Raw genomic sequence first — 57,671 nt, forward strand, 5'->3', positions numbered from 1 at the left:
TTGTTTCGGTGAAAATAATGAAACACTTAACACCTTATACGGTAATGCTTACCATTAATTTAGAGCCTGTGTATGCCATCATTTTAGCGTTGCTTATTTTTGGTGATAAAGAAAAAATGAACCCTGAGTTTTATTACGGTGCATTTATAGTGTTGTTTGTTGTGTTGTTAAACGGAATTATAAAAAACAGTAGTGCAATTCGTCAAAAAATGAAAAAGAATAAAAAGTAAAAACTTTACAACAAAAACAAATTTTATAGTAAGTTTGTAATGTTGTAAATTCAATAAATTTAAAATTGATTTAGTTAAAATTAACCAATTTATATATGGAATATTTAGATTTTGAACAGCCAATTAAAGAGCTAGAAGACCAATTAACAAAGTGCCAGATTATTGGAGAAGAGAGTGATGTTGATGTTACTGCTACTTGTAGAAAAATTGAAAAAAAACTAGAAAAGACAAAGAAAGACATTTATAAAAATTTAACTGCTTGGCAAAGAGTTCAATTATCTCGTCATCCAAACAGACCTTATACTTTAGATTATATTAAAGCACTTGCCGGTAATACTTTTATGGAATTACATGGAGATAGGAGTGTAAAAGATGACAAAGCAATGGTTGGTGGTTTAGGTAAAATAGGAGATCAATCTTTTATGTTTATTGGTCAGCAAAAAGGATACAATACTAAAACACGTCAGTATCGAAATTTCGGAATGGCAAATCCAGAAGGATATAGAAAAGCATTGCGATTGATGAAAATGGCAGAAAAGTTTAACATTCCTGTTGTAACATTAATCGATACACCAGGTGCATATCCAGGATTGGAAGCAGAAGAACGTGGACAAGGAGAAGCAATTGCAAGAAATATTTTAGAAATGACTCGTTTAAAAACACCAATTATAACGGTTATTATTGGTGAAGGAGCTTCTGGTGGTGCATTAGGAATTGGAGTAGGAGACAAAGTATTGATGTTAGAAAACTCATGGTATTCTGTAATTTCTCCAGAAAACTGTTCTTCAATTTTATGGAGAAGTTGGGAACACAAAGAAGAAGCTGCTGAAGCGCTAAAGTTAACTGCAGAAGACGGAATTAAATTAAAAATTGTAGACGATATTATCAAAGAACCTTTGGGTGGAGCACATTCTGATAGAGCAACAACTTTTAAAGAAGTAGAAAGAGTTATTTTAGAAACGTATAAATCATTAAAAGAACTGAGTGATATAGATTTGGTGATGCAACGAATGGATAAGTATTCTAAAATGGGCGTTTTTAAAGGATAAAAAAATCAATCATAAAAAAAGCAGGAATTTCTTCCTGCTTTTTTTATGATTGATTTTTAAAGAAATTAGATTCCTAATTCTTTAAACAGAATCTCTAAATTAGGATCTGAGGGTCTTGGAGCATTTGCATTCACAATATTTCCTTTAGGATCTACTAAAATAAATCTCGGAATTCCATAAACTTGGTAATCTGTCATAAATTTTGAGTCTTTACCAGCATATAATTGAACTCCCGCTAAGCTTTTGTTTTTCACCATTTTTTTCCATTTAGACAACGCGTTATCCCAAGATCCAGCAGTACTAGCATTGTCTGTAGAAATACTTACAAATTCAATTTTTTTATGAGTGTATTTTTTTTCTAATTTTTTCAAAAAAGGAATTTGTGCAAGACAAGGTTTACACCAAGTAGCCCAAACATCTATATAAACATATTTCCCTTTAAAATCATCTAACGATGTTTTACCACCTTTGTAATTTAAATAATTATTAAACTTTGGAGAAGGTTTTCCTTTTTCTAATAATTCTTCTGTTTTTAGTTTTTGTAAAGCTTTTACATGTTGCGCATCGTAATTTTTTTCTAGTAAACTAAATAGTTCATTGTTTTGTTGATTGTTAACTCTAACAATCATGGTGTCTATCTCTCCGTGAAGTTTTTTTAAACTATCGTAACCATATTTTATGTTATCTAATTCTTTTGAAAAAGCATCTTTTTCTAACATAAATAATTTGCTAGTATTTCCTAAAGCCAAATTATATTTATACTGATCAATTAAATAATTGGTTGTATTTGCGCCAACTCCAGTGTATCTTGTTGATTCAAAAAACGAATTATTATCAGCAGTTAATTTTAAATCGAAACCATTTCTTAAAAAGGCAAAACCGTAATTTTTGTTATTGATAACCAGTGTATAATAACCAGCTTCTTTTAGATGAAGCGTATCTTTAAAAGCCCCGTCTTTATTAATTTTAATGTCTTTAGAATAGTCATTACTTTTTATAGAAAAAAGGCTATCCTTTTTGTCCATGTTTGTAAATTGACCAGATAAAGAAACAAAGCCAGGTGTTTCTTTTTTACAGGAAATAAAAGCTGTAAATACAATTAAGAGAAGTGTAATTTTTTTCATTTGTATAGGTTTCAAATTTGATGCAAATATAAGAAATTGATTGCTGCTATTTTATAGATGTTAACGTTATATTTTTCATAAAAAAAACCGAGCATAAAGCTCGGTTTCTAATTATTTCTTTTTTTGCTCTTCTGGAGCTTTTTTTGCTTTTTTAATTTTGATAGTAAGTGAGTTGTTTTTAGCATTTAAATCCATTACAATGGTATCACCTTCAGATAATTTAGAATTGACAATCTCTTCTGCCAAAGCATCTTCAATATACTTTTGAATTGCTCTTTTTAATGGTCTTGCTCCATACTTCTTATCAAAGCCTTTGTCTGCTATATAATCTTTTGCTTTTTCGCTTAGCTTTAACGTGTAGCCTAAATCGGAAATTCTGTGCAATAATTTATCAAGCTCAATATCAATAATTAAATGAATTTGTGCTCTTTCTAAGGCGTTAAACACCACTACATCATCAATTCTGTTTAAAAACTCTGGCGCAAACGATTTCTTTAACGCATTTTCTATAATTCCTTTGGCGTGTTCATCAGCTTGGGCAACTTTAGATGATGTTCCAAATCCAACTCCAACACCAAAATCTTTTAATTGTCTAGCACCAATATTAGAAGTCATGATAATAATCGTATTTCTAAAATCGATTCTTCTTCCTAAGCTATCAGTGATAAATCCATCATCTAAAATTTGAAGCAACATATTAAACACATCTGGATGCGCTTTTTCTATTTCATCAAGTAAAACTACAGAATAGGGTTTGCGTCTCACTTTTTCAGTTAATTGTCCGCCTTCTTCGTAACCAACATATCCTGGAGGTGCTCCAATCAATCTAGAAATAGCAAATTTTTCCATGTATTCACTCATGTCGATTCTTATTAAAGAATCTTCAGAATCAAATAATTCTTTTGCCAATACTTTTGCCAATTGCGTTTTTCCAACTCCAGTTTGACCTAAAAAGATGAATGACCCAATTGGTTTATTTGGATCTTTTAATCCAACTCTATTTCTCTGAATGGCTTTAACAACCTTGGTAACTGCTTCGTCTTGACCAATTACTTTTCCTTTAATTAAATTTGGTAGCTCGCTTAAGCGGCTGCTTTCTGCTTCGGCAACTCTGTTTACTGGAATTCCAGTCATCATAGAAACAACTTCTGCAACATTATCTTCAGTAACAATTTCTTTATTTAATTTAGAATCTTCTTCCCATTGTTTTTGGGCTGATTCTAAAGCAGCTTCAATATTTTTTTCATCGTCTCTTAGCTTTGCTGCTTCTTCATATTTTTGTCCGCTAACCGCTTTTGTTTTGTTAGAACGAATGCTTTCTAGTTCTGCTTCTAAAGCAAGAACTTGTTGAGGAACTACAATATTTGTAATATGAATTCGCGAACCAGATTCATCTAAAGCATCAATTGCTTTGTCTGGTAAATAGCGATCTGTCATATATCTATTGGTTAATTTTACACAGGCTTCAATAGCGTCGTCAGTATAATCAACATTGTGATGTTCTTCGTATTTTTCTTTGATGTTATGTAAAATCTGAATTGTTTCTTCAACCGTTGTTGGTTCTACAATTACTTTTTGAAAACGACGTTCTAAAGCGCCATCTTTTTCGATATTGGTTCTAAACTCATCCAAAGTTGTTGCTCCAATACATTGAATTTCTCCACGAGCCAACGCAGGTTTTAACATGTTAGAAGCATCTAAAGAGCCCGTTGCCCCGCCAGCGCCAACAATGGTGTGAATTTCATCAATAAACAAAATGATATCTTCATTTTTTTCCAATTCATTCATCAACGCTTTCATGCGTTCTTCAAACTGACCACGATATTTTGTGCCAGCAACTAAGCTTGCTAAATCTAAAGAGACAATTCGTTTGTCAAATAAAATTCTAGAAACTTTTCTATTTACGATTCTTAAAGCTAATCCCTCTGCAATTGCAGATTTCCCAACTCCAGGTTCTCCAATTAACATTGGATTGTTCTTCTTTCTTCTACTTAGTATTTGCGAAACACGTTCAATCTCTTTTTGTCTTCCAACAACAGGATCTAGTTTGTTTGCTTCTGCTAATGCCGTTAAATCTCTACCGAAATTGTCTAAAACTGGAGTTTTAGATTTTTTAGCAGCCGCAGCACCTTTTTGTGGCTGTTGCCCGTAAGGATTTGGTTTTTCCTCGCTAAACTCATCATCAGACGGAGTTTCAGCAATCGGATCTGTAGAGATTTCTGAATCATCCGTATGCAATTGTTTATAAAAAGCTTTTGCTTGATCATAATCAATATACATTTTGTTTAACAGTTTTGTTGTTGGGTCATTTTCATTTCTTAAAATACACAACAACAAATGTGCAGTGTCAATAGAGTCACTTTGGTACAATTTAGCTTCTAAGAAAGTTGTTTTTAATGCTTTCTCTGCTTGTCTAGTTAAATGCAAGCTTTTTTTCTTTTCTCCAACTTCTGTAAAACTAATTGCTGCAGGATTTAATTTTTCAATTTTTTTCCGCATCAATTCTAAATCAACATCAAAAGCAGTCATTATGTCAATTGCTTTGCCTTCTCCTTTTCTAATTAAACCTAGTAGCAAATGCTCTGTTCCAATAAAATCATGACCTAAACGTAAAGCTTCATCTTTACTAAAGGTGATTACATCTCTTACTCTTGGTGAAAAATTATCGTCCATATATTTGTATATCTATATTGTAAATTTAGTAGATTTTTTATGAAAAAATTACAAAAAAAGTGCCAGTTTAAAATATTTGTCAAATTGTCTTAAAAAATATGATTAGAAATGGTTGAAAATCAGTCGTATAAATCATGTTAAAAAATATTAAAAAATGTTGATAACTCTAGGCAATCAGGTGCTGTTTTTTTTTGAGTAAAAAGGGAAAAAATTGTATCTTGCTCGTTTAAGAAATTAGTATAAAAATTAATACATAAATATATATGACAGACGGAGAAAAATTGATCCCGATTAATATTGAGGAACAAATGAAATCTGCGTACATTGATTATTCAATGTCGGTTATTGTTTCAAGAGCATTACCAGATGTAAGAGATGGTTTAAAACCAGTGCATCGAAGAGTTTTGTTTGGAATGCATGAGTTAGGGATTAAAGCTACAGGTTCTTATAAAAAATCAGCAAGAATTGTTGGAGAAGTATTAGGAAAGTATCATCCGCACGGAGATACTTCGGTGTACGATTCAATGGTACGTATGGCTCAAAATTGGAGCGTTCGTTACATGATGGTTGATGGACAAGGAAACTTTGGCTCTGTTGATGGAGATAGTCCAGCAGCAATGCGTTATACAGAGGTTAGAATGCAGAAGATTTCTGAAGACATGTTGTCTGATATTGAAAAGGATACTGTTGATCATCGTTTAAATTTTGATGATACTTTACTGGAACCAACTGTTTTACCAACTCGTATTCCGAACTTATTGGTAAACGGAGCCTCTGGAATTGCAGTAGGAATGGCAACAAACATGGCGCCACACAATTTAACAGAAGTTGTAAACGGAACATTAGCTTATATAGAAAATAGAGATATTGAAATTGATGAGTTAATGCAACATGTGAAAGCTCCCGATTTTCCAACTGGTGGAATCATTTATGGTTACGAAGGTGTAAAAGAGGCATTTCATACAGGTCGTGGACGTATTGTAATGCGCGCAAAAGCTGTAATTGAAGAAGTGAAAGGACGTGAGTGTATTATTGTTACAGAAATTCCGTATCAAGTTAATAAAGCAGAAATGATTAGAAAAACTGCGGAGTTAGTAAATGATAAAAAACTAGAAGGAATTGCAAATATTAGAGATGAATCTGATAGAAACGGAATGCGTGTTGTGTATATTTTAAAACGTGATGCAATACCAAACATCGTTTTAAATAAATTATACAAATACACTTCTTTACAAACCTCTTTTAGTGTAAATAATATTGCATTGGTAAAAGGAAGACCAGAGCAATTAAACTTAAAACAATTAATCCATTATTTTGTAGAACACAGACACGAAGTTGTTGTTCGTAGAACAGAATATGAATTGAAAAAAGCAGAAGCTAGAGCACATATTTTAGAAGGATTAATTATTGCTTCAGACAATATTGACGAAGTAATCAAGATTATTAGAGCTTCTAGCAATGCAGATGAAGCTCGTGAAGCTTTAATTGTTCGTTTTGAATTGACCGAAATTCAAGCCAAAGCAATTGTAGAAATGCGTTTGCGTCAGCTTACAGGTTTAGAGCAAGATAAATTGCGTTCTGAGTTTGATGAAATCATGAAAACAATTACCGATTTAAAAGATATTTTAGGTGATGAATCTAGACGTTATCAAATTATTACTGATGAGTTAATTGCTGTAAGAGATAAATATGGTGATGCACGTCGTTCTCAAATAGAATATGCTGGTGGAGATATGAGTATCGAAGATATGATTCCAGATACCCAAGTTGTGGTTACAATTTCTAATGCTGGATATTTAAAACGTACAAATCTTGATGAATATAAAGTTCAGAATAGAGGAGGAAGAGGTCAAAAAGGAACTGCAACTAGAAATGAAGACTTCTTAGAGCATTTATTTGTAGGTACAAATCATCAATACATGTTGTTCTTTACTCAAAAAGGAAAAGTGTTTTGGATGCGAGTTTACGAAATTCCCGAAGGTGGTAAAAATACCAAAGGAAGAGCAATGCAAAACTTGATCAATATAGAACAAGACGATAAAGTTAAAGCATTCTTGGTAACTCAAGATTTAAAAGACGAAGATTACATCAATAATAATTATATCATAATGGCCACTAAAAAAGGTCAGGTTAAAAAAACATCTTTAGAGCAATATTCTCGTCCAAGAACAAACGGAATTAATGCAATTACCATTAAAGAGGGTGATGAATTGCTAGAAGCGAAATTGACAAACGGAGAAAGTCAAGTAATGTTAGCTTTAAAATCAGGAAAAGCAATTCGTTTCGAAGAAAGTAAAACTCGCCCAATGGGAAGAACAGCTTCTGGAGTTAGAGGAATTACGTTGCAACATGAAAATGATGAAGTTATTGGAATGGTTGCAGTGAATGATGATGAAAGTAATATTTTAGTAGTTTCTGAAAAAGGATATGGTAAAAGATCTAATTTAGAAGATTACAGAATTACCAATAGAGGAGGAAAAGGTGTAAAAACTTTGAATATTACAGAAAAAACAGGAAATTTGGTGGCTATTAAGAATGTTACAGATGAAGATGATTTAATGATCATTAATAAATCTGGAATCACAATCAGAATGGCAGTCTCAGATTTACGTGTAATGGGAAGAGCAACTCAAGGAGTTAAACTAATTAACATTAAAGAATCTGATAGTATTGCTGCTGTAGCAAAAGTACAGCACGAAGACGAAGAGGAAATAGAAGAAAATGAAAATGGCACAGAAGTTGACAATACCACAGCCGAAAGTCAAGAATAAAAAAAAGGACGATTAAAATTATTTAGAATGAAAAAACAAGTATTATTAGTAGCGTTAGGGTTGTTTACAGTGACAGCTTTTTCGCAAAAAAATGAATTAAAAGCAGCAGAAAAAGCTATAAAAAAGCAAGATTTTACAGGTGCTGTTACAGCAATTAATTCAGCAGAAGGATTAATAGCAAATGCAGATGCTAAACTAAAATCTAAATTTTACTTTTTAAAAGGTCAAGCTTTTGGCGGTAAAAAAGATTTTGCTACGGCAGCAAAAGCATATAGTGATTTATTTGCTTTTGAAAAATCTATTGGTAAAGAACGTTATTCAGACAATGCTATTCCTTTATTAAATGCTTTAAAAGATGAAGTAAATAAAAGAGCGTTTGCACTTCATGACGCTAAAAATTATAAAGAAGCTGGAAAAGCATTTTATCTAAGATACACATTAGATAAAAAAGATACTTTGTATCTAGCTAATGCAGCTCAGTTAGCTTTACAGGCGGAAGATTTAGATAATGCTTATAACTACTATAATCAGCTAAAAGATTTAGGGTATACAGGTGTTAAAAAAGAGTATGGCGCAATTGATAAAGAATCAAATAAAAAAATTCTTTTTAATTCTAAAGAAGAAATGAATCTGATGATGAAATCTGGTAGATACATCAATAATTCCATTACAAATACACCATCAAAAAGAAATGATGTTTTAAAAAACTTAGTATCTATTTTATCAAAGCAAAAAAAGTTTAAAGAAGCAATTGGTTTAATACAACAATTACGTAAGCAAGAACCAGGTAATTTGCAATTATTATTAACAGAAGCATTTATTTATAACGATCTTAATCAACCTGAAAAGTTTGCAGCATTAATGAAAGAAGCTACAGAGAAAGATCCAACAAATCCAGATTTATATTTTAATATTGGAATTGTAAATTACAATGCTAAGAATATTGAAGAAGCTGAAGAATATTTTACGAAAGCCGTGGCAATTAAAGCAGATTATCCTAAAGGAAATTGGATGTTAGCAAACACGTTATTATTAAAAGACGGAGATTTAGTAACTAAAATGAATGCTTTACCAATGTCAGATGTAAAAAACTACGAAAAGTATCAAGCTAAACGTAAAAAATTATTTAATAAAGTTTTACCAATTTTGTTAAAAGCAGATAAAGCCGAAAGAACAGCAACAAGTGTTAGAATGCTTATAGGAGTTTATGAGCAATTAGAAATGTCTGATAAAGCTTCTGAATTAAGAAAAGTATTGGATACACTAGAGTAAATTTTAACTAAATCAAATAAAAAAACCGAAACAATTGTTTCGGTTTTTTTGTGTTAAATAATTTTTTTAATTACTCTCAGTTTGTGTGTGTGCTTATTCAAATCTACGTTGTAAACTCCGCTATGATCTAATCGGTCTATTCTAACTTTTCCGTGCGCATGAATAATATAATTATCTTTCATGATAATCCCTACATGTGTAATAATTCCTTCATTATCATCAAAAAAAGCCAAATCTCCAGGTTCGCTTTCTTCGATAAAACTTAGCACTTCTCCTTGAGTTGCTTGTTCTTTTGCGCTTCGTAATAATTGATAACCGCAAAGTTTATAAACCATTTGTGTAAAACCAGAACTGTCAACTCCAAAAGGTGTTTTTCCTCCCCAAAAGTGTGGCGTATTTAAAAACAAGAAAGCTGTTTTTAAAATATATTCTTTCTCTAATTTTTTATTGATAATAGCACCTTCATACGAATATTCTTTCGCGCCGATAAATGTTTTTTTATTACTAAAAAAAGGCAATGTTGCTCCAATAGATATTGTAGATAAACTTCCATTTTCTTCGGTGATAAAATCGATAAGTTCACCTGATAAAGTTGCTTTAGAATTAGACAATTCTAAGTACGTTTCTTCTTCAATTTCTTCAAACTGCTTATTGTCAATAAAACCTTCGCAAGAATCAAAATGAATTCGAATTTTGCTCCAGTTTCTTCTTTTTTCTAACACTTTAAAATGCTCGCCAAAAAGGACTTGAGAAACCATTTCAGATTCATCTGAAGCCTCAATTCTTAAAGGAACAATACTTAAGTTACAAATGCCAAAATACATTGAATAATTATTAATTATTATTTATTTGATTGTAAATTGTTTTTCTTGAGGCAACAAAAATTGATGTTAATTCTTTGGCTTCAGAGAGTGATATGTTAGCTCTTTCTTTTGTTAGAAATTGTCTTTTGACTAAAAACTCAATCCAAAAAATACTTTCATCTGCTTCTTCGATAACAATGCTTAGTTTGGCTACAAAAGCCTTTTTTGATTGCCCTAAACAAGCAGCTCTATAATTTGCAGCAACAGAAGTACTACATCTAATTAATTGACCTTTAATATGATTTCCTAAATAAGTATTTGGCAGTTCTAGAGCTAAATCTACTGTGTTGTGAGCAAAAGTTTTAGTTCTTAGTAACAACTGTTCTTTCATAGGAAAAATAAAAAATAATCAATAATAATTTAAAACTTAAATAGATTCAATGACCATTGCGCTTGCGCCACCGCCGCCGTTACAAATTGCCGCAGCACCAATTTTTGCATTGTTTTGCTTTAAAACAGAAGTTAAAGCAATAATAATTCTTGCTCCAGAAACTCCTAAAGGATGTCCCAAAGAAACTGCTCCACCATTTACATTTACTTTGTCAGAAGACAATCCCAAAATTTTCATATTTGCTAAACCTACAACAGCAAATGCTTCGTTTAACTCAAAATAATCTACATCATTTATTTCAATTCCCGCTTTTGCTAATGCTTTAGGCAATGCTTTTGCTGGCGCAGTTGTAAACCATTTTGGTTCGTGTGCTGCATCTGCATAGCCTTTAATTTTTGCAAGCGGAGTAAGATGTAATTCTTTTGCTTTTTCTGCCGACATTAAAACCAACGCTGCTCCACCATCATTTATTGTAGATGCATTTGCGGCAGTAACTGTTCCTTCTTTTGAAAAAGCTGCTCGTAAAGCAGGAATTTTTTCCATTTTTACGTTTTTGTATTCTTCATCTTCAGAAAAAATAATTGGTTCTCCACGACGTTGAGGAATTTCAACAGGAACAACTTCATCTGCATATTTTCCTTCTTTCCACGCATTTGCAGAACGATGGTAAGATTCTATCGCAAAAGCATCTTGATCTTCTCTAGAAAAATGATATTCTGTTGCGCATTCATCAGCACAAACTCCCATTGCAACTTTTTCGTAAGCATCAACCAAGCCATCTTTTTGCATTCCGTCTTCCATAGTAATTGGCCCAAATTTAGAACCATTTCTTGCGTGTTGGTAATGTGGAATCATACTCATGTTTTCCATTCCACCAGCGACTACAATTTCTGCATCACCCAAAGCAATAGTTTGAGCTGCCAACATTATAGATTTCATTCCAGAAGAACACACTTTGTTAACGGTTGTACAAGGAACTGTGTTTGGAATTCCTGCAAAAATGGCTGCTTGCCTCGCTGGAGCTTGACCTAATCCGGCAGAAACAACATTTCCCATAAATACTTCTTCTACCAATTCTGGATTTAAATTGATTTTATCTAAAGCACCTTTTATGGCAACAGCACCTAATTTTGGAGCAGGAATAGAAGATAAACTTCCCATAAAACTACCAATTGGAGTTCTTGCTACCGATACAATTACTACTTCTTTCATATCTATATATCTTAAATGTTTTGTACATTACTATGTGTATTGCAAAAATAACTATTTTATTGTGAGCAGTAAAATATAAGGAGACCATTTCTTACACAAAGAATAAAGTTAAATCTAATTTTTGATGAAGAAACTATTTAAAGTAAGTTTGTAAATATATTCTAAGCAGCTAAAAGTAAACAAATGAGTAATTTTATTAATAAAGTGTATAAAAACAATGCGATAGTTTATAAAGTATTGTTGTTTTTAATAGCTGTAGTTTCTATTGTGTATTTGTTTCCTAAAGGAGGGCAATTTAAATATGATTTTAGCAAAGGAAAACCTTGGCAATACGATAATTTATATGCAACTTTTGATTTTTCGATTCAAAAAAGCGATGAAGAAATCAATCAAGAAAAACAAGAAATTACCAGAAATAATAAATATTATTTTGAATACAGTAACGAAACGGTCTTAGCTGTTAAAACAGCATTTACAACTAAAATCAATTATATTCAAACGAATGACTCTATTGATCATCAACAAATGTTGAGATTGATATCAATAGGAAATTTTGTGATTGACGAGGTTTATAAATTTGGTTTTTTAGATGAAGCAAGTCAAGGAAAAATTTTTAATGAAAATGATATTATTTACCTGCGTAATAATAATGTTGTAAAAGAAGTTGCTTATAATAAGTTGCTGGTTTATAAAGAAGTATTGCAATTAATTACAAAAAATATTGGTAAATCTCCTTTAAGCTATTCAGAAAATGAATTGTTAAATACCTTATTAGAAGTGTTAAAACCAAATGTTAGTTTTGATGCTGGCTTTACACAAAAAGCGTTAGAAGAATCGTTTAAAAACATTTCATTTACAAGAGGTTTAGTAACATCTGGCGAACTAATTATTTTAAAAGGAGATATTGTAGAAGGACGAAAATTAGCTGTTTTAAACTCCTTAAAAAAAGAATCAGAATCTAAAGTTTGGACAGAATCAAATTATTTATGGATTGTCTGTGGCTATACAATTTTAGTATCCTTAGCTTTATTAATGTTGTTACTTTTCTTAAAAAAATCTCGATTAGAAATTTACAAAAACAATAATAAAGTAACATTTATCTTTTTTAATGTTTTCTTAATGATTTTAATACAAACGCTTGTTATTAAATACAATTCTGATTACTTATATATTGTTCCGTTAAGTATCTTACCAATCGTTTTAAAAGCCTTTTTTGATGCCAGATTAGGATTGTTTGCACACGTACTAACGGTGTTGTTGTTAGGTTTTATTGTGCCAAATAGTTTTGAGTTTATCTATTTGCATATTATTGCAGGAATGGTAACAATTTTAACGGTTTCTGATCTTTACAAAAGAGCAGGATTGTTTATTTCAATTGGACAAATTACCTTAATTTATATGATTACTTATTTTGCGTTTTCAATTATAAAAGAAGGAAATGCATCTCAAATTAATTGGTATTATTTTATGCTGTTTTCTGCAAACGGATTGTTATCATTTTTATCGTTGTTCTTTATTTATATGTATGAAAAAATCTTCGGATTGGTTTCTGATGTAACTTTATTAGAATTATCAAACACAAACACAAAATTACTGAGAGAATTAAACGAAAAAGCTCCAGGAACATTTCAACACTCAATGCAAGTTGCAAGTTTGGCTGAAGCTGCAGCAAATGAAATTGGAGCAAATTCGATGTTGGTAAGAACGGGTGCATTGTATCACGATATTGGTAAAATGTTAAATCCGATGTATTTTATTGAAAATCAATCTACAGGTGTTAATCCACATAATGATTTATCACCAAGAGACAGTGCCTATTTAATCATCAACCATGTGATAAAAGGAATTGAATTAGCAAAAGAGCATCGTTTACCAGACAGAATTATAGATTTTATAAGAACACATCACGGAACCAGTTTGGTGTATTATTTTTATAAAAAAGAGCAAGAATTGTTTCCTGAAGAAACCGTTGATATTAAAAAGTTTCAATATCCAGGTCCAATTCCCTTTTCAAAAGAAACCGCAATCTTAATGATTTGTGATGCTTCAGAAGCAGCTGCAAAGAGCATTAAAAATCCAACTGCACAAGCTATAGAAACATTAATAGATAAGATTGTAGAAAAACAAAAATCTGATAATCAATTTATTAATTCTGATATTACTTTTAGAGAAATAGAAAAGATAAAAAAAGTTGTAAAAAAGAAATTGATGAATATGTATCACTTGCGAATTGAATATCCAGATTAGACGATAAACTTTAAGAAAAAAACCTAAAAAAAGGTTGTAAAATTACATTTGTAGTATTACATTTGCACTCGCAATTTTTAATTAATACTTAAGTATTGTTAAGGAGAGGTGCCAGAGTGGTAATGGAGCAGATTGCTAATCTGTCGACGGGTAACTGTCGCCAGGGTTCGAGTCCCTGTCTCTCCGCAAAATTTTGCAAACTCGGGGTGTAGTTCCGCATTAAAGCGACATAAACTACGCTCAGAGAATAAAAGAGTGTAAAAAGAGCTTTTAGATTTTTAAAATCATATAGAATTCTTTGAAACTCGGGGTGTAGCGTAGCCCGGTCATCGCGCCTCGTTTGGGACGAGGAGGTCGCAGGTTCGAATCCTGCCACCCCGACAAATAAAAAGTGGAGTTTTTGTAGAAAGTGTACTTTCTTAAGAAAACGGAGAAGTTTATTTCAATTAAAGTCTACCTTTAATTTGCAACAAACCCTTCAGGATCAACAAAGTTAATCTTGCCATCCCGACATAGTTGTCGTAGCAACTAAAAAACTACGGGCTCTTAGCTCAGCTGGATAGAGCACCTCCCTTCTAAGGAGGCGGTCGAAGGTTCGAATCCTTCAGGGCTCACTTAAAGCTTCACAGAAATGTGAGGCTTTTTTGTTTTTCTAAATTTTTTTTCATTTTTCTTTTTTATTTCAAAAAATAAATTACATTTGAGAACTTTTTAGTAAGTAAAATGTTATATTTTTCTTATTTCGTGAGTACTTATTCTTGGGAAGAAAATAAGTATTTAGCATTTTGGAAATGCGTCGAAAAAATTATGGTTTTTCCCAATTCTCTTTTAAATATACAGCAGTTTTCTAAACTGCACGTTGTGTATTTAAACATAAGACAGTGATACTTTTTTTTAACGAGGTTATCTCTTATCTTAGCATTAGATGCTAATTTGATAGGTTAATTGTATAATTTTTTTAAAAAAGTAAATGAACACTAAATACACAGATTTAATAGAACAAACTTTCGATTTTCCTCAAGAGGAATTTCGCACCGAAAACAACAACTTGTTTTTTCATGATATTGATTTAGCAAAGTTGGTTGAACAATATGGAACGCCTTTAAAATTCACATACCTACCAAAAGTATCTGAGAACATAAAAAGGGCTCAAAATTGGTTTCAATCTTCTATGAAAAAGTACAACTATAAAGGAGATTACTTTTATAGTTATTGTACTAAAAGTTCGCATTTTAAATTTATTCTAGACGAAGCTTTAACAAACAATATTCATATAGAAACTTCGTCTGCTTTTGATTTAGATATTATTAAAAATCTAAAAGCTGAAGGAAAAATAAAAGACGATACTTTTATCATTTGTAATGGCTTTAAACGAAATGAATACATAGAAAACATTGGAGAGTTGATAAATTCTAACCATAAAAATTGCATTCCGATTATTGATAATTATGAAGAACTTCCATTGCTTCAAGAACAAACAGCTAAAAAGTTTAAAGTCGGAATTAGAATTGCATCCGAAGAAGAACCAAAATTTGAATTCTACACAAGTAGATTGGGAATAGGTTATAAAAATATTGTATCATTTTACGAAAGAGAAATAGCTGATAATCCGCAGGTAGAACTTAAAATGTTACACTTTTTTATCAATACAGGAATTAGAGATAATGCATATTATTGGAACGAATTGTTAAAATGTATCAGCGTTTACATCAGATTAAAAAAGGCTTGTCCTACTTTAGATAGTTTAAATATTGGTGGCGGATTTCCAATTAAAAATTCGCTAAATTTTGATTATGATTATCAATATATGATTGATGAAATTATCAACCAAATAAACGAAGCGTGTAAAAATGCAGAAGTAGATGTGCCTAATATTTTTACAGAATTTGGTAGCTTTACTGTCGGCGAAGCTGGCGGAGCAATTTATGAAGTCTTGTATCAAAAGAAACAAAATGACAGAGAGCGTTGGAATATGATAAATTCATCATTTATTACAACATTGCCAGATTCTTGGGCAATTAATAAGCGGTTTATTATGTTGCCAATTAATAAATGGAACAGACAATATGAACGTGTTTTATTAGGTGGTTTAACCTGTGATAGCGATGATTATTACAATTCTGAACAACACGTAAATGCTATTTATTTGCCTATTTATGAAAAAGAAAAACCTTTGTATATTGGTTTTTTTAACACAGGCGCTTATCAAGAATCTATTGGTGGTTTTGGTGGTTTGCAACATTGTTTAATTCCGCACCCAAAACACCTATTAATAAACAAAGATTGTAAAGGAAACATTACAACCAAAGTATTTAAAGAACAACAAAAAAGTAAAGAATTATTATCAATATTAGGATATGAAAACTAGTAAAACATACGCAGGAATTCATGAAAACTATTCAAAAATAGAACAATCAAAAATTGTTTTAATTCCAGTTCCTTATGATGGAACAAGTACATGGCAAAAAGGGGCTGATAAAGGACCAGAAGCGTTTTTAAATGCTTCAGAAAACATGGAATTGTATGATATCGAAACCGATTCTGAAGTATACAAAGAAGGTATTTTCTTAGCAGATGCAATTACCGAAAATTCATCGCCAGAGGCGATGGTAAATGCAGTGCATCAAACAACGAAAGAGTACATTAATAAAAATAAATTTGTAACACTTTTTGGTGGAGAACATTCAATTTCTATTGGTACAATAAGAGCATTTAATGAGTGTTTTGACAATTTATCTGTTTTGCATATTGATGCGCATGCAGATTTACGTAAAGAATACGAAGGTTCTTCTTGCAATCACGCTTGTGCGGTTTATGAAGCAAATCAAACTACAAATTTGGTGCAAGTTGGAATTAGAAGTATGGATATTTCTGAAAAAAGAGTAATGAATTTGGACAAAGTTTTTTTTGCACACGATATGGTGGTAAATGAAGATTGGATGGACGACGTGATCGACCAATTAACGAGTAATGTGTTTATTACGTTTGATTTAGACGCGTTAGATGCATCCTTAATGCCATCAACAGGAACTCCAGAACCTGGCGGATTGTTTTATTACGAAACCTTAGAGTTTTTAAAGAAAGTGTTTGAAGAAAAAAATGTGGTTGGTTTTGATATGGTTGAATTGTGTCCGAATGAAAATGAAAAATCTTCAGATTTTTTAGCTGCAAAATTGTATTATAAAATGTTGAGTTATAAATTTATGTCTAATGATGATACTTATGACACAGATGATTCAGTAAATTCTGATAATCCGTTTAGTAAATTATCAAAATTTAAAAATGATAACGATAATGATTTTTAGATTTTAGAAATGATTCAAAATATAGAAAACATAGAACTGCAATTTTTAACGCTTGATGATTATAAAGCGTTAAAAAAAGCAATGATTGAAGCGTATGCAACAATGCCAGATTCGTATTGGAGAGAATCTCAAATAAAAGCATTAATTGATAAATTTCCAAAAGGACAAGTGGTTATTAAAATTAATGGAGAATTGGCTGGTTGTGCTTTATCTATTGTGGTAGACTATGATAGTTTTGATGATAAACATACCTATGAAGATATTACAGGCAAATATACGTTTGATACACACAAAGAAGACGGCGATGTTTTATACGGAATTGATGTTTTTATAAAAGCAGAATACAGAGGTTTGCGTTTGGGAAGAAGGTTGTACGATTACAGAAAAGAGCTTGCAGAAAAATTAAATTTAAGAGGCATTGCTTTTGGAGGAAGAATTCCGAATTACCATAAATTTGAGACAACTTTATCACCCAAAGAATATATCGAAAAAGTAAAGCGCAAAGAAATTCACGATCCAGTTTTAAATTTTCAGATTTCAAACGATTTTCATCCAACAAAAATTTTAAATGGCTATTTAGAAGGTGATGAGAAATCGGGGGAATTTGCAGTTTTGCTAGAATGGGATAATATTTACTACAAGAAAAAATCTAAAAAAGCAGCGACTAAAAAAACGGTGGTTCGCTTAGGGTTAATTCAGTGGCAAATGCGTTTGTATAAAGATTTGGAGGAATTAATGCAACAAGCAGAATATTTTGTGGATGCTGTTTCTGCCTATCGTTCTGATTTTGCGTTGTTTCCAGAGTTTTTTAATGCGCCATTAATGGCTGATAATAATCATTTACCAGAATCTGAAGCGATAAGAGAATTGGCAAAATACACGCCAAAAATTGTACAGAAATTTTCTGAGTTGGCAATTACGTACAACATCAATATTATTACTGGAAGCATGCCAGAGCTTAAAGGAGAGTTGTTGTATAATGTGGGTTATATCTGCAAAAGAGACGGAACAACAGATCGTTATGAAAAACTACATGTAACTCCAGATGAAGCAAAAGTTTGGGGTATGCAAGGCGGAAATGAACTGAAAACTTTTGATACTGATTGTGGTAAAATTGGCGTGCTAATTTGTTACGATTCTGAGTTTCCTGAATTGAGTAGATTGTTGGCTGATGAAGGCATGGATATTTTATTTATTCCGTTTTTAACAGATACACAAAACGGTTATTCTAGAGTGCGTCATTGTGCGCAAGCTAGAGCCATAGAAAACGAATGTTATGTAGCCATTGCGGGTAGTGTTGGCAATTTGCCAAAAGTAAATAATATGGATATTCAGTATGCACAATCGATGGTTTTTACACCCTGTGATTTTTCGTTTCCAGCAAACGGAATTAAGGCGGAAGCAACCACAAATACTGAAATGATATTAATTGCTGATGTTGATTTAAATTTACTAAAAGATTTAAATCAGTTTGGTAGCGTACGAAATTTAAAAGATAGAAGAACAGATATCTTTGAAGTAAAAAAACTTAAAAAATAATTATTATTAAAATGAATAAACCAATTACAAATTTTATTGAAAAATATTTTTTGCATTTTAATGCGGCATCTTTGGTTGATGCGGCAAAAGGATATGAAACACAATTAAATCAAGGTTCTAAAATGTTAGTTTCTTTAGCAGGAGCGATGAGTACAGCAGAATTAGGAAAGATTTTTGCAGAAATGATTCGTCAAGATAAAGTACATATCATTTCTTGTACGGGTGCAAATTTAGAAGAAGATGTTATGAACTTGGTAGCACATTCTCATTATAAACGTGTTCCTAATTACAGAGATTTAACTCCGCAAGACGAGTGGGATTTATTAGAAAAAGGATTGAATAGAGTTACCGATACGTGCATTCCAGAAGAAGAAGCGTTTAGAAGAATTCAAAAGCATATTGTAAAAATTTGGAAAGAAGCAGAAGCAAATGGAGAACGTTATTTGCCACATGAATACATGTATAAATTGTTACTTTCTGGAGTTTTAGAAGAGTATTATGAAATCGATATTAAAAATTCTTGGATGTACGCAGCAGCAGAAAAGAACCTTCCAATTATTGTTCCTGGCTGGGAAGATTCCACGATGGGAAACATCTTTGCATCTTATGTAATGAAAGGAGAATTAAAAGCTTCTACCATGAAATCTGGAATTGAATACATGACATTTTTGGCAGATTGGTACACAAATAATTCAGCAAACGGAATTGGATTTTTTCAAATTGGTGGAGGAATTGCAGGAGATTTTCCAATCTGTGTAGTGCCAATGTTATATCAAGATATGGAAAGACCAGAAACGCCATTTTGGAGTTATTTCTGTCAGATTTCTGATTCAACTACAAGTTATGGTTCGTATTCTGGAGCAGTTCCGAACGAGAAAATTACTTGGGGAAAATTAGATATTGACACACCAAAATTTATTATAGAAAGTGATGCGACTATTGTTGCACCGTTAATTTTTGCTTATTTATTAGAAATGTAAATTAAAAATGTTATTTAAAAATAACATAGAATAAAAAAACAAATTAAAATGAAACGAGTAATTGTAGACTACGCAAAACTAACCACAGACATATTAGATATGTTAGTAGAAAAATATCCTGATGGATATGATTATTCTGATGTAATTTCTTTTAAGAACGCTAAAGGAGAAACCATTAAAGCGGTTGAAGTAAAAACAGAGGATACTATTTATCTTGTAAAAATTAGCTCTAAATTAGAACAAACAATGGAAGATTATGCAGAAGATGAAGATTCTTTTGAAGAAGAAGATTTTGAATTGAATGATGACATTGAAGAAAGTACAGATGATTTTTAAAACATTTATATTATGAATTCATTATTTCATTTATCGTTGCCGTGTAAAGGAATTGAAAGTACGAAGAACTTTTATGTAAATATTCTTGGCGCAAATTTAGGTAGAAACACAAATCAATGGTTAGATATTGATTTGTACAACCATCAGATCACTTTTACAAAATCTGGAGATTTTAATTTTGCTTTTAAAAATTATAAGTTCGAAGGCACCATTTTACCTTCTTTTCATTTTGGCGTTATTTTATCTAAAGAAACTTGGACGAATCTTTATGAAAAATTGATTACATCAAAAACGATCTATATCGAGAAAACATCATTTTTAAAAGATAAAAATGGTGAACATATTTCATTTTTTGTTAAAGATCCAAACGGTTACGTTGTAGAGTTTAAGCATTTTATAAAACAAGAAACCATTTTTTCTTAATAAAGAAGCCTTACAATTTTTGTAAGGCTTTTTAGTTTTTACAACTTCACTTTTCTTATTTTTATCATCTATAATATTCAAAATGGTAAAACGAATCTTACTTTTTCTACTGATCTTCCTTATAAGTACTATAGGGTATTATTTCTTTTCTGGTACAGAGACAGCAAACAACTCTAGTCTAGAACAAGAACCAAAAAGCAGAGATTCAATAGTACATGTTACACCTATTTATGTAAATTTTTTACTTCCTGCATCAACTAAAAATCAACAAGTAAATCACCTAAAATATAGTTTTTCTTATAGCGAAAAAGATGAACAAGCAGAATGGGTTGCTTATAAATTGTTTAAAAATTCGGTAAATAATTCTATCAAGAGGAGAAATAAATTCAGAGAAGATGTAAAAGTGACAACAGGTTCAGCTACTTTAAATGATTACAGAAATTCTGGATATGACAGAGGACATTTAGCGCCAGCAAAAGCAATGTCTTTTAATGATATTACAATGAGCGAAAGTTTTTTCATGAGTAATATGAGTCCGCAAAAACCATCATTTAATAGAGGGATTTGGAAAAAATTAGAAGAAAAAGTAAGAAGTTGGATTTTAATCAGCGATTCTTTATATGTGGTTACTGGTCCAGCTTTAGAAAACCCGTTAGGAAAAATAGGAGAGAACCAAGTTACAGTTCCTCGATATTATTACAAATCTATTATTCGATTTAATGAGGATAAACTATTTGGAATCGGATTTTTACTGAAAAACGAAAAATCAAATAATGATGTAGTAACCTTCAGTGTTTCTATTGATAGCATTGAAAAAGTTACAGGATTAGATTTTTTTCATCAACTCGATAATACGATTCAAAATCAGCTTGAAAGCAATTCAAACTACCAATTATTTCTACAAAAATAAAGCTCGTTTTTTAAAACGAGCTTTACATTATTTTATATAGAAAAAGGGTTAAACTTCTTCTCCATTTTGAATTTTCTGAGCAACTTCTTGCACTTTATCTAAAACTCTTAATAAGTTTCCTCCCCATAGTTTTGCAATTTCTGCTTCTGTATAACCTCTTTTTACCAATTCTAAAGTAACGTTAAATGTTTCTGATGCATCGTTCCATCCTTCAACACCGCCACCACCATCAAAATCAGAACTGATTCCAACATGGTCAATTCCAATTTTATTTACCATATAATCAATATGATCAACAAAATCAGAAACGTTTACTGGATCAAATTTATCAGAATTTTCAGCCATCTTTTCTTTAGCTAATTTTCTAATTTTCATGTATTGCTCATAATAGGCTTCTTGCGCTTTTTCGTCTAATTTTCTTGCATCAGCTCTAGAGATTATGTTAACTCCTTGCTCTTTGGCAATTTCTTCTATAAAAGCAGTTGCCTCTTTATTATAGGCATCATTTTTTTCTGTATTTACGTATGCGTTAAATGCAACAGTTTGTACAACACCACCGTTTTCTTTGATCCATTCTAATTGCTCATCATCTAAATTTCTACTGTGATTACACAAAGCTCTTGCAGAAGAATGTGAAGCTATAATGGGCGCTTTTGATAAACGAATTATATCTTTCATAGAAGATTTTGCTGGATGAGAAACATCAATCATAATGCCCCATTTATTCATTTCTTTAATAACTTCTTCTCCTAAAGGACTTACGCCACCATACAACCATTTGTCATCTTTCTCTCCGGTGTTAGAATCACACAATTGACTATGACCATTATGAGATAAAGACATATATCTTGCTCCTAAATCGTAAAATTCTTTGACTCTTTTAATATCTTTTCCAATTGGATAGCCATTTTCGACACCAATCATTGCAACTTTTTTACCTGAAGCATAAATTCTTCTAGCATCAGCAGAAGTAAGTGCTAATTCTATTTTATCTGGAGCAATTTCTTCGGTAAGTTTATGAATAGCTGTAAATTTTGAAATAGCATTTTTATACGCTTTGTCAAATCCTTCATCTGTTAAATCCCCTTGACCAGTATACACAATAAACCAAGAAACATCTAAACCACCTGCTATCATTTTAGGAAGATTTACTTGGTTTCCTAAATCTTGTGTGTAATTTTTTTCAGTAGTAAAATTATTGACATTAATATCATTATGTGTATCAACAGTCATAACCCTTTCATGTATACCTTTTGCTTTTGTTAATAATTCTGCCGCTAGTGTTTTGTTATCTTTTTTTGTTTCTGTTTTACAAGAAACAATTAGTAGAAGTGATGCAACTAAAAGTTTAAAATTTTTCATTGGAAAATTGATTTAGGTTCATGTAATTTAATAAGTGATAAATATAAAGATAGAATTTTGAAAAATAAGCTATTTAGCGGTTAAAAAACTAAGCCTGTAATTTAACCCAAAATTAAAACTGGTACTATTTAAACTGCCACCTCTGGCTTTTACTTTACCAACCGAAGTTTTAAAACTCAATTTATTAGTTAGTTGATAATGAAATCCGATGCTTGGTTTTATAATTAATCCTTGCCCTGTACTAATGTCTCCACCACCAGCTGCTCCGGCTAAAACTTGTGTAAAAAGGTGAATTTTATTATTTAGAATCGGATTGCTTTGAAACCCAACTCCAACAATTCCTTCTGCATAGGCACCCGCATTTCCGAAATTAGCAAAAGAAGTATGACCCGCCAAATACATGTTTTTACTTAAAAACATATTTACTTGCAGTGCAATTTGATATAAATTTTCTGTTGGTTGTAACATTCTTTGAGCATTAAAATACATTTCTTGCCCGATAGAAACATCAATTCCTTTGAATTTTGCAGAAGTATAATACCTATTGTTTTTTTGTTTGATTCCTTGTTGATTTGCATAATATTTTAATCCAAAACCAAATGTAGAACTGGTGAAATGTTGATTTGGATTTAGTAAATATCCTTTATTGATTGAGATATAAACACCATTAAATAATTTTTGTTCTAGAGAAATATCAGGATAAATTAAAACACCACCACCAGAATCTAAACCGCCGCCTCCGCCAGCTCCAATTGCAAATTTTGTTAAAATATTGGTCCTGTTTTTATTCATAGAAAAATGATAACCAGCACCAATAAATAAATCCATATATCCGCCTTGAATCCCATGAAAAGCACCATCAGCTTTAAAATAAGCAAACCAATTATTGGTAAAATAAGAAGCAATTTCAAATCCAGCTAAATGAATAGTTTCCCCTTTTAAAGAAGTGAAATCTGTTAATTGAGAATCTCCATATGGACTTAGATTATCTACATGTATTAACACAGAAATTCGTTTTGAAAACTGATTCCATTTAGAAGTTTTTAATTTTTCTATAGAAAAAGATGTTTCTTTATTTTTAAAAGTAGCATACTCAAAAGATAAAGGAATTTGAACTCCAAATCTAAATTGATTGCTAGTTATATTTCCTTTGTCAAAGAAATTGACAGCACTATAACCAAACGTTGTTGAGAGTTTTTTGAACTGATACCCTAAATTTATATGTGGTAATATAAAGGCACCACCACCATCAGGAGCACCAGCTCCACCACCGCCACCAAAATGAAAACCAGCATCAAAAAATAAATTTTTAGAAATATTTTTTTTAATTCCAAGATTAACTCCGAGCGTAAATAATCCGCCACGTTGCCCATTTACAGAACCATAAAAACCTAAACCAGCATATATCGATTTGTTTAATAATAAGTTATAATGAATTCCGACTAAACCCATATTTATTTCTGGATTTCCATCTTCATCATTTGGCATTTTCACAGAAATATAATCCAAATTAGCAAACCCATTTTGAGTAAATTTCGTTGGAATGCTTTCTTTTTCTTGAGAAAAAAGCACTTGCGAATAGACACAAATCAATAAGAAAATAACAATTCTTTTCATTTGAATTAGTTAACTTTTATTGGGTTTGCATAAATAGTCATTTTATTTGTTCTGCTAAAACCAATTAAGCAAATTCCAAATTCTTTTGCATAATCTATTGCCAAGCTAGAACAGGCAGAAACCGCAACGATAATCCCGATTTTTGCAAAAAAAGCTTTTGAAACAATTTCGTAAGAAACTCTACCACTCACTAACATGCAATATGCGTAAGGTAATTTGTTGGTTTGAATTAGTTCCCCCACAACTTTATCAACCGCATTATGACGGCCAATATCTTCTTTTAAAGAAAGGATTTCGTAGTTTTTATTAAAAATTGCCGCAGCATGACTTCCGCCAGTTTCTTTAAACGTATTTTGTAAAGAAGTCATTTTTTTTGACATTTCCTTAATTTCATCCGAAGAAAATAATTGGTTGCTTTTTAAAGCCTTTCCTTTTAATTCGATGTCATCCAATTCTTGCTTTCCGCAGATTCCACAAGACGAAACCGACAATAAGGTGCGTTTATTTAAGTAGCCTTTCCCTAATTTTTCTTTTGGAATATTGGTGTTTATAATCGAAAACCCGTTGCTTTCTTCTTTGATAATTTCAAAAATTAAATTATCTTTTCCTTTGTAAATATCTTCTGCGTACAACAAACCTCTTATCAACTCAAAATCATTACCAGGAGTTCTCATCACCACCGTATAAGATTCTTTATTTATGTTGATTTGCAAAGCAGCTTCTACAACGATTCCGTCAGAAACTTTAGTACGTTTTTCGTTTGAAACTAGAATTCCATCGTACTTGAAAAAGGATTTATTTTTTAAATTAAATTCGCTCAAAATCTACTGCTACAACTTTATATTCTGGTGTCATGGTTTCTTTATCGCCAACACTTCCTGTAATAATATTGATAAATACTTCTGGTTGATGAAAAGTTGTTCTTAACACACCTCGTTTTACATTTTTAGAATATTTAATCGGAATTTCTACACTTCCTCTATCAGAAAATATACGAACCGTTTCGTTGTCTTCAATTCCTTTTCTAATCGCATCTTTTGGATGCACTTCTAACACGTCTTTTGCTAATATTTTTTGATTATCGGTTCTACGTGTCATCGTCCCAGAATTGTAATGTTCCAATTCTCTTCCTGTTGTTAAGATAAAAGGGAATTTTTTTCCGTGTGATACAATTTCTGGTGATTCTTCAAAATCAAAATGATGGAATGTTCCGATTCCTTTTTTAAAGGCTCCATCAATATGCAACATTTTTGTGTCGGTTCCATCTTCTTTAATTGGCCATTGCAAACCATTTTCTCCCAAACGTTCCCAAGATAAACCTTTCATAAACGGAATTACATCTGCAATTTCTTCAATTACTTTTGCGGCATCATAGGTTAAGCCTGTTGGTTGATTGTATCCCAAACGACTCATCATATCAATAATAATTTGTCCGTCTGGTTTTGTGTTTCCAATTGGGTCAATTACTTTATTGACACGTTGTACTCGTCTTTCTCCGTTTGTAAATGTTCCGTTTTTTTCAAAATAAGAAGAAGCAGGTAAAATAACATCCGCCATTTCTGTAGTAGCTGTCATAAATAATTCTTGAACTACAATCAAATCTACATTTTCAAATGCTTTGATACTGTGATTGGTGTTTGGGTCCGTCATAATGGTATCTTCTCCCATAATGTACAAAGCTTTAATTTTTCCATCAATTGCTGCATCTAGCATTTCTGGAATCTTTAAACCATTGGTAATTGGCATTTTTTCAATTCCATATTTATCTGCATAATATTGTTGAATGTCTAATTTAGTAACATCCAAATAACCAGCCCCTTGATGTGGTTGAACGCCCATATCTGCAGCTCCTTGTACATTATTTTGTCCACGAAGCGGATTTAGTCCAACGCCGCTTTTACCAATATTACCTGTCATCATTGCTAAGTTAGAAAGCAGCATTACCGTTTTGCTTCCTTGAAAATGCTCAGTCACTCCCAATCCATGAAATTCCATAGCTCTTTCTGCTTTTGCATATGCGTGAGCAGCGCTACGAACCAACTCTTTATCAACTCCGGTAAGCGTCGAAAGTTCGTCCATATTTAAGCTCTCTACATGAGATTTGAACTCCTCGTACTTTTCTGTGTGTAATTCTATAAAATTGGAATCAACCAAATTGTCTTTTACAATATAATGTGCCAACATGTTTAAAATTGCCACATTAGTTCCAGGTCTAATTTGTAAATGATAATCTGCCAATTCGGCTAATTTTGTTCTGATAGGATCCACCACAATTGAAGTAACTCCTTTCATAAACGCTTGTTTGATTTTTGCACCAGTAACTGGATGTCCTTTTATCGGATTTGCACCAAACATAAAAATGGCGTCGGCTTGTTTTAAATCTTCAACAGAATTTGTTGCAGCTCCAGTTCCGAATGATTGTTGCATTCCCCAAGCAGTAGGAGCGTGGCAAACACGTGCACAACCATCAATATTATTGGTTCCAACAGCAACACGAATCATTTTTTGCATCAAATAATTCTCTTCATTGGTTGCTCTTGATGATGAAATTCCGCCAATTGAATCTGCTCCGTATTTATTCTTGATGTCAATTAATCTAGTTGTAATATAATCATAGGCTTCGTCCCAAGTTACTTCTTCAAACTTTCCATTTTTCTTAATCATTGGTTCGCGCAAACGTTCTGGATGATTGTAAAACTCAAATGCAAAACGTCCTTTTAAACAAGTATGTCCTTCGTTTACTTCGGCAGTTTCTGGAGCTTGAATTCCTTTGATTTCTCCATCAATTACCGAAACTTCTAACTGACAACCAACGCCACAATACGTACACGTTGTTCTAACAGTTTTATCCGCAATTAAGGTTTTTGTTTCGTATTTATCTGTCAATGCTTCTGTTGGACAGGTTTGTACACAAGCTCCACAAGAAACACAAGCCGATTCATCAAAAGACGTGTCAAATCCTTTGATAATATTGGTTGCAAAACCACGACCAGACATTCCTAAAATCATTTCTCCTTGAATTTCTTCACAGGCTCTTACGCAACGAAAACAGTTGATGCATTGCGATAAATCTGATTTGATATACGGATGCGCTCTGTCTTCTTCAATATTTAAATGAGTTGATCCTTCGGGGTAACGAACATTCGGAATTCCGATTTGAGCAATGGTTTCTTGAAAAGGTGTTGCTTTTTTGTTTTCTGGCGGAAAGACTTTATCAGAGGGATAATCAGTTAAGACCAATTCCACAATATTTTTACGAAGACGCTTCATTTTATCGGTATTGTGATAAATGTATACACCTTCTCCGATTGGCGTATGACAAGAAGCCATCGTTTTTGTGATGCCATCTTTTTCTCTTGCAACTTCGACAGAACAAACTCTACAAGAACCAAAATTCTCTAAACGATCATCTTGACACATGGTTGGAATTGCGTCTTTATTGCTTTCAATTCTTCTTACAAACTCTAAAATAGTTTCTCCAGAATAGAATTCGTGTGCTATGTTGTTTATAAATGCTTTCATACTTTTTTCTTTTCACTAAGACTCATAAAGATTCTCAGAGTTACACAAAGGATTTTTTACATTTTTTAGTTTCTTTTTTTTCTTCTTCTTCTTCTTCTTCTTCTTCTTCTTCTTTGTGAATCTTCGCGATTCTTTGAGCAACTTTGTGAAATGATTTATTTTTACACTAAGTTCTTACAAAGTTTTTATAATATAAATCTTTTGATACCTTCTTTTAATAATTTAACATTAAAATTCAATAATAATCCCAATTTATAGTTTCCTAATTTCATGTAAGTTAATATTTGTGCTGTGTGAACATCTGTTAAAAACTCTACTGTTTTAAGTTCTATAACTACTTTATTTTCAATTAGCAAATCTATCCTATACCCATGATCTAATTTTATTTCTTTGTAAACAATTGGCAAAGCTTTTTCTTTTTCAACTGTTAATCCTTCATTTATCAATTCATAATATAAACATTCTTGATATGCTGATTCTAATAAGCCTGGACCAAGTGTTCTGTGAACTTCAATTGCTTTTCCAAGTATTATTTTTGATATTTCATTTTCTGACATTTTTTCTTTTTCATTTAGTAATTTTTTAATCTTACACTAAGATTCACAAAGACTCTCAGAGTTACACAAAGATTTTTTATATTTCTTTTTCTTTGAGAACCTTCATGGTTTTCTTAGTGGAACTTAGTGAAATAATTATATTCTTACACAAAGTTTCACAAAGACTCTCAGAGTTACAAAGAATTTATTATATTTTTATTCTTTTATTCTTTCATTCTTTTCTTCTTTGTGAGTCTTCGTGTTTCTTTGTGAAACCTTGTGAAATATTTTTATGTATTAAGAAAAATATCCTTTTAACTCCTCTTGAAAATACTGCAATGCGTTTTTAACTGGTAACGGAATTCCACCTCCCAAAGCACATAAAGAACCAATTTCTAGGGTTTCTAATAAGTCATCAAACAATTCACGATTGATTTTATAATCAGAAGTTTGTGCTTTTTGCAACATTTCCATTCCTCTATGTGAACCAATTCTACATGGATAACATTTTCCACAAGATTCATCCGCAGTAAATTCCATTAAATGTTCTAAAAACTGAATCATTGGAAAATCAACAGGAATCGAAACAAAACTTGCGTGTCCTAATAAAAACCCATTGGTATTTAACGATTCAAAATCTAAGGTCAACTCTTTAATTTTATGCATGGGTACAATTCCACCAAGCGGACCACCAATTTGCAATCCTTTTATTTCCGATTTAAATCCGCCACCAAACTCATCAAAAATAGTTTGTAAAGGAGTTCCCATTTCTATTTCATACATTCCTGGTGTATTGAAAAAACTATCCAACGAAACTAATTTTGTCCCTGTAGATTGTCCTTTGCCTAAAGCAGCATACGCTTCTCCGCCGTTTTCTAAAATCCAATGAATATTTGCAAAAGTTTCTACATTACTTAAAACGGTTGGCTTTCCGTACAATCCATATTGTGCTGGATAAGGTGGGCGAACACGAACTTCTGGTCGTAAACCTTCAATTGAACTTAAAAGTGCCGTTTCTTCTCCACAAACATAAGAACCTTGTCCGCGAATGATTTTAAATCTAAAATCACCAATTAAATTTTTGTCTTTAATTTCCTGAATTGCTTCATCAACAGTTCTAATAGAATCTGGATATTCTCCACGAATGTACAAAACGCCTGTATTTGCACCAACTGTTAAACCAGCCATGTACATTCCGAACAACACTTTGTGCGGTTGATGTTCCATTAAGTACATATCAGAATACGCTCCAGGATCGCCTTCATCCGCATTACAAACAATGTATTTTTGTGTGTCACCCTGAGCGGAGCCGATGGGTTCTTTTATAACGGCATCTAACTTGAACCAAAACGGAAAACCAGCTCCACCACGACCTCTTAAATTCGAGGTTTTTAATTGCTGAATTGTATTTTGTGGATTATTATGTTTTTCTGCCAATTGATAAAAAGCAGCAACATCACCCATTTTTGAAGTTAAAATTGGAGTTGTATTGGAAGCTACTTTATAACTGTTTTCTTGATATTCTTTTTTACTGATGATCTCTGCTACTTCTTCAGACGATGAAGCATTATATGTTTTACCATCGTACATAAATGCATTATTTGTGTGGCAACGACCCACACAAGCCGCATGACCGATTTCTTCTGAATTAAAGTGTGTTTCTAAGTTTTTGTTCAGATTGTTCTGAGAATTCGCAACCATACATGCAGTTCCAGAGCACACATGTACTTTTTTGTTTTTATTGGCTTCTCTGGTAAAATCGTAAAAAGTACTTGTTCCTAAAACGACAGAATCATCAATCATAAAACGCTTTGCAAGCTCTTGCAATTCTTCTTTAGAGTTTGTTTTTTGTGAAGAGATTGAGATGTTTTCAAAAAGATTGTCATCCAATTCTTTTCTAGATGATAATGTTCTAATATTTTTATTTGCCATACTTCTATATATAAAAGTCTAAATTTAATAAAATATTACAACTAAGAAGAATCCTAAACTACTTTTATGTGTAGTTTTAGTATTGAGTTTTTGGAAATAAAAAAGCCTTGAAAAAATTCAAGGCTTTCAGCATGTTTTATACCCCTAAAAATAAAACATACCGTTTATTGTAAATTATGATAAACATAACCTATTGCAAATATAACGATTAAACTATCTTCATATTTGTTAGCTGCTCATTTTGAGCGAAAAGCAATGTTTTTTAGGTAAAAAATTGTTAAAAAACCTGTGAACAAACGAGTACTTTTAAACGTTCGTTTTTTAAGGTTGTAAAAAATAAATACTGAGAACCGCCGTCTTTAATTTTTATTTTTTTTCTGATTTGTGCAACAGTTTCTGGAAAATTTCTAGTCGTTATATTTGCCTTATTTTCTTTTAAATATTTTTTAATTTCTTTTTTATTGTACTGACAACTATTTTCAACCAAAAAAGTTCTTCCTGGGAATTCAATTAAATTATCTGAAGTATATAAATGAGAATGTGGATGTAATTTTTCTAGATTTAATTGAAGGCTTATTTCGTGAAATCCGCCTGATTTTAAAATGGCAGCATTGGGCTCGTATACATATTTTTTTGGTTCAGAATATTCTGATATATTGTTTTTAATATATTGAAAATCAAATATTTGAATAGTATTTCTACTGTAATTGATTGTTTTAATTTGAATGCTTTCTTTGTAGTATTTTTCCAATACAAAGAGCAATTCTTTTACTTCATTTGCAACAGCAACAACGTGAATTTCTTTTACAAAATCTAATTCATCTATCGTTTTTGAAATGTCTAAAATCGGTGAATTCTTAATCAATATGTTATTTGATTTAGAAAAGAATAAGGTTAGATTCTCAGGAACGTTTGGTAAACAGTCTTTTAACAAAAAAACTTTTTTATCTACAGAATCTCGCCTTGAAGGATCGATATATATCCAATCGTATTTTTCAGAAGCATTTTTTAAATAGTCAATTCCGTCTCCAGAAATTAGTTGAATTTCATCAATTTTTAATTGTTGATAATTGTTGTTAACAATTGTTGATAAGTTTGCATCTAATTCACAGTGAATTACTTCACTTGTTTTTTTAGCAAAATAATATGCATCTACACCAAAACCTCCCGTAATATCAATGACTGAATCTCCCGTAATTATTGATGATTTGTACTTTGCGGTAACTTCAGAAGAGGTTTGTTCTATATTGACTTTTGCTGGATAATAGATGTTTTTTGTTTCGAACCAAATTGGTAGTTTTTTCTCACATTTCTTCTTAGAAACGATTTGTGTTGCCAATTCTTGAACAGAAACAGATTTAAACGGACTTCCTTTAAATAACAATTTAGAAATATTGGTATTTAAATTGTCACTAATAAATTGTTGTACGTCTGGATGTAAAATAGCTGGATTCAAAAAAACAAGATTTTTAAATATCTTTTGTCAATGATTTGACAATCTTATTATCGGCTAAAAACTCTTTTAAAATCACTTTTATCGCTGTATATAAAGGCACAGCAGTAATCATTCCAACAACACCAAATAACAATCCTCCAATAATAATAATTAAGAAAATTTCTAACGGATGCGATTTAGTGGTTTTAGAAAATATAATTGGCTGACTGAAGAAGTTATCTACTATTTGTGCAATAAAATAACCAATCATTACATACAACGTTGTTGGTAAAATTTCTGTTTGAAAATCTTGACCTAAATTACTAGACATGGATAATAAGAACATAATTACGGCACCAATCATTGGTCCGATGTATGGAATTAAATTTAACAACGCACACAAAAATGCAATGACCACCGCATTTTTAATTCCGAAAATTAACAGGGTTATTGTATAGAGAACAAATAGAATTGAGATTTGCAGCACCAAACCGATAAAATATCTAGATAGTAAATTGTTGATGGTTTCTGTTGATTTTGAAAATTTGTTTTCACTCTTACTAGGTAAAATGGTAAGAATTGCATTCATTAATAATTGACTGTCTTTCATAAAGAAAAAAGAAATAAACAACACAGAAAATAAGCCAACACTTAAAGACCCTAAGGCACTTACAACAGAATTTAATAAATTTGGAATCGCTTGAAAACTAGATAAAAAATCAACATTTTTTAATTTTGATACTAAATTAATGTCTCTAGAAGCAAAATAATTGTTTACTTGATTGATGACATCCTGTAAGTTTTGCAATAATTTATCTGTATGTAACAAAGACAAACTTTCTCCTTGTTCTATTACTAACGGAATAAACATTCTGATAATTCCGACAAGAAAACTCACTAAAATCACCATAGTTGTTATTACGGCGACGGTGTTTGGAAGCTTCAATCTTCGTTTTAAAAAACGAATGATTGGTCTAGCTATTAAAGAGATTACAGCTGCAATAATTACATAAACAATGACAGACTGTATTAAATATAAAAAATAGAGTAGTAGTGCAATTCCTAAAATAATTGCAACCGCTTTTAAGATTCCGTTTGAGATATTTTTCGAATTCATATTGTAAAGATACCTTTTAATTAAATGCTTTTACATCTCCCATACTCAATTTTCCGCCGCTAGAAAAGGTATGGTTTTTTGGTAATAAAGTTCCTGATTCAGTAGTAAACCAATCATCCCAAGTTGCAGGAACTTGATCCATTTTCATGCTTGGTACTGTCATTAAAAATTGTATTGGTAAAAAAGCATCATTGACAATCCAAATATAAGAATCTCCAGGCGTTGAGCCACCAGTGGTGTATTTTACTTTTAAAGCCTCTTTTCCATCGATATTTACAATGTTTCTAATAATTCCATTTTCAAAAAGTTTGTGGGGTGCAACGAGCCAAAAATTGTCGTTATTAAAAATAGCTTCTGCTTTTTTTACAATTTCATTTTTGTTTTCTGTGCTTTCTTTTTCGTCAATAAAAACGGTGCTTTTTTCTATGTTATTTGTGTGTAAAATCACTTTATTATTATCCCAACTAACTTCTACAATATGTTTTTGTTTATCCCATTTAAAAAAGCGTTTTCCTCTAAAACTCCATTCGATGTAGCGTGTTTTTTTATACGCTTCGTGCTTAATTGTTTTTAGAATTTTATGCGCCAATGCATCTGCTTTTGGATTTGATGCTTTTACATCTCCCATCTTTAATTCTACTCCAAACAAACTCATTTTGTGTTTTATGGGTAATTGAAATCCTGCTGCTGTTGTTTTCCAATCGCTCCAAGAAGCTTCAATTCCGCCAATCGGAATACTACTTGTCCACATTTTAAAACTTGTCGGAAAACCTTCTTCATTTAAGATCCATAAATAAGAATCTCCAGGCGTTGATCCGCCAGAAGTGTATGTAATTAACAAAGCATCTTTTTCGTTGTGTTTTACAATGCTTCTTTCTACGCCAGTATCAAAAACTTTAAACGGAGCCACCAACCAAAAACTATCATTATTAAAATAATTGGTTGCTTGTTGAATTAATTGCTGATTTTCGGTGTTGATATCTGAAACAAATACTACAGATTTTTCTGGTTGTTTTGTGTGTAAAATCACCTTGTTTTTATCCCAAGAAACTTCAACAATATTTTCAGATTTATACCATTTGTAAAAATGTTTCCCTCTAAACCTCCATTCTAAAACTTCTGTGTTTTTATACGCTTCGTAGTTTAAAGCTTTCATCATTTTTGTAGCCAAAGCTTCTGCTTTTTCACTTTTAATTCCGGTAGGTAAACTTTCATTATTTGCTACATAAAAAATGGCACCAACTATAATTAGCAGCGCCAAAATTAATCCTATTGCTTTTAAAATTTTTTTCATTTTGATTATAACTTGCTTAGAAAGCTAATTTACCATTATTTATTTGCATTATAGTAATCCAAAATATGTTTTGGTATTTCCATGTCTTTTGGCAAGTCTTTATCTGGAATTGGGTATTCTGCTGTTTGTTTTAGTGGCATTAATCCAGCCCAAATTGGCAAACCAATATCTTCCTTCTCATCCACAACACCAACATCTCTAATTTTTGCGGCAGCAGTTTCTATAGTAAATTCTACCACTAAAGTTCTATCAAATTCTTCTTGATTCATTTCTCTAACTCCGTCCCAACGACCAGGCATCATATGGTCCATAAAACATAATAAAGCAGCTTCTTTTTCTGCTTTTTCTTCAATTTTTTTAACAGGACCAAATAACGTTGCAGATCTGTAATTTACAGAATGATGAAATCCAGAACGCGCTAAAACCAACGCATCTAAATGCATCACAGTCATGCTCATTTCTTTGGCTTCTAATAATGATAGTAACATTCTGTTTGCTTGCGAACCGTGTAAATAAATTTTATTCTCTTTTCTTCCGTAAGCCATCGGAATTGAAATTGCTTTTCCTTCAAAAACATAACTTACAAAGCCAATAAATCCCGCATCTAAAATGGTGTTGATTTTCTCAACATCATAGGTTGCTCTAATCTGACCTCGCTTTACACGATTTAGTTTTGATTTAGAATACTCTTTCATTTTTATAAGTAACGTTCTTTAATGATGTTTGTATGATGTATGTCATGTCCTAAAACGATATATGCAGCAGCTCTAGCACTCACAATTCCTCCATTTGCATTGCCAACAAAGCTCAAATTTTTTTCTGATAAACTTTTAAGTAATGAAATAAAATTATTTCTGTTTAATGAGAACTCTTCAAGAATTTGTTCTTTCGTTTTTGAATTTGCTTCAGACGGAATTACATATTCATCTTGGTCATATCCAGCTAATTCGGTTTTGTCGTTTCTAGCAATTCTAAAACATCTGTACATAAATACACGTTCTGTGTCAATTAAATGTTGAAGCACTTCAATAATGCTCCATTTTTCTGGTTGATAACGATAGGTTAGTTTTTCATCTGGAATGGCATTGATGAAATCTTCCATCATTTTTTTGCCTTTATAATAACCATCAATTAATTCTGTATTATCATCTAGCAAACCAATATAATTTGCGTAATATTCGTTGTATTCTTCTTGTTTTATGTCAGATTTTATCATGATTGTTTTTTTAGAGTCTCAAAATTGCAGATTTACAAAGACATATCAAAAGTATTTTTTGATTATTAATTTTTACTTGGAAAAATCTTCCTAAATTTTTTAGGCAATTCTTTTGTGATTGAAATCTTTTCTTGCGTAAAAGGATGTGTAAATTCTAAGGAAGAAGCGTGTAAATACAAACCATTTCCTTTTAAAATTAATTCGTTATTTCCGTATTCTTTGTCGCCCAAAATCTGATTCCCAAATACTGATAAATGAATTCTTAATTGATGTTTTCTCCCCGTTTTTGGAGATAATTTTACCAAGTTTAAAAAGTCAAATCGTTTTGAAATAACGGTTTCTACAACTTCAAAAAGAGTTTCCGATGCTTTGTTTTCAATTGGGCTGTTAATGTTACCCAATGATTTCATTTTGCCAATACAAACGGCGTAATATGTTTTTTGAATTTCTTTATTTTCAAACAGTTTGCTCAATATATGTATGGACGAACTTGTTTTTCCGATTAACAGAACTCCAGATGTTGGGTAATCTAATCTGTGAATGGGTTGTGGTTTTACGGCGTCAATTTGAGCACTTTTTTGTAGATTTTGTGTCAATGCGTTGGCAATGGTTACAAATTTATTTCCGCTCACTAAAATTCCAGCTGGTTTATAGATAATGGCTAAATAATCATCTTCAAACAACACTTCTAACGGAAGCTCTAATCGTTTATATTCAGTTTCACTTTCTGCGGAAAACAATTCGATAGTTTCTCCTCCGCAAATAAAAAGTGCGGTAGAAGCCAACTTTCCGTTTACAAAAACTAGTTCTTTTTTGATGGCTTTTTTAATTCCAGATTTGGTCGGAATGGTATTGAAAATTCCAACTGCATATTCTTGTAACCGAATGGGTTGTTCTACTTGAATTGCTGTGTGAGTTTCTATGATTTTCAAGATTAAAAAATGTATTCCCGCTTTCGCGGGAATAGTATTTACTGTTTAGTTATCTTTTTTATACCCTTTTGGTCTTTTAGAGCGAATAGGAGCTTTAGGCTCAGGTTTTAATTGGAATTCGTTTCCTTTTAACAAACGCAATGCTTCTTTTACCGCGGCTTGTAATTGAGGGTCATTTCCTTGTAAAACGCTTTTAGGGTCTTGAATTACTTCAATATCTGGGGCAACTCCATCACCTTCAACAGCCCATTTTCCATCAACATCAAAGAATCCACCACGCGGAGCAACCATTCTTCCTCCATCAATAAAACTAGGTGTATCCCAAGTTCCAACTAATCCACCCCAAGTTCTTGTGCCAACTATAGGGCCTAATTTTTTTACTTTAAACATGTATGGTAGTAAATCTCCTCCAGAACCTGCACGTTCGTTAATGATCATCACTTTTGGTCCCCAAATACCTGCCATTGGAGTAGTCCATGGCCTATGGTCATTTGCTTTACTATTGAAATATCCAACAACTTCTCTAGACATAATATCGATCATATAATCTGCAGCAGATCCGCCACCATTATTACGTTCGTCAATTATAACCCCTTTTTTATCCTGTTGAGAAAAATAATAACGATTAAACGATGTAAATCCACCACCACCAGTATTTGGAACATATACATAGGCTAGTTTACCCTTAGAAAGTTGGTCAACTTTTCTTCTATTTCCTTCTATCCAATCTATAGTTCTTAAACCTCTTTCACTGGAAACCGGTTTTATTAAAACAGTTTTTGCGCCAACAGATGATGGTTTCGAGTTCACTTTAATATAAATTTCTCTTCCTGCAGTTTGTTCTAACAATTGATAAGGATTCATATTAGATGTTAATGTAATTCCATTGATTTCTAATAAATAATCTCCAACATTTACATTCGTTCCTGGTAAGCCTAAGGGGCTATAAATATTAGGGTTCCAGCGCTCTCCTTTATAAATTTTTGCAAAACGATATTTTCCTTTACTCTTTTCAAAATCTGCACCCAAAAGTCCAACAGGAACTCTTTTTATATTTGGTAAATCTCCCCCAGAAACATAGGAATGTCCGATGGCAATTTCACCACTCATAATATCTACAACATAGTTCAAATCGGTTCTGTGTCTTACATGATCTATCCAGGGTGAATACCATTTGTAAACATCATCCCAAGGTGCACCATGAGTATTGTCTACATATAAGAAATCACGCATATATCTCCACCCTTCTTTAAAGATTTGATGAGCCTCAGCTTTTGGATCTACTTTTATTTTTATATTAGTTTTCAATCCGTCTTTACCTGGTTTCGTGGGTGATTTACTACTCACCAAACTCCAACTTCCACTTTTAGAAAGTAAGATTGAGTTTCTATCTTCGGAAGCCACCATTGACGAAACCCCTTTAGCAAATTCGGTTGCTTTTTCTTTAGCAACATCATAACTATAGACAGTTAACCCAGGAGCATTTGGAACATTTTCAGCCACAAAAACTGTATTCTTAGGTCCCTTCATTAATGCGGCATAATTCCTAGCAGGTAATTTTAAAACCACAGCTCTCTCAAACAATCCATTCTCATCTATTGTAACGACAATATCTTTTTTGTCTTTTGAAGCGTCTTTCTTTTTCTTTTCTTCTTCATCGGTTTGTGGCAAGTTAGGCGATTTGTCTGCAGAATTTAATACGACGGCATATAAACTTCTAGTGACACTCGAGTCAAAAGAACTCATATCTAACCAACCCGATTGTAATCCGTAATCTGTACTTGCTAAAGTATAAATATATTTACCCGATGCGTCCCAAACTGGACTAATAGCATCTGCAATTGGATCTGTAATTTGAATTGTTTTTTTAGTGCTTATTTGATACGCATAAATAGACTTAAAATGACTGTCGTTTTGCTTTGCATAAGCAATCCAATCGCTATCTGGAGACCATTTTGGATTCATGGATCTATCTGGATGAGCATACCTATCTGTTGCAGCCTTAATTGTTTTTTTTGTTTCTAAATTTAATATCCAAATATTAAAATCTGTATCTGTATATGCGATGTGTTTTCCATCTGGTGACCAATCCGGTCTGAAATAAAACGTAGGGTTTGGAATCTTAATTGATGTTTGATTTGCTCCGTTTTGATCAGCTATTACCAATTGATATTCTCCACTTTTATCAGAAAACCATGCTACTTGATCTCCTTTTGGTGACCAAATTGGTGAACGATCTGCAATTCCTGAAGAATTGGAGATGTTTCTCCATGTTCCATTTTCTTTTGGAACGGTAAATATTTCACCTCTGAGTTCAAAAATGGCTCTCTTTCCATTTGGAGAAACATTTGCATTTGTAAGGTTCCTTCCTGTGGCATTCACCCAACGTGGACGCGCATAATTTAAATCACCTTTTACACTAATGTTAAGTTGAGTTGATTTTCCTGTCGTTGGATTTAATAGATGAAGATATCCAGCTTGTTCGTATACGATTCCGTTTGAATTTGCATCCAAGTTCTTTACGTCAAACTTTTTATGAAATGTAATCTGTTTTTCTTGACTCGTTTTAATGTCGTAAGACCAAATGTTACTGGTGTAATCTCTTTCAGAAATGTAGTAAACAACTTCATTATGCCAAACAGGATTCACATGTCTCTCACCATCTTTTTGTGGAGTCCTGATTAATTTTTTCGTTTTTAAATCTACGATCCAAATTGGCATTGCTTGTCCACCACGATAATTTCTCCATTCTGCATCCCAACTAGTAATAGGAGTATAGGCTACATATTTTCCATCTTCAGAAATTTCTCCATAAGCTGCTCTTGGAATATCGAATTTTTCTGGCATTCCACCTTCCGTAGAGATGGTATAAAATTTACTAGTTTGTGTTGGTTTCGATTCTCTTCCAGAACGAAATAAAATTTTTCCATCTGGAGTCCATCCTTGTACAAAATCACCTGTTGGATGATAGGTCAATCGTTTTGGCTCTCCACCATCAGAAGGAACTACAAAAACATCTGTGTTTCCATCGTATTGCGCTGTAAAAGCAATCATTTTTCCGTCTTTGGAAAAATGAGGTTCGGATTCGTAACCATCATCACTGGTCAATCTTATGGCATCACCGCCATTAAGAGAAGCTTTCCATAGGTCGTTGGCGTAAACAAATACAACATCTGTTTTAGAAAGTGTAGGTTGTCTTAATAAACGTGTTCCTTGTGAAAAACCTACATAGGTAATCAACAAGGCAATAAAAGAAAGAAAATTTTTCATCGGAAGTTGTTTAGTTGAATTTATAAAACTTAAAGATAAAGAATTCAAAACGAAGACTCAAAAGTTATTTTTACCTTACCTATTTTGCAAATAACTGACTCATGTCTTTAAAAGCTTTAAACTCTAAGGCATTATTTTCTGGATCTGTAAAAAACATCGTTGCTTGTTCGCCTACTTTTCCTTGGAATCTGATCGTTGGTTCAATTACAAATTGTATTTTTTCTGCTTTTAATCTTTTTGATAAATTTTGCCAATCATCCCACGTTAAAACCACCCCAAAATGCGGAACAGGAACGTCGTGTCCGTCAACAGGATTTGTAATAGATTCTTCATTGTAAATTCCGTCTTTTTGATGAATGACCAATTGATGTCCGAAGAAATTAAAATCTACCCAAGATTTAGAACTTCTTCCTTCTGTACATTGTAAAACGTCTCTGTAAAATGTTCTACACAATTCTAAATTTGTAACAGGAATTGCTAAGTGAAATGGTTGGATCATTGTTTTAGTATTAAAGGTTCAAAGGTTCAAAGGTTCAAAGTGGCAAAGTTGTAAATTGATGATTGTTCACTGTTAATTGATAATTGTTCACTGAATTAAAACCCAACAGCTGCATCATCTCCACGTGGATCAGCACCACCTTCTAATTTTCCGTTTGGCAATACTAAAATAGCATCAACACGACCAATAATTAAGGAGTTTCTTTCTATGATTTCGTATCCAAGTTTCTTTAAATTTACTTTGGTAATGCTATCAAATCCGTTTGGTTCCATTCTAATATTGTCTGGCATCCATTGATGATGAAAACGTGCTTTGTTTACAGATTCTTGCATTCCCATATCATATTCTACCACATTTAAAATATTTTGTAAAACCGAAGTTATTATTGTTGATCCTCCAGGAGTTCCAACCACCATTTTCAATTTTCCGTCTTTTTCTACAATGGTTGGAGTCATAGAACTCAACATTCTTTTTTCTGGCGCAATTGCGTTTGCAGAAGATCCTAATAAACCGTACACATTTGGTACACCTGGTTTTGCAGAAAAATCGTCCATTTCATTATTTAAGAAAAATCCTGCACCTTTTACCAACACTTTAGAGCCGTAACCTGTATTTAATGTTGTGGTTACAGAAACAGCATTTCCGTCTTTATCTACAATAGAATAATGTGTGGTTTCATTACTTTCATATCCTAAAACATTTCCATGAGAAACGTCTGAAGATTTTGTTGCTTTGTCCCACGAAAAAGTACTCATTCTTTCTTTGATATATTTTGGAGCGGTTAAACTATCAATTGGCACATTTACAAAATCAATATCACCTAAAAAATGTGCTCTGTCTGCATACGATCTTCGTTCTGCTTCTGTTAATAATTGAATGTATTTTGTTGAGTTGTGTTTGATGTTTGATAAATCATACGGCTCAATCGATTTTAAAATTTGCGCCAAACAAATTCCGCCACTTGCTGGTAATGTCATCGATGTGATTTTGTATCCTTTGTAATCAAAAACAATGGGTTTACGCCAAATAGCTTTGTAACTTTCCAAATCTTTGTGTGTAATAATTCCGCCCAATTCTTTTTGGTAATCCACAATCAAATCAGCTGTTTTTCCTTTGTAAAATCCATCTCTACCGTTGTCTCTAATACGTTCTAAAGTTTGCGCCAATTCTTCTTGTTGCAACAAATCTCCTTCTTTCCATTCCTTATCAAATAAAATTTTATAATTGTTTGCTTTTTCAAAACGTTTGCGAGTTCCGTTTAATGCATTTGCTTGATTTTTAGTTACTTTAAATCCGTTTCTTGCTAAATCGATTGCTGGTTGAACCAACTCTTTAAAAGGCAAACTTCCATATTTCTTATATACTTCTACAATTCCGGCAACAGAACCAGGAACGCCAGAAGAATGAACTCCAAAACTACTTTTACCGGGAATTACATTCCCTTCCTTATCTAAATACATATCTCGACTTGCAGTTAACGGAGCTTTTTCTCTAAAATCTAAGGCGCCAGATTTTCCATCATGATGACGAAAAACCATAAATCCGCCACCGCCAATATTTCCTGCAACAGGATACACAACTGCTAAAGCTAATTGTGTTGCAATCATTGCGTCATACGCATTTCCGCCTTTTTTTAAAATGTCAGAACCAATTTGAGACGCTTCAACTCTGGCAGAAACTACCATCGCTTGATCAGCAATTAATCCGACAACTTTATTTTCTTTGGTAGTACAATTTGCTAATAGGATTGCAATGAATACTAGTGAAAGTAATTTTTTCATGATGTATTTGATGTTTGATTGAGTTCTTTTAGTTTTTGTTTGGAAAAGATACATAAATCTTCAAAGAAAAGTGTAAAATCTTCTTCAAATTCTTTGTGTAAATTTTGTAAATCTTCTATTGCCAAATGCATTTGAGATTTTTGTTTGGTTCGGTTGTTCATTCCGTTTAGCACTTTCTCAATTCCTTCTAAATATTGATAATTGTACAACCAATTGTGTGCTACCATAAAAGGCAATACGTGTTGTGTTTTTTTTGGAAGAATTTCAAAGTTGTCTTGCAACAAATCATAAAAAGATTGCACAAAAGTAGCTAACGGAATATCTGAATAGTTTGACCAGTTTTTTGCCAAATAATGATCGTAAAAAATATCGATAATTACGCCTTTGTAATGTCTGTACCTTGGATGCAATCTGCGTTTGCTTTTGCGTACAATTTTATGTGCATCGGTAAAGGTGTCTATTTCTCTGTGGAATAAAATTCCTTTTTGAATCTCTGGATGCAAATGGGTAAAATTATTTCCAGGAATATGATCTGCAATAAAATTACCAATTAAAATATTGGTATTATTTTCTGATAAATATAAGTGTGCTAAAAAATTCAACTATTATGTTTTGAAGTTAAAAGTAAACAAAAAAAGGTGTAATATTTCTGTTGAGTGTTTTTTATCTGTAACTTATTGATATGACATTAAGTATGACAAAAACGCCTTTTTATTTTATTATTTTAGATATCTAAAATAAAAACTGCCAATATGACTTTTTTAAGAAAAAATTAACTAAAACTTTGTGTAATTATGATAAAATTAACATTTGGCATAGAGATTGACAAAATTATTATAGAAAATAAAAAAAGTTCTAACCTCCACAGAAAGAACTTTTATTTATTGTAAAGTGGGAATAGAAAAGGATACCACTTTTAGTTTGAGCCAGCGAATATATCCCTAAATTTTCTTCTAGCAAAATTTTTCACTTCCTTTCTCGGTTTTAACTGATTGTCTACCGTTGTTTAATAAAGCGACAGTCAAAGGTAAAATATAATAAATATGCCTATAATAGAAAGAATCTCGTGTAGAGATTTTCCTTTAGAAGATGAAGGAGTAAAAGTAAAAGATGTTCTCAAGTTAATTGAGAAAACAGGTTTTGAAGAAGAACTTTTTAAAGTTTTTGATTTAGAGTCAATTAAAAATGAATTTATAGAAGTTCCGGGAGCTTCAACATTGGTTCATGCTATTTTGAATATAGAAAATAGATTAAAAAAAATTGACATTACTGCTCAATTAAAAGATGTGAAAACGGTTGGTTTTACAGACGAAAATCAAGCTTTACTTGAAATTGCTAATATTGAGAATGAAGAATTATTAAAACTCTTTAGAAAAGATTTAATTGATTTTGAAACAACATATTCTGTTAAAGCTGATTACTTTAATCAACTTTATGATATGAATAAGTATTTGTCTTTTTTACTCAACAAAGAGTACAGGGATATTGTCAATAATAACATTGATATGTTAGAAGAGAAAAATAAAGAAAATGAAGATGAAAAAGTCTTTAAAACTGTCATCGATAATAAAAAAAATAGATACGTTAGAGCTATAGTGTCTAAAAGATATAAAGATTATAACATACCGTTCTCTGTTTTTGTTACTTTAATCCAGTTGCATAGCTTAAATAAAAATAAAAACCTCAGTTTTTCTGTTTCGAAATTTAGCTTAACTGATTCTGAAATCAGAGTAGAATTTAAAAATGAAAAAGAATATGATTTTTTTGACAAATCAAAAGTCTCGTTTTCTTTAGTTTTAACGAATGATGAAATTAAAAGAGATGCTGTTAAGTTAAAAGGATTATTTTCTATAAATTTTGATGATGTTAATGCTTATTTGAATCCTAATGAAGGTAATACAAACATTATGTCATTTAAGCATGGAGTTAAAGTAGATAACGTAAAACAAAAGTTATCATCTTTAGGTTTTGATATTCTTGAATTTGTTAATGGCACTTTGGATGATTTAAAATTTGTAAAGAGAGTTAATACTTCAACGACTATATTAGAAATACAAGACAGGTTAATTCAAAAAGTGGATAATGCCAGGGATAAAAATTTTCTACCATTAAAAGAAGAAGTTAAAAAAAGGCTTTTACTTAAGAAAGTTGATAATTTATTTGATTTATTATCCTTAGTTGATAAAGTAGATGAGGTATTTAGTGATGAATATATTCAAGCACAAGATTACTGGAGGTATAAAGTTTATCAAACATTAGTGAAAAGAGGTAAATAATTTTTGGTATCTATTAAAACAAAAACCACAACTTTTTAGTTGTGGTTTATTTTTAAAAAAGAAGATATAAATTATCTACATCCATTTTTTGCACATGTAATTTTTTCATTAGAATCAACCCAATGACTTGGTTGTTCATTAGTGTTGAATCCACAAGCTGTTGTTCCTCCTTTAGAACCTCTGTGGACTTCGTTTGTTGGTTTGTGTTTTACTGCCATAACATTTTTTTTAAATTAATACTATCGTAAAGTTAATCAATAAATCTGTTTCCAAAAAATTGACTATCAATTATTTATCAACAAAAAACCACAACTTTTTAGTTGTGGTTTTAAATAGTATTTGTGAGATATCTCGATAAGTTCGATATGACATTCGTTTTGTCATTTTGAGCCTGCCTGTTCGGTAGACAGGCGAAATAAAATGAAGTCGAAAAATCTACAAAATGAGATTCCTCCGTTTCAGTCGGAATGACAGTATAGTTAATTGAACGAAGGGGGTTATTAAAAAAAAGCACCGTAATTAAACGATGCTTTTAAATAGTATAAGTGAGATTGCCACTCCCGAGTAATCGGGATCGCAATGACAGTCTTTATTCTCTTTTCTAAAAAGTCTCTATTCTTATGAATTCAACATCACTGGCATTACCAACATCGTAACTTGTTCTCCTTCGTCTGTTCCGTCAATTGGTGTTAAGATTCCGGCTCTGTTTGGTAAAGACATTTCTATCAATACATCGTTAGCGTTTAAGTTGTTTAACATTTCGCTTAAAAAACGAGAGTTAAAGCCTATTTGCATGTCGTCTCCTTGATAATCACAAGACAAACGTTCGTCTGCTTTGTTTGCGTAATCTAAATCTTCTGCAGAAATGTTTAATTCTGTTCCTGCCATTTTTAACCTGATTTGATGTGTAGTTTTACTAGAAAAAATAGAAACTCTACGAACAGAATTTAAAAATGATGCTCTATCAACTGTTAATTTATTTGGATTTTCCTTCGGAATTACCGCTTCGTAATTTGGATATTTTCCGTCGATCAAACGACAAACCAATACAAAATTATCAAAAGTAAACTTTGCATTTGAGTTGTTGTATTCTATAGAAACATCGCTTTCAGAACCGCTTAAAATTCCTTTTAATAAGTTCAATGGTTTTTTTGGCATGATGAATTCTGCACTTTCATTTGCAGTAACATCAGTTCTTGTATATTTTACTAATTTATGTGCATCGGTTGCAACAAATGTTAAACTTTCGGGACTAAACTGAAAAAACACTCCGCTCATTACCGGACGTAAATCATCGTTACCAGCAGCAAAAATGGTTTTAGAAATTGCGTTTGCTAAAATAGCAGACGGAATTACAGTGGTGCTTGGTGCAGCTAAAGAAACGGCTTTAGGAAATTCTTCTCCGCTAAAAAATGCCATGTCGTATTTTCCTTGATCAGAACTAATTTCAATAGCGCTTTCTCCTTCAGTTTTAAACGTTAACGGCTGATCTGGAAATGTTTTTAAGGTGTCTAATAACAAACGCGCAGAAACGGCAATAGAACCTTTAGAATCAGATTCTACTTCTACAACAGCACTCATCGTTGTTTCTAAATCTGATGCAGAAATTTTTAATTCGTTTTTTGATAATTCAAATAAGAAATTATCTAAAATTGGTAATGTATTATTGCTATTGATTACGCCTCCAAGTACTTGAAGTTGTTTTAATAATTGCGAGCTAGATACTATAAATTTCATTGATTTTGTTTTTTTAGGTGAAGACTAAAAGTCAAACACTTCACACTCCGTTTTTCAAAACGGATATGAACTACAAATATATTCTAAATAAGTGATTTTAAAAATATTTTTATCAACAGTTTTTAAGATCAACACAAACGGTTAAGACAAAAGAAACGAGACCGCTTGGCTGTTAGATTTTAGGACTTCTTTTTTATGATTTTTTGTTATTCTAAACAAATAGGTTTTCCTTAAAAAGAGTATTTTTTAGTTGAATGATTCTCCTTTAGTTACAATCAAGTCTTGTGTCTTGCTTCTTTATTCTTGTTTCTTTAAATTAAAGATGATATACTCAAATAAAATGCATCAATAAAAGAAACGTTATAATTATGTTAATGCTTTTTTATGAACGCATACCAAAACATATATATACTATATTTGTTTTGACTACTTTTTGTTAAAAAAATAATTTAGTGTCTCCTTGAGCATTATTGAGAATTGAAATATATTTTAATTTGAAGATAAAAGCGCAGCTTGCGAGAGGTTTTCTTTAGGTCTCGACTGCGCTCGACCAGACATTTTTTATACATGATTATATGAAAAAAAGAATTCTTATTCTATTTCCTTTTTTGTTTTTGTTTATATCAATTCACGCTCAAAAACCACAAAAATTATCTTCAAATCAGATTTATGAAAAGATTCAGAAATTAAATTTTTTAGGATCTGCCTTATATATTGCTGCGCATCCAGATGATGAAAACACACGATTAATTTCCTATTTGGCAAATCACGAAAAAGCGAGAACAGGGTATTTGTCTTTAACGCGTGGCGATGGCGGTCAGAATTTAATCGGTCCAGAAATTAGAGAATTGTTAGGATTGATTAGAACAGAAGAATTATTAGCTGCCAGAAGAATTGACGGTGGAGAACAATTTTTTACCAGAGCAAACGATTTTGGGTATTCTAAAAACCCAAAAGAAACGCTAGAGTTTTGGGAAAAAGACAAAGTGTTAAGCGATGTTGTTTGGGCAATTAGAACTTTTAAACCAGATGTAATTATCAACAGATTTAATCATAGAACTCCAGGAACAACACACGGGCATCACACAACTTCGGCAATGTTAAGTGTAGCGGCTTTTGATTTGGCAAATGATGCAACAAAATACCCAAATCAATTAAAATATACAGAAACTTGGCAGCCAAAACGCTTGTTTTTTAATACATCTTCTTGGTTTTATAATAATCAAAAGGATTTTGAAAAAGCAACAAAAGGAAAATTGACATCTTTTGATGTTGGTGTGTATTATCCGTTAAAAGGATTGTCGAATAACGAAATTGCTGCGTTGGCAAGTAGCCAACATTTGTGCCAAGGTTTTGGTCGATTAACAACTCGTGGAACGCAATTTGAATATCTTGAATTTTTAAAAGGCGATAAACCTAAAGACACTAAAGATATTTTCTCAGGAATTAATACCACTTGGAATCGCATCAAAGGCGGCGGAGAAATTGGTGCAATTTTGTATGATGTAGAAAAGAATTTCGATTTTTCAAATCCGTCGAAACATTTACCAGCATTATTAAATGCCTATGATAAAATTCAGTTGTTAGAAGATGCGCATTGGAGAGAAATCAAACTCAAACAAATCAAAGAAATTATAGAAGCTGCTGCCGGTTTGTATTTAGAAGTTTCTGCAACCAATTCTAGCACAACGCCAAACGGAGAAGTTACGTTAAAAGTTGAAGCTTTAAATAGAAGCGATATCACAACTTTTTTTGATAGTTATCGCATTAAAGAAAATAGAGTTGCCATCGTACGATCGCCAGAAAAACAGTTAGAAAATAATGTTCGTGTAAATATTACCGATAAAATACAATTAAAAAACAAACCCTATTCAGATCCGTATTGGTTGCAAGAAAAAGGAACATTGGGAATGTACACGGTAAAAAATCAGTTGTTAATTGGTAAACCCGAATCTGATAGACCTTTACAAGTTGAATTCAATTTAAATATTTGGGAACACAACATTTCATTTACAAAAAATGTGGTGTACAGATATTCTAGAAGTGATGTTGGAGAAATTTATGAACCTTTTGAAGTATTGCCAGAAGTTACTACAAAATTAAGCAACAAGGTGCTTATTTTTTCTGATAATTCTCCGCAAAAAGTAGCAGTTTTAGTAAGAGCAGGAACAAAAAACGTACGTGGTTTTGTAAGCTTGGAAGTTCCAGCTAATTGGACAATTTTCCCGAACCAGATTCCGTTTTCTATTGCTCAAAAAGGCGATAATGTAACGGTAGATTTTATGGTAACGCCGCCGGTAAATCAATCAGAAGGGATTTTAAAAAGTATCGCAACTATTGATGGTAAAATATACAATAAAGAATTAATCGAAATCAATTATAACCACATTCCGAAACAATCAGTCTTATTAAATTCTGAAGCGAAAGTTGTTCGATTAAATATACAGAAAAACGGAAATTATATTGGTTATATTACTGGCGCTGGCGATGAAATTCCAGAAAGTTTACGCCAAATAGGATATACAGTAATACCGATTGATCCAAATGAAATCAACGAAGAAAATCTGCATAAATTTGATGCTATTGTTTTAGGAGTTAGAGCCTATAATACTGTTGACGCATTAAAGTTTAAGCAAAAATTCTTGCTAGATTATGTAGAAAAAGGCGGAAATATGATTGTGCAATACAATACAGCAGGACGGGGCGGAATTGATGTTGGTGCGCCATTTAAATTGCATATTTCTAGAGATCGAGTGACCGATGAAACTGCCAAAGTTAGTTTGTTGGCAAAAAATCATTCTCTGTTGAATTTTCCAAATAAAATAGAAGCGTCAGATTTTGATGGTTGGGTGCAAGAACGCGGATTGTATTTCCCAGACGAATGGAGTAAACAATTTACACCCATTTTATCGATGCATGATAAAGATGAACCAGCAAGAAATGGAAGTTTGTTAGTGGCAAAACATGGAAAAGGACATTATATTTACACAGGATTAAGCTTTTTTAGAGAATTACCAGCGGGTGTTTCTGGAGCGTATAAACTCTTTGCAAATATGTTGTCTATAGGAAAAGAGAACATACAAAAGCAAACAGAAATAAAAGAATAGTTAGAGTGTCTCTTCGAGCGCAGTAGAGAAGTTTAAAATAGGTCTCGACTGCGCTCGACCAGACAAAATAATATAAGAATATGAATCAGCAAGAAAAACGTCCTTGGAAAAAAATATACAGTGTTGTGTTGATTGCCAACTTTGTATATATCATTCTATTTTATTTTATCACTACTTATTTTTCAAATTAAGCACATAAACTATGGAAATTTTAGACTGGATTGTACTTTCTATAACTTTATTATTTATTGTGATTTTTGGTGCTTATAAAACAAGAAAAAACACAAGCGTACAAGATTATATAAAAGGAGGAAACGACACAAAATGGTGGACAATTGGAGTGTCTGTAATGGCAACTCAAGCAAGTGCAATCACTTTCTTATCAACTCCTGGACAAGCATTTCATAGCGGAATGGGATTTGTACAATTTTATTTCGGTTTGCCAATTGCAATGGTAATTATTTGCTTGGTTTTTATTCCGATTTATCACCGATTAAAAGTCTATACAGCGTACGAATATTTAGAAGGACGCTTCGATTTAAAAACAAGAACTTTAGCCGCCATTTTATTTTTAATTCAACGTGGATTGGCAGCCGGAATTACCATTTTTGCTCCGGCAATTATTTTGTCTGCTGTGTTGGGTTGGGATTTGGTTTCCTTAAATATTATCATCGGAGTTTTGGTGATTATTTACACAGTTTCTGGCGGAACAAAAGCGGTAAATGTGACACAAAAGCAACAGATGTTTATCATTTTTATTGGAATGTTTGTTGCCTTTTTTATGATCATTGACAAATTACCACAAGATATTTCTTTTACAAAAGCTTTGGATATTGCAGGTGCAAGCGGAAAAATGAAAGTACTCGATTTTTCGTTTGATTTATCAAATAGATATACAGTTTGGACAGGTTTTTTGGGTGGAACTTTTTTAATGTTGTCTTATTTTGGTACAGATCAAAGTCAAGTACAACGGTATTTGTCTGGAAAATCAGTAAGAGAAAGTCAGTTAGGATTGTTGTTTAATGGTTTGTTAAAAGTACCAATGCAATTTTTTATTCTGTTAGTTGGTGTGATGGTTTTTGTATTTTATCAATTTAATGCAGCGCCGTTAAATTTTAATCCGAAAGCAAATGAAGCGGTTATCAATTCTAAATATGCTGCTGAATATGCTTCGTTAGAAAATCAATACAAAAAGATTGAGAACGATAAAAAAGCATTGGTTTTAGATGGAGTTCAAGCCAGTGATAAAATTAAAATTAAAGAATTAGAGGTTAAGAGTGTAGCAATTAAAGAACAAGCAAAAGGTGTTATTCATAAAGCAGATGCTTCGGTAGAAACCAATGATAAAGATTACGTTTTTATTCATTTTATTTTAAACAATTTACCAAGAGGATTAATTGGTTTGTTATTGGCGGTGATTTTATCTGCGGCAATGTCATCAACAGCATCAGAATTAAATGCGTTGGCAAGTACAACTGCAATCGATTTATACAAGCGAAATGTAAAAGAAGAAAAATCTGATGAGCATTATGTAAAAGCTTCAAAGTGGTTTACGTTAGGTTGGGGAATTCTCGCCATTTTAGTAGCGTGTGTTGCCAATTTGTTTGATAATTTAATTCAGTTGGTAAATATTATTGGTTCTATTTTTTACGGAAACGTTTTGGGAATATTTTTATTGGCATTTTTCATCAAATTTGTAAAAGGAAACGCCGTATTTATTGCTGCTTTGATAACACAAGCAATTATTATCGGTGTGTTTTTACTAGATTGGTTGCCATATTTATGGTTAAATTTATTGGGTTGTGTTTTGGTGATGGGAATCGCAATTCTTATACAAACTACTCAAAAAAATAAAATGGATGTAGTTACAGTTTAAAATGATACAACTATTCCGTCATTCTAAATTTAATGACAAAAGAAGACAGAATTGTGATCATTCCGATGGAAATAATTGCATCTTCAATTCCCCAAACATCAGCAATGATTCCTGATAAAATAGCGCCAATTGCATAGCCTAAATCGCGCCATAATCTGAAAACACCAATGCTTTCTGCGCGTTGTGTTGGAGTAGTTGTTGCAGCAATTGCGGATAAAAATGTTGGATACACCAACGCAGTTCCAAATCCTAAAATAGCAGCAATAAAAACCAAACTTAAAAAATTGGTTGTGTACACGATAAAAATAATTGCAATTCCTTGCAATAACATTCCCCAAAACAACATCTTCTTTTTAGAATAAAGGTCAGACATTTTTCCTGTAAATAATTGTCCGATTCCCCAAACAGAAGGATACACAGCGGCAACAATTCCAATGCTTTTGGTGTCGAATTGCAAACTGATTAACAAAATGGGCAATAAACCCCAAATCATTCCATCATTTAAATTATTCACCAAACCAGCTTGCGTAATTGCGCTTAAATTTTTATTCTTAAAAGTGGTTTCTAAAAACACATTATCTAACTTTTTTGTGGTATCTATTTTTTGTTCTTGATTCACAAATTTTCGCGTGTCTTTTACAAACAAAATAGATAGCAATAATCCAACAATAGAAATTCCAATTCCGATATAAAAAGGATATGGAGTTATGCCGTATTTCTGCGCTACAATTCCGGTTAAAAATGCCACAATTCCGACTGCAAAATAACCAGCAAATTCGTTAATTCCCATTGCCAAACCTCGGTCTTTTTCGCCGACCAAATCAATCTTCATAACCACAGTACTGCTCCAAGTTAATCCTTGATTGATTCCCAATAAAATATTGGCAAAAATCACCCAATTCCAATGTGCAGCATTCATCAAAATAAAAGGAATGGGAATTGCGAACAACCAACCTAAAATCAATAAGTTTTTTCGTCCGTATTTGTTGGCTAATTTTCCTGTAAAATAATTGGTAATTGCTTTAGTAATTCCGAATGCAATAATAAAAGAAAGAATGGCCGTTTTAGAAGCGATGCCAAACTCGAGTTCTGCAAATTTTGGAAAAATGCTGCGTTCTAAACCAACCATTCCGCCCACAAATGCATTGACAATTACCAAAATGGTAAACTGAACCCAATTTTCTTTTAATCCTAGTGTTGGTTTTTTGTTCATAAAGCTTTTTCGAAAATTCGATATTTTTTGTAAATTTCATGATTCATGCGTTCGTAAGTTGAGCGCATTTGTGTATTTTCTTCCATTGTTAAATGACTGTCCATCACTTTTAAATTTCCTTTTCTGGCAGCATCAAATAAAGCAACTGCCATTAAAGCATCCAAACCAAAATTTCGAATATTTTGTTTTACACAACCCAATAACATATCTAGTTGTATTGCGGTTTTTAACGCTTTTAAAATATGGATAAATCCGAAAGGTAACAATCTTCCGTTGGCTTTTTTAAAACCTTTACTGATGTTTGGCATTGCTACAACAAATGCAACCACAACATCATTTTTATCTTTTACCAGTTTGATGTAATTCGGATTTAACAAGGGTAAAAAACGATCAGAAAATTCTTTTGCTTCTCTATCATCTAAAGGCGCAAACCCGTAAATATCTGTATACGTTTCGTTGATTAAATCGAAGACTGTTTTTACATAAGGTTTTATTTCTGATGATTTTGTAAACGCTACAATTTTAAAACCTCTAGATTGTACGCGTTCTGCAATTTTAAGATAGATTTCCGGTGTTTTTTCTTCTAATTGAATTCGATATTGAAACAAATCGATTTTCTTTTGATAGCCATTCCTTTCTGTGTGAGAAATCATGTATTCAAAACTACAATTGGTAACCATTACTGTCATCGGATCTTCAAATCCTTCCAATAAAAAACCTTGCGGATCTTTATCAGAAAAACCTAACGGACCCACAATGTTGTCCATGTTTTTTTCTTTTCCCCAAATTTCAATGGCTTCAAGTAACTTGTCAAAAACTTCGGCGTCATCATAACATTCTAAATAACAAAAGCGAGCATTTTTTTCATTATTTCCGGTGTTGTAAGCGTGATTGATAATTCCCATAATTCGCCCAACAACTTCATTGTTTTTAGTTGCTAAATACATGATGGTATCGCAATGTTCAAAAGAATGATTTTTCTTTTTATCAAACACTTTAAATTCATCTGTGACTAATGGTGGCAACCATTCTTTGTGGTTTTTATGAATTTTATAAGGTAGTTTTATAAAGGTTCTTAAATCTTTATAGTTTGTAACTTCTCTAAGATGAATCATAAATTTAGTTTGTAAAGATTCTTTTTTTTGAATTGATAATGATACGTAAAATCTGCCAAATACAAGATAATTGGTGCAATTAAAAAACCAGCAATTGTATCAACAGCATAATGTGCTTTTATGTAAACAGTTGATAAAATTAAAAGGAAAGTTATAGGTAAACAGATTTTAAAAAATAACGGCAAGGTTTTTCTAGCTATTAACAAAATTACTACGGTAACACCAACATGTGAACTCGGAAAAGCACCCGTTGGTTGTTCTGCATTAGCTTGAATTATATGCATTATTTTTTGAAAAATAAAGCCGTTTGTTGGAACAGCTCTTTCTGATATATCGAAATAAAATTGTGGTCCTGCAGAAGGAAATAATGCGAAAATAAAATAGAAGCATAATAACGAGAAAGTGACTTTATATATGCTTTCAATGAATGATTTTTTTCTTTTAAAATACATGATAAGTACAAATCCTAAAATGATAAAATAAAATGAAAAATACCCGAAATACATTAATTCTGTAACAAATGAATTTGAGAAATATTTTACAAATTCTAGACTTGGCTGAAAACCAAAAATCCACTCATCTAATTGAATGAATAATGGATCTAAATTATTAAAAAATAGTTTGTTGTAATGTACCGTTTCTGTGTAAAAATAACCTGCAAATAAAACTGGATAGCTATTTCTAAACAATGTAAATAATGCAGATTTCACAATCGGATTTAAAAAAATAAAACCCAAACTTATTGCAGAAATAATTCCTCTAATTACTAATAATTCAGCTACATTTTCGGTTTGATTCCAAGAGCAAACTAATAAAATGCTTGTAATTAAAAGAAAACCTAAAAAAAGGAAATCTATGCGTTTTAGTTTCATTTATTTTTTTTAATGTCTAGAAAAATATTTTTTACAAAAAGGGATATTTATTATTTCAATAAATATACTAAAACAAGCAAGTAAAAGTTTATACTCTTTAATAATATTTTTTTTTTCTTAAATAATTAAAAATAACACCAAAAATAGCTAACAAAACTAAAGGTAAAACAACATTAAAAAACTGCCAGAAAGAACGTTCTTCAAAAGCTTTTTGTTTGTTCAATAGATTAATTTTAAGTGATTTATTTCTTAGGTTGATTAAGCCATCATCATCTAATAAATAATCTACTGCATTTAATAAAAACTCTTTGTTTCCAAAGGTTTCTTGTGTCCACTTATCGGTTGATAAATCGTAGGGCTGGTTTTTTAAAACTTGATTTTTTGCGATATCTCCATCAGCAATTACAACCATTTTATTCGGAGTACTTTCCTTTTTATAAAGCGATGTTTTAAAAGGTTTAATTCGGTCTTTATAAGCAGATTTAAAATCGCCTTCTAACAACACGGCAGTTAATTGTTTTCCGCTTTTATATTCGTTTGGATTTTGGTTATTAGCAATGCTTTTTAATTCTACAAAATTTGGTGTTCCCATTTTTGCAGATAATAATGATGTTGCTAATAAAGGCGTTTTTTTAATATTGTTTTTTAACGTGTCAATTTGAGTTGTAAACTGTAAACGAACTGGACGAATATTTTTTGTAATCGGATGATTTGGATTTCCGTTTACCAACGGATGAAAATCCCAAGGTAAATATTGAAACTGCGTTTTGTTGCCAACATTTCCGGTTGCTAACGGAATTTTAGCAGCATACATATCTTTAATAATTGTGGTGTTAATTCTCACTCCGTACGCAAATAATAAATCGGTTAAATTTAAATCTCTTGGATACGCAAGCATTTTTCCTGTTTGCAATAAACTGTCTTGATCTGCTTGCACATTGTCAATCATCCACAATGTTTTTCCGCCATTTGTAATAAATTGATCGAGCGTTAATTTTTCATTATCAGAAAATTTAATGGTTGGTTTTGCAATAATTGCCAAATCGAAACTCGTTAAATCTTTTAATGTTTTTTGTGGATTTGTCAACACAGAATCCAACGTAAATTTCGCCAAACTATATTTGGATGCAACGTCTTTTAGAAAGCTATATACATAAATATCTTCTAATTCTCCATTTCCAGAGATAACAGCGATTTTTTGTTTACTTTTTCGGTTGATGTTTTTAATGGCACTGGCGAAAGAAAATTCTAAGTTTTCAACCGCGTTTTGCAATTGTTCGTCTTGTGAATTTGCGTTAGAACTCGGCAATAAATTTACCAAATTGGTTTTATTTTGATAGGAAATTTCTGCCCAAGGAAATATAATTGCTTCCGATAATTTCCCGTCTTCTTCAACAGTTAATCTACTTGGAGTCAATCCTTTTTTGATTAATTCTTCTCTAAACGTATCTGGATTGATAAACTGAATTCTAATATTAGAATTTACCGCTCTTAATTCTTCTAAAAACTGTTTTGTTTCAATTTGTAAACGCTTAAATTCCGCAGGAAAATCACCTTCTAAATACACTTTTACATTTAAAACATTGTCAACAGAATGTACAATAGATTTTGTTGTGTTTGTAAGCGTGTAGCGTTTGTCTTGCGTTAAATCGAAACGTTTGTAATATTGATTTCCGAAGAAGTTTATCAACAGTAAACCAAGTACTAATTTTGCGATAAATTTTAAATTCTTAGACATTACGTAACTGATTTTTAGTTAGTAATAAAAAGAAAACGCTGACAGAAATAAAGTACAAAACATCTCTGGTGTCAATCACTCCGCGACTGATACTTTTAAAATGTTCGTTGATTCCTAATAACTGAATGGTATAACTATTGGATGGAAAGATTCCTGCAATGGCATCAAATCCGTAGAATAAAAAGAACGTGATAAAAACGCCTAAAATAAATGCTACAATTTGATTTTTAGAAAATGTTGAGGTAAATAATCCAACAGAAGTGTAGGTTGCGGCTAAAAATAACAAACCAATGTACGAACCAATGGTGCTTCCTAAATCGATATTTCCAACTGGATTTCCTAACTGAATAATTGTATACACATAGGTCAATGTTGGCGCTAAAGCAACCACAATTAATAGGAGCGAAGCAGTAAATTTGCCCAATACAATTTGCCAATCAGAAATTGGTTTTGTTCGCAGTGTTTCTATGGTTCCTGCATTTAATTCGTCGGCAAAACTTTTCATTGTTATTGCCGGAATTAAGAATAATAAAATCCAAGGTGCTAATAAAAAGAAGCTATTTAAATCTGCAAAACCAGCATTTAAAATATTGGTATCGTCTTTAAAAACCCATAAAAACAATCCGTTTACCAACAAGAAAACTCCGATTACTAAATAAGCAATTGGCGAAGCAAAAAATAAATTGAATTCTTTTCTAAGGATTGGAAACATATTATTGATTTATTTCGAGACGAAAAATACGATTATTTTCAAAACCTTCATCTCTTCTTTTTGGTTGAAAAACAAAATGGTGTTTCTCTAACAACGCAATTGATGCTTTATTATTTTGATGCGTAAATGCTTCTATTATTTTTAATTGCAAGGTAGCTTTTCCAAACTTTAAAACGACTTGCATCGCTTCATTCATAAAACCTTTTCGATGAAATGTTGGATGTAATTCGTACCCAATTTCTGCATAATTATCATCCAACGAAATTTTATGAAATACAATTGTTCCGATCACTTGGTTGGTTTCGTTGAGTTCCATTGTCCAAAAAATACGATTTTCTTTTTTAAATTCTTGCTGACAAACAGCAATAAACTCAGTTGCTTCTTCAGTATTTTTAGGTGTTTTTCTAGTGATTAATTTGTTGATTTCTGTATTAGATCTCAGTTTAAAAACAGCATCAGCATCATCATCATTTAATTGTCTTAACAACAATCGTTCTGTGTTTATTTCTGGAAAATCTGTAAAAGAAAATGACTTCATTAATAACTGTTCATTCTTAATTGATAACTAATAACTGAAAATAGATAACTGATAATTGTTTACGGTAAACTCATCGTTTTATCAACACTCCACGCCTCTGGTTTTGTATTAAATAAAGCTTTGGTTTTTGCCCAAACGACTTTAAACAACTCAGAATTTCTGTAATTCTCTAAATCTTGTTCGGTTTCCCAATAACTATACGTAAAGAAAATACTTGGATCCTTTTTATCGCGATACAATTCTAATAATTGACAACCGTTATTGCTTCTTATTTTTTCTTTTTTGCTTTCAAAAATCTCTAAAAATACCGTTACATTTTCTTCGTGAAACCCCATTTTTACAATTCTAACAAACATTTTTATTTTTTGAAAATTAATAAAATTCTACCATTACAGTATCTCTGTAATCTAAACCTAACAAAGAAGAAGCGCCACCAACGCTATTTAAATTACTTCTGTAAATAGCAATTTCTAAAAATCCGGCTGAATTAAAAATAGCTAATCTTTCACCATCATAATGATTTCTATTTTCATCAATTTCGTAATTGACAATATCATTGTATTTATTGTTGATTTTATCAAAAGTATAACGTCTTGCAATTACTCTGTGATTTCTTCCTTTGCCAATTTCTGTAAAAAGTTTTTCGCTAATATTGCTGATGACATTTCCGTAGTTATCAATATAAATGACGCTTCCAATAATCTGAGTT

General features: G+C 31.8%; 46 protein-coding genes and 3 tRNA genes (2 of these 49 only partly in view). 18 read left to right on the forward strand and 31 right to left on the reverse strand.

The features are described 5' to 3' along the window. Positions 1 to 230 carry the end of a DMT family transporter gene (locus tag KCTC32516_RS08180; protein ID WP_301399927.1) on the forward strand. The gene continues 676 nt to the left of window position 1, outside the view, so only the last 230 of its 906 coding nucleotides appear in the window; the start codon falls outside the window, past its left edge; it ends in the stop codon at positions 228 to 230. A gap of 95 nt (positions 231 to 325) precedes the next feature. Next, positions 326 to 1,279 carry an acetyl-CoA carboxylase carboxyltransferase subunit alpha gene (locus tag KCTC32516_RS08185; RefSeq protein ID WP_301399928.1) on the forward strand — a complete coding sequence of 318 codons (954 nt, stop codon included), beginning with the start codon at positions 326 to 328 and terminating at the stop codon, positions 1,277 to 1,279. A gap of 65 nt (positions 1,280 to 1,344) precedes the next feature. On the opposite strand, the gene KCTC32516_RS08190 is transcribed toward KCTC32516_RS08185, so the two are convergent. Together KCTC32516_RS08190 and KCTC32516_RS08195 are read right to left on the reverse strand one after the other, a co-directional pair. Then, the gene (locus KCTC32516_RS08190; RefSeq protein ID WP_301399929.1) at positions 1,345 to 2,403 is read right to left on the reverse strand and encodes a TlpA family protein disulfide reductase; all 1,059 of its coding nucleotides are present in this window, start codon (positions 2,401 to 2,403) and stop codon (positions 1,345 to 1,347) included. A 111-nt stretch (positions 2,404 to 2,514) separates the two neighbouring features. Next, the gene (locus KCTC32516_RS08195) at positions 2,515 to 5,076 is read right to left on the reverse strand and encodes an ATP-dependent Clp protease ATP-binding subunit (protein ID WP_301399930.1); all 2,562 of its coding nucleotides are present in this window, start codon (positions 5,074 to 5,076) and stop codon (positions 2,515 to 2,517) included. A 263-nt stretch (positions 5,077 to 5,339) separates the two neighbouring features. Here KCTC32516_RS08195 and gyrA point away from each other — a divergent pair, with 263 nt between their 5' ends. Then, positions 5,340 to 7,847, forward strand: coding sequence for a DNA gyrase subunit A (gene gyrA / locus KCTC32516_RS08200; RefSeq protein WP_301399931.1), 2,508 nt, complete (start codon positions 5,340 to 5,342; stop codon positions 7,845 to 7,847). 27 nt (positions 7,848 to 7,874) lie between these two features. Continuing rightward, positions 7,875 to 9,119, forward strand: coding sequence for a tetratricopeptide repeat protein (locus KCTC32516_RS08205; protein WP_301399932.1), 1,245 nt, complete (start codon positions 7,875 to 7,877; stop codon positions 9,117 to 9,119). A gap of 53 nt (positions 9,120 to 9,172) precedes the next feature. On the opposite strand, the gene KCTC32516_RS08210 is transcribed toward KCTC32516_RS08205, so the two are convergent. Genes KCTC32516_RS08210 through KCTC32516_RS08220 form a run of 3 tightly spaced genes read right to left on the reverse strand, consistent with a single transcriptional unit; the run spans position 9,173 to position 11,525 of the window. Further along, positions 9,173 to 9,943 (reverse strand): C40 family peptidase, encoded by a 771-nt coding sequence (locus tag KCTC32516_RS08210; RefSeq protein ID WP_301399933.1) that lies wholly within the window; start codon positions 9,941 to 9,943, stop codon positions 9,173 to 9,175. 10 nt (positions 9,944 to 9,953) lie between these two features. After that, on the reverse strand, positions 9,954 to 10,313 hold the full coding sequence (locus KCTC32516_RS08215; RefSeq protein WP_301399934.1) for a four helix bundle protein: 360 nt from the start codon (positions 10,311 to 10,313) through the stop codon (positions 9,954 to 9,956). Positions 10,314 to 10,349: 36 nt separating this feature from the next. Then, a complete protein-coding gene (locus KCTC32516_RS08220) occupies positions 10,350 to 11,525 on the reverse strand; it encodes an acetyl-CoA C-acyltransferase (protein WP_301399935.1) in 1,176 nt (391 codons plus the stop codon). Between the two features lie 183 nt (positions 11,526 to 11,708). On the opposite strand from KCTC32516_RS08220, the gene KCTC32516_RS08225 reads away from it, so the two are divergent. The 11 genes from KCTC32516_RS08225 to KCTC32516_RS08275 all read left to right on the forward strand — a co-directional run bounded on the left by KCTC32516_RS08225 (position 11,709) and on the right by KCTC32516_RS08275 (position 21,265). Continuing rightward, positions 11,709 to 13,772: an HD family phosphohydrolase gene (locus KCTC32516_RS08225; protein WP_301399936.1), complete on the forward strand. Its 2,064-nt coding sequence runs from the start codon at positions 11,709 to 11,711 to the stop codon at positions 13,770 to 13,772. A 102-nt stretch (positions 13,773 to 13,874) separates the two neighbouring features. Further along, positions 13,875 to 13,958: transfer RNA gene (locus tag KCTC32516_RS08230), tRNA-Ser, on the forward strand. A gap of 120 nt (positions 13,959 to 14,078) precedes the next feature. After that, positions 14,079 to 14,153 (forward strand) — tRNA-Pro (locus KCTC32516_RS08235). Between the two features lie 159 nt (positions 14,154 to 14,312). Then, positions 14,313 to 14,386 (forward strand) — tRNA-Arg (locus tag KCTC32516_RS08240). A 356-nt stretch (positions 14,387 to 14,742) separates the two neighbouring features. After that, entirely contained in the window at positions 14,743 to 16,140 is a 1,398-nt protein-coding gene (locus KCTC32516_RS08245; protein WP_301399937.1) for a type III PLP-dependent enzyme domain-containing protein, read from the forward strand. Continuing rightward, positions 16,130 to 17,077 (forward strand): agmatinase, encoded by a 948-nt coding sequence (gene speB, locus KCTC32516_RS08250; protein WP_301399938.1) that lies wholly within the window; start codon positions 16,130 to 16,132, stop codon positions 17,075 to 17,077. The genes KCTC32516_RS08245 and speB overlap by 11 nt, the downstream gene beginning before the upstream one ends. A 9-nt stretch (positions 17,078 to 17,086) precedes the next feature. Further along, positions 17,087 to 18,616 carry a carbon-nitrogen hydrolase family protein gene (locus tag KCTC32516_RS08255; protein ID WP_301399939.1) on the forward strand — a complete coding sequence of 510 codons (1,530 nt, stop codon included), beginning with the start codon at positions 17,087 to 17,089 and terminating at the stop codon, positions 18,614 to 18,616. Positions 18,617 to 18,627: 11 nt separating this feature from the next. Next, positions 18,628 to 19,596 (forward strand): deoxyhypusine synthase family protein, encoded by a 969-nt coding sequence (locus KCTC32516_RS08260; protein ID WP_301399940.1) that lies wholly within the window; start codon positions 18,628 to 18,630, stop codon positions 19,594 to 19,596. 48 nt (positions 19,597 to 19,644) lie between these two features. Continuing rightward, a complete protein-coding gene (locus tag KCTC32516_RS08265; protein WP_301399941.1) occupies positions 19,645 to 19,932 on the forward strand; it encodes a hypothetical protein in 288 nt (95 codons plus the stop codon). Positions 19,933 to 19,944: 12 nt separating this feature from the next. Continuing rightward, positions 19,945 to 20,355 carry a VOC family protein gene (locus KCTC32516_RS08270; protein ID WP_301399942.1) on the forward strand — a complete coding sequence of 137 codons (411 nt, stop codon included), beginning with the start codon at positions 19,945 to 19,947 and terminating at the stop codon, positions 20,353 to 20,355. Between the two features lie 82 nt (positions 20,356 to 20,437). Next, positions 20,438 to 21,265 carry a DNA/RNA non-specific endonuclease gene (locus KCTC32516_RS08275; protein WP_301399943.1) on the forward strand — a complete coding sequence of 276 codons (828 nt, stop codon included), beginning with the start codon at positions 20,438 to 20,440 and terminating at the stop codon, positions 21,263 to 21,265. Between the two features lie 48 nt (positions 21,266 to 21,313). On the opposite strand, the gene KCTC32516_RS08280 is transcribed toward KCTC32516_RS08275, so the two are convergent. The 16 genes from KCTC32516_RS08280 to KCTC32516_RS08355 form a co-directional block, all read right to left on the reverse strand. Continuing rightward, positions 21,314 to 22,627, reverse strand: coding sequence for a dipeptidase (locus tag KCTC32516_RS08280; RefSeq protein WP_301399944.1), 1,314 nt, complete (start codon positions 22,625 to 22,627; stop codon positions 21,314 to 21,316). A 69-nt stretch (positions 22,628 to 22,696) separates the two neighbouring features. Then, on the reverse strand, positions 22,697 to 24,244 hold the full coding sequence (locus KCTC32516_RS08285) for a hypothetical protein (protein WP_301399945.1): 1,548 nt from the start codon (positions 24,242 to 24,244) through the stop codon (positions 22,697 to 22,699). 5 nt (positions 24,245 to 24,249) lie between these two features. Next, positions 24,250 to 25,065, reverse strand: coding sequence for a formate dehydrogenase accessory sulfurtransferase FdhD (gene fdhD / locus KCTC32516_RS08290; protein WP_301399946.1), 816 nt, complete (start codon positions 25,063 to 25,065; stop codon positions 24,250 to 24,252). Further along, positions 25,052 to 27,766: a formate dehydrogenase subunit alpha gene (fdhF, locus tag KCTC32516_RS08295; protein ID WP_301399947.1), complete on the reverse strand. Its 2,715-nt coding sequence runs from the start codon at positions 27,764 to 27,766 to the stop codon at positions 25,052 to 25,054. Before fdhF ends, fdhD begins: the two co-directional genes overlap by 14 nt. 185 nt (positions 27,767 to 27,951) lie before the next feature. Next, positions 27,952 to 28,323: a GxxExxY protein gene (locus KCTC32516_RS08300; protein ID WP_301399948.1), complete on the reverse strand. Its 372-nt coding sequence runs from the start codon at positions 28,321 to 28,323 to the stop codon at positions 27,952 to 27,954. A gap of 276 nt (positions 28,324 to 28,599) precedes the next feature. Continuing rightward, on the reverse strand, positions 28,600 to 30,234 hold the full coding sequence (locus tag KCTC32516_RS08305) for an NADH-ubiquinone oxidoreductase-F iron-sulfur binding region domain-containing protein (RefSeq protein ID WP_301399949.1): 1,635 nt from the start codon (positions 30,232 to 30,234) through the stop codon (positions 28,600 to 28,602). 277 nt (positions 30,235 to 30,511) lie between these two features. Next, the gene (locus tag KCTC32516_RS08310) at positions 30,512 to 31,690 is read right to left on the reverse strand and encodes a class I SAM-dependent methyltransferase (RefSeq protein ID WP_301399950.1); all 1,179 of its coding nucleotides are present in this window, start codon (positions 31,688 to 31,690) and stop codon (positions 30,512 to 30,514) included. 13 nt (positions 31,691 to 31,703) lie between these two features. Beyond that, on the reverse strand, positions 31,704 to 32,786 hold the full coding sequence (locus KCTC32516_RS08315) for an AI-2E family transporter (protein ID WP_301399951.1): 1,083 nt from the start codon (positions 32,784 to 32,786) through the stop codon (positions 31,704 to 31,706). A 16-nt stretch (positions 32,787 to 32,802) separates the two neighbouring features. Beyond that, entirely contained in the window at positions 32,803 to 34,080 is a 1,278-nt protein-coding gene (locus KCTC32516_RS08320) for a hypothetical protein (protein WP_301399952.1), read from the reverse strand. A gap of 35 nt (positions 34,081 to 34,115) precedes the next feature. Beyond that, a complete protein-coding gene (locus KCTC32516_RS08325) occupies positions 34,116 to 34,775 on the reverse strand; it encodes a pyridoxamine 5'-phosphate oxidase family protein (protein ID WP_301399953.1) in 660 nt (219 codons plus the stop codon). A 2-nt stretch (positions 34,776 to 34,777) separates the two neighbouring features. Next, on the reverse strand, positions 34,778 to 35,296 hold the full coding sequence (locus KCTC32516_RS08330; RefSeq protein WP_301399954.1) for a DinB family protein: 519 nt from the start codon (positions 35,294 to 35,296) through the stop codon (positions 34,778 to 34,780). A gap of 65 nt (positions 35,297 to 35,361) precedes the next feature. Further along, positions 35,362 to 36,228: an RluA family pseudouridine synthase gene (locus KCTC32516_RS08335; RefSeq protein ID WP_301399955.1), complete on the reverse strand. Its 867-nt coding sequence runs from the start codon at positions 36,226 to 36,228 to the stop codon at positions 35,362 to 35,364. Positions 36,229 to 36,273: 45 nt separating this feature from the next. Continuing rightward, positions 36,274 to 39,498, reverse strand: coding sequence for a S41 family peptidase (locus KCTC32516_RS08340; protein WP_301399956.1), 3,225 nt, complete (start codon positions 39,496 to 39,498; stop codon positions 36,274 to 36,276). 79 nt (positions 39,499 to 39,577) lie between these two features. Then, positions 39,578 to 39,997 carry a VOC family protein gene (locus tag KCTC32516_RS08345; protein ID WP_301399957.1) on the reverse strand — a complete coding sequence of 140 codons (420 nt, stop codon included), beginning with the start codon at positions 39,995 to 39,997 and terminating at the stop codon, positions 39,578 to 39,580. 95 nt (positions 39,998 to 40,092) lie between these two features. Next, entirely contained in the window at positions 40,093 to 41,778 is a 1,686-nt protein-coding gene (gene ggt / locus KCTC32516_RS08350; RefSeq protein ID WP_301399958.1) for a gamma-glutamyltransferase, read from the reverse strand. After that, the gene (locus KCTC32516_RS08355) at positions 41,775 to 42,380 is read right to left on the reverse strand and encodes an acyl carrier protein phosphodiesterase (protein WP_301399959.1); all 606 of its coding nucleotides are present in this window, start codon (positions 42,378 to 42,380) and stop codon (positions 41,775 to 41,777) included. Before KCTC32516_RS08355 ends, ggt begins: the two co-directional genes overlap by 4 nt. 441 nt (positions 42,381 to 42,821) lie before the next feature. Here KCTC32516_RS08355 and KCTC32516_RS08360 point away from each other — a divergent pair, with 441 nt between their 5' ends. Next, a complete protein-coding gene (locus tag KCTC32516_RS08360; protein ID WP_301399960.1) occupies positions 42,822 to 44,054 on the forward strand; it encodes a hypothetical protein in 1,233 nt (410 codons plus the stop codon). 71 nt (positions 44,055 to 44,125) lie between these two features. Here KCTC32516_RS08360 and KCTC32516_RS08365 read toward each other — a convergent pair whose 3' ends face one another. Both KCTC32516_RS08365 and dnaN read right to left on the reverse strand, forming a co-directional pair. Further along, entirely contained in the window at positions 44,126 to 44,272 is a 147-nt protein-coding gene (locus KCTC32516_RS08365) for a hypothetical protein (protein WP_301399961.1), read from the reverse strand. Positions 44,273 to 44,672: 400 nt separating this feature from the next. Beyond that, positions 44,673 to 45,791 (reverse strand): DNA polymerase III subunit beta, encoded by a 1,119-nt coding sequence (dnaN, locus tag KCTC32516_RS08370; RefSeq protein ID WP_301399962.1) that lies wholly within the window; start codon positions 45,789 to 45,791, stop codon positions 44,673 to 44,675. Positions 45,792 to 46,366: 575 nt separating this feature from the next. On the opposite strand from dnaN, the gene KCTC32516_RS08375 reads away from it, so the two are divergent. Both KCTC32516_RS08375 and KCTC32516_RS08380 read left to right on the forward strand, forming a co-directional pair. Then, positions 46,367 to 48,898, forward strand: a complete 2,532-nt coding sequence (locus KCTC32516_RS08375) for a PIG-L family deacetylase (RefSeq protein WP_301399963.1) — start codon at positions 46,367 to 46,369, stop codon at positions 48,896 to 48,898. A 202-nt stretch (positions 48,899 to 49,100) separates the two neighbouring features. Beyond that, positions 49,101 to 50,774: a sodium:solute symporter family protein gene (locus KCTC32516_RS08380; RefSeq protein WP_301399964.1), complete on the forward strand. Its 1,674-nt coding sequence runs from the start codon at positions 49,101 to 49,103 to the stop codon at positions 50,772 to 50,774. A 10-nt stretch (positions 50,775 to 50,784) separates the two neighbouring features. Here the strand turns inward: KCTC32516_RS08380 and KCTC32516_RS08385 are convergent, their stop codons facing one another. From KCTC32516_RS08385 to KCTC32516_RS08420, 8 genes are all read right to left on the reverse strand, one after another. Then, on the reverse strand, positions 50,785 to 51,987 hold the full coding sequence (locus tag KCTC32516_RS08385) for an MFS transporter (protein ID WP_301399966.1): 1,203 nt from the start codon (positions 51,985 to 51,987) through the stop codon (positions 50,785 to 50,787). After that, complete coding sequence (locus KCTC32516_RS08390; RefSeq protein ID WP_301399967.1) at positions 51,984 to 53,102, reverse strand: hypothetical protein; 1,119 nt, start codon at positions 53,100 to 53,102, stop codon at positions 51,984 to 51,986. The genes KCTC32516_RS08385 and KCTC32516_RS08390 overlap by 4 nt, the downstream gene beginning before the upstream one ends. Beyond that, on the reverse strand, positions 53,099 to 53,974 hold the full coding sequence (locus KCTC32516_RS08395; RefSeq protein ID WP_301399968.1) for a phosphatase PAP2 family protein: 876 nt from the start codon (positions 53,972 to 53,974) through the stop codon (positions 53,099 to 53,101). Before KCTC32516_RS08395 ends, KCTC32516_RS08390 begins: the two co-directional genes overlap by 4 nt. Before the next feature lie 97 nt (positions 53,975 to 54,071). Continuing rightward, the gene (gene gldG / locus KCTC32516_RS08400) at positions 54,072 to 55,712 is read right to left on the reverse strand and encodes a gliding motility-associated ABC transporter substrate-binding protein GldG (protein ID WP_301399969.1); all 1,641 of its coding nucleotides are present in this window, start codon (positions 55,710 to 55,712) and stop codon (positions 54,072 to 54,074) included. Beyond that, a complete protein-coding gene (gene gldF, locus KCTC32516_RS08405) occupies positions 55,705 to 56,424 on the reverse strand; it encodes a gliding motility-associated ABC transporter permease subunit GldF (RefSeq protein ID WP_301399970.1) in 720 nt (239 codons plus the stop codon). The genes gldG and gldF overlap by 8 nt, the downstream gene beginning before the upstream one ends. A gap of 1 nt (position 56,425) precedes the next feature. Continuing rightward, complete coding sequence (locus tag KCTC32516_RS08410; RefSeq protein ID WP_301399971.1) at positions 56,426 to 56,962, reverse strand: GNAT family N-acetyltransferase; 537 nt, start codon at positions 56,960 to 56,962, stop codon at positions 56,426 to 56,428. A 59-nt stretch (positions 56,963 to 57,021) separates the two neighbouring features. Next, positions 57,022 to 57,318: a putative quinol monooxygenase gene (locus KCTC32516_RS08415; protein WP_301399972.1), complete on the reverse strand. Its 297-nt coding sequence runs from the start codon at positions 57,316 to 57,318 to the stop codon at positions 57,022 to 57,024. A gap of 16 nt (positions 57,319 to 57,334) precedes the next feature. Then, a protein-coding gene (locus KCTC32516_RS08420) for an SAM hydrolase/SAM-dependent halogenase family protein (protein ID WP_301399973.1) crosses the window boundary here: on the reverse strand, positions 57,335 to 57,671 show its 3' end. 494 nt of this gene lie beyond the right edge of the window; only the last 337 of its 831 coding nucleotides appear in the window; its start codon lies off the right edge, out of view; the stop codon is at positions 57,335 to 57,337.

Origin of the sequence: Polaribacter huanghezhanensis, assembly GCF_030444335.1 — a bacterium.
Taxonomy (GTDB): Bacteria; Bacteroidota; Bacteroidia; order Flavobacteriales; family Flavobacteriaceae; genus Polaribacter; species Polaribacter huanghezhanensis.

Excerpts from the sequence above, each read along its gene's own strand:
- KCTC32516_RS08265 (WP_301399941.1), top strand. The coding sequence starts at position 19,645 with ATGAAACGAGTAATTGTAGACTACGCAAAACTAACCACAGACATATTA.
- KCTC32516_RS08410 (WP_301399971.1), bottom strand. The coding sequence starts at position 56,962 with ATGAAGTCATTTTCTTTTACAGATTTTCCAGAAATAAACACAGAACGA.
- KCTC32516_RS08345 (WP_301399957.1), bottom strand. The coding sequence starts at position 39,997 with ATGATCCAACCATTTCACTTAGCAATTCCTGTTACAAATTTAGAATTG.
- KCTC32516_RS08325 (WP_301399953.1), bottom strand. The coding sequence starts at position 34,775 with ATGAAAGAGTATTCTAAATCAAAACTAAATCGTGTAAAGCGAGGTCAG.
- KCTC32516_RS08365 (WP_301399961.1), bottom strand. The coding sequence starts at position 44,272 with ATGGCAGTAAAACACAAACCAACAAACGAAGTCCACAGAGGTTCTAAA.
- KCTC32516_RS08280 (WP_301399944.1), bottom strand. The coding sequence starts at position 22,627 with ATGAAAAATTTTAAACTTTTAGTTGCATCACTTCTACTAATTGTTTCT.
- KCTC32516_RS08340 (WP_301399956.1), bottom strand. The coding sequence starts at position 39,498 with ATGAAAAATTTTCTTTCTTTTATTGCCTTGTTGATTACCTATGTAGGT.
- fdhF (WP_301399947.1), bottom strand. The coding sequence starts at position 27,766 with ATGAAAGCATTTATAAACAACATAGCACACGAATTCTATTCTGGAGAA.
- KCTC32516_RS08385 (WP_301399966.1), bottom strand. The coding sequence starts at position 51,987 with ATGAACAAAAAACCAACACTAGGATTAAAAGAAAATTGGGTTCAGTTT.
- KCTC32516_RS08215 (WP_301399934.1), bottom strand. The coding sequence starts at position 10,313 with ATGAAAGAACAGTTGTTACTAAGAACTAAAACTTTTGCTCACAACACA.
- KCTC32516_RS08270 (WP_301399942.1), top strand. The coding sequence starts at position 19,945 with ATGAATTCATTATTTCATTTATCGTTGCCGTGTAAAGGAATTGAAAGT.
- speB (WP_301399938.1), top strand. The coding sequence starts at position 16,130 with ATGAAAACTAGTAAAACATACGCAGGAATTCATGAAAACTATTCAAAA.
- KCTC32516_RS08185 (WP_301399928.1), top strand. The coding sequence starts at position 326 with ATGGAATATTTAGATTTTGAACAGCCAATTAAAGAGCTAGAAGACCAA.
- KCTC32516_RS08380 (WP_301399964.1), top strand. The coding sequence starts at position 49,101 with ATGGAAATTTTAGACTGGATTGTACTTTCTATAACTTTATTATTTATT.
- KCTC32516_RS08205 (WP_301399932.1), top strand. The coding sequence starts at position 7,875 with ATGAAAAAACAAGTATTATTAGTAGCGTTAGGGTTGTTTACAGTGACA.
- KCTC32516_RS08285 (WP_301399945.1), bottom strand. The coding sequence starts at position 24,244 with ATGAAAAGAATTGTTATTTTCTTATTGATTTGTGTCTATTCGCAAGTG.
- KCTC32516_RS08260 (WP_301399940.1), top strand. The coding sequence starts at position 18,628 with ATGAATAAACCAATTACAAATTTTATTGAAAAATATTTTTTGCATTTT.
- KCTC32516_RS08195 (WP_301399930.1), bottom strand. The coding sequence starts at position 5,076 with ATGGACGATAATTTTTCACCAAGAGTAAGAGATGTAATCACCTTTAGT.
- KCTC32516_RS08315 (WP_301399951.1), bottom strand. The coding sequence starts at position 32,786 with ATGAATTCGAAAAATATCTCAAACGGAATCTTAAAAGCGGTTGCAATT.
- dnaN (WP_301399962.1), bottom strand. The coding sequence starts at position 45,791 with ATGAAATTTATAGTATCTAGCTCGCAATTATTAAAACAACTTCAAGTA.
- KCTC32516_RS08220 (WP_301399935.1), bottom strand. The coding sequence starts at position 11,525 with ATGAAAGAAGTAGTAATTGTATCGGTAGCAAGAACTCCAATTGGTAGT.
- KCTC32516_RS08375 (WP_301399963.1), top strand. The coding sequence starts at position 46,367 with ATGAAAAAAAGAATTCTTATTCTATTTCCTTTTTTGTTTTTGTTTATA.
- KCTC32516_RS08245 (WP_301399937.1), top strand. The coding sequence starts at position 14,743 with ATGAACACTAAATACACAGATTTAATAGAACAAACTTTCGATTTTCCT.
- gyrA (WP_301399931.1), top strand. The coding sequence starts at position 5,340 with ATGACAGACGGAGAAAAATTGATCCCGATTAATATTGAGGAACAAATG.
- KCTC32516_RS08190 (WP_301399929.1), bottom strand. The coding sequence starts at position 2,403 with ATGAAAAAAATTACACTTCTCTTAATTGTATTTACAGCTTTTATTTCC.
- KCTC32516_RS08415 (WP_301399972.1), bottom strand. The coding sequence starts at position 57,318 with ATGTTTGTTAGAATTGTAAAAATGGGGTTTCACGAAGAAAATGTAACG.
- KCTC32516_RS08390 (WP_301399967.1), bottom strand. The coding sequence starts at position 53,102 with ATGATTCATCTTAGAGAAGTTACAAACTATAAAGATTTAAGAACCTTT.
- KCTC32516_RS08225 (WP_301399936.1), top strand. The coding sequence starts at position 11,709 with ATGAGTAATTTTATTAATAAAGTGTATAAAAACAATGCGATAGTTTAT.
- KCTC32516_RS08330 (WP_301399954.1), bottom strand. The coding sequence starts at position 35,296 with ATGATAAAATCTGACATAAAACAAGAAGAATACAACGAATATTACGCA.
- KCTC32516_RS08360 (WP_301399960.1), top strand. The coding sequence starts at position 42,822 with ATGCCTATAATAGAAAGAATCTCGTGTAGAGATTTTCCTTTAGAAGAT.
- KCTC32516_RS08255 (WP_301399939.1), top strand. The coding sequence starts at position 17,087 with ATGATTCAAAATATAGAAAACATAGAACTGCAATTTTTAACGCTTGAT.
- ggt (WP_301399958.1), bottom strand. The coding sequence starts at position 41,778 with ATGAAAAAATTACTTTCACTAGTATTCATTGCAATCCTATTAGCAAAT.
- gldF (WP_301399970.1), bottom strand. The coding sequence starts at position 56,424 with ATGTTTCCAATCCTTAGAAAAGAATTCAATTTATTTTTTGCTTCGCCA.
- KCTC32516_RS08305 (WP_301399949.1), bottom strand. The coding sequence starts at position 30,234 with ATGGCAAATAAAAATATTAGAACATTATCATCTAGAAAAGAATTGGAT.
- KCTC32516_RS08210 (WP_301399933.1), bottom strand. The coding sequence starts at position 9,943 with ATGTATTTTGGCATTTGTAACTTAAGTATTGTTCCTTTAAGAATTGAG.
- KCTC32516_RS08275 (WP_301399943.1), top strand. The coding sequence starts at position 20,438 with ATGGTAAAACGAATCTTACTTTTTCTACTGATCTTCCTTATAAGTACT.
- KCTC32516_RS08395 (WP_301399968.1), bottom strand. The coding sequence starts at position 53,974 with ATGAAACTAAAACGCATAGATTTCCTTTTTTTAGGTTTTCTTTTAATT.
- gldG (WP_301399969.1), bottom strand. The coding sequence starts at position 55,712 with ATGTCTAAGAATTTAAAATTTATCGCAAAATTAGTACTTGGTTTACTG.
- KCTC32516_RS08300 (WP_301399948.1), bottom strand. The coding sequence starts at position 28,323 with ATGTCAGAAAATGAAATATCAAAAATAATACTTGGAAAAGCAATTGAA.
- KCTC32516_RS08320 (WP_301399952.1), bottom strand. The coding sequence starts at position 34,080 with ATGAAAAAAATTTTAAAAGCAATAGGATTAATTTTGGCGCTGCTAATT.